This is a genomic window from Arcobacter caeni (assembly GCF_003063245.1).
GTDB classification, from domain to species: Bacteria; Campylobacterota; Campylobacteria; order Campylobacterales; family Arcobacteraceae; genus Aliarcobacter; species Aliarcobacter caeni.
In genome coordinates, this window is record NZ_MUXE01000004.1 from 1 (window position 1) to 57671 (window position 57671).

The window sequence follows — 57671 nt, forward strand, 5'->3', positions numbered from 1 at the left end:
TTCATCGCCGATAATACTGCCGGGTCCCCTGGTGGAAACGTAGGCCGCTGCCAGCTCTTGAGTTTTTTTACAAAGCTTTTTCTTATTTGAACTTATTATTAGTTCTTTTAGGAAGAAGCTTTTTTTTTAGCCCGCTTTTATACTACTTTACTTTGCTTTGCTTCTTTGCCTTGCTTTATTAACCCTCTTTGCTTTTTATTCTTTTATTACTCTTCTTTACTTTATTAACACTCTTTGCTTTTTATCTGTATTCTTCTTTTTGTTTTTTATTTCCATTTTACTCTTCTTTATTTCTTATTCTTTTATGCTCTCTAATATCATCCTTCAATCACTTTATCACTTATTATGCTCCTCTTCGCTACAATCCATCCTCAAGCTTGCATAGCTCCAATGGTAGAGCAATTCCATGGTAAGGAAGAGGTTATCGGTTCAACTCCGATTGTGAGCACCACTAACCACCTCCCACTATTTATAATATATCTCTTTTCATTATGTAACTATAATTTTTGAGATATTATAAGCTGTGAACGATAATAACCAAGCACTTATTGTTGTAAAAATAAATAAATAAGCTAAGTATTTCCAGTTTCCAGATTCTCTTACAAAAACCATTGATGCTGCTAAACAAGGCAGATAAATCATAACAAAAACTATAAAAGATATTGCAGATTCAATTGTGATATTACTTTTTATTTTTTCCATTAAACTAGATGATGATTCATCATTTTCACTTCCTAATCCATACAAAATAGATAGTGTTGAGATTACTATTTCTTTTGCAGCTAAACCTGTTTCTAGGGCTATTGTCATTTTCCAATCAAATCCTAAAGGTTGGAATAATGGTTCTGAATATTTACCAATATATCCTAAATATGAATGTTCAAGATTATATTGAGACAGTTCATTTTTAAGATTAATTTTTTCATCAGAGTTTATTGCTAATTCTATTTTTTCATTATATGAATGATCTATATCTAAATGTTTTGGATAATTACTTGCAAACCAAATTAATAGTGAAGCTGCTAATATATATGTTCCTGCTTTTTTTAGATACATTTTTGCTTGATTTGAAACTGTATGATAAATTAGTCTAAATGAAGGTAATCTATATTTTGGCATTTCCATAACAAAAGGTTCATCTTCACTTTTAAATACAATAATTTTTAAAACTTTAGCAGCTATTAAACCAAAAATTGCTCCTGATATATATATTAAAAATAAAATATTTCCTGCATTACTTTCAGAAAAAAAGGCTCCAACAAAAAGTACATATATTGGTAATCTTGCACCACAAGACATGAAACCAATAATAAATAGAGTTAAAAGTCTATCTCTTTCATTTTTCAGAGTTCTTGCTGCCATATATGCAGGAACAGAACATCCAAAACCAGTAACTAAAGGAATAAATGATTTTCCATGTAAACCAAATTTATGAAAAAAACCATCCAATAAAAAAGCAACTCGACTCATATAACCAGTTGTTTCAAGAAGTGCTATTCCAAAAAAGAGTATTACAATATTTGGTAAAAATAAAACTACTGAGCCAACTCCTGAAATTGCTCCATCTGCGATTATTGATGAAAATTCATTATCTCCTAAAAACTCTTTAGTATGATCTATTATTGCAGCAAAAAATGAATCAATTATTTCCATTGGTATATTTCCAATAGTAAAAGTTAATTGAAATAAACCCCACATAAAAAATAAAAAGATTGGTAATCCAAAAAATTTATGAATTAATATAGAATCAAATCTTTCTGTTAAAGTAGTTGCATTGATGTTTTTTTGTTTAACAGTTTCTATTGCTGCACCTTTTGCAAAGGCAAATCTTTCTTCATTAAATATATCTTTGATATTTTTTGAATTAAAATGAATAAATAAATGTTCAAATGCTTCAGTTAAGATAGGTTGGATTTTTATCCAAATTGGCTCATCATGAAACTGTTTATATATATTTTTGTTTTCCTTTAAAAGACCTAATGAAATTTGTCTATAAGTTTCATTTGTCTCATATTTATTTTCTTCTAAAATTTTAGAAATATTTTCAATTTCTTCTTCTATTACAGCTGAAAAGAAAAATTTACTTGGAACTTTTTGACTTTGAAATTTTAAAAGTATTTCATCTAATAATTTTGTTATTCCACTTTTTTTTGCAGCACTTGTTTTTATACAAGGTTTACCAAGAATTTTACTTAATTGTATTTCATCTATTAAAATAGATTCTTTTTCTGCTTCATCGCTCATATTTAAAGCAATAATCATTTTTTTATCTAAAGTTAAAAGCTCTGCTGTTAAAAGAAGATTTCTTTGTAAATTTGTTGAATCTAGAACATTTAATATAATGTCATATTTTTCATTATTCAAAAAATCTTTTGTAACTTTTTCTTCAATAGTATAATCATTTAAAGAATAAGCACCAGGAAGATCAACAATTTCAATATGAAAGTTTTTATAATCAAAAAATACTTGTTCTTTTGAAACAGTTACTCCTGAAAAATTTCCAACTTTTAATCTTGCATTTGAAATTGAATTAATAAGCATCGACTTACCAACATTTGGTTGACCTACTAAAGCTATTTTAATAGTATTTTTAATCACGAGTAACCTCAATTTTTGCAGCTTCATTCAATCTTAATGCTATTTTAGATTGATTTACTTTTATTTCTATTGTACTTTTAGTTAGTGTAAACTCCACAATTGTTACTTTTATTCCTTTACTAATTCCAAAAGAGTAAAGTCTATCCTTTAGAATTTCATCACAATTTATTGCTGTGATTGTTGCACTTTCATTAATTTTTAGTTGATTTAATGTCATAAATGAGCCTTGATAAGAGTAATAACCGTTATTATAATCTAATTAACCTTTCTTCCTTTTGATACTTATCAAGAAAGTATATTTGTAATTTTTGTTAACTTTGGATATACTAGTTTTTATTAAATTTTAAGGGTGTATTTTAATGTTAAGTGAAAATGATAACGAAAAAATTATTGAAGAATTAAAAAAAATTGTTAAACAAAAAGGATTAAAATATACTGAACAAAGGGAAATAGTTCTTAGTATTTTATTACATGCACAAGAGCATTTAACTGCAGAAGAAGTATATAATGAAATTAAAAAGAGATATTCTGATTCAAATATTGGGATAGCTACTGTTTATAGAGCACTTAGTTTCTTAGAAGAAGTAGATTTGATTACTTCTATAACTTTTGGAACAGATGGTAAAAAATATGAAAGTAATGCAAAATCTCATCATGATCATTTAATTTGTACAAATTGTGGAAAAATTATTGAATTTATGGATGAAGAAATTGAAAAAAGACAAGATAAAATTGCTAAAAAAAATAAATTTAAAATAGTTAGTCACTCAATGCAACTATATGGAACTTGCGAAACTTGTCAAGGGTAAATTAAGATTAAATCTTAATTTATCCTTTTATATTATAAAATCTCTTCTTTTATATCTTTAACCCAATCTTCAATTCTTTTATCTGTTAAGTCACTTTGATTATCTTCATCAATAACTAATCCAACAAATTTATTGTCAATTTGAGCTTTTGATGCATCATGATAATAACCTTCTGTTGAAGTAAATCCTATAACTTTAGCTTTTAAAGAAACTACTTGTTTATATATTGCGCCCAAAGCACTGCAAAATTCATCACTATAACTTTCTTGATCACCTAATCCAAAAAGAGCAACAGTTTTATTTGATAAATCTAATTTGCAAAAATCTGCCCAAGCATCTTCCCAATCATCATTTAGTTCTCCATCGCCCCATGTTGAACCACCTAAAATAACTTTATCATAGTCATTGATTTTATCAGCTTTTGTATTTGCTAAATTAAATACTTCAATTTCTCCTAATGATGATGAAATTTTACTTGCTACTTCATCTGAATTTCCTGTGCTACTTGCATAAAATATTGCTGTTGACATTTTATTATTCTCCTAATTGTTTTTATTTTTTTATAATAGAACGAAAAGAGTAAGGAATTGCTTTAATTTGATACTCTTTATTTTTTAATTCATCTACAAAAACAGGAATTTGTTTAGTAAACTCACTATTTTTGGGATAAGCTAGATATATTTGAAAATATTCACCTTTTTTTATAGATTTGATTGCATCTTCTAATTCATCTTTGATATTAGGTTTTTTAACTTCAATATCTTTCCATGAAGTATATATTTTTAATCCTACGAAATCTTCGGATTTTATACAAATGGAATCGCCTAAATCTATAACAGTTTTATCTCTATGAAGTTTTTTTATTTTTTTTAAAACAAATTCATGAAACAGTAAATGCTTATCAATAAGTAGTTGCATTTTATTATTTACAAAACAGTGTGATATAAGTTTTGCAACTGGAAGTAAATTTTTATTTGAAATAAATATAAGATTTTTTTTATTTGGATTTAAATAATTATTAATAATTTTTGTTGAATTTACACACAATTTAAAATTATTTATATTTTGTTTTTTAGTTGTTTTAATAAAACTAAAAGGCATTAAATTTAATATTTTATTAGAAAAAGCGCCTTTTAAAGAGTGTTTAGCAAATTTAACTTGTTCATATTTTGTAAAATTACAAGTACATTTAAGAATATTATTACTTAAACTTAAAAATAATTGTCGTAATCTAATGATAGAATTAAATTCATCAAAATCTTTTGGTAAATACTCTTTTGTTTCATCAAAACCTATAAAGTTATTACTTAACACTATAACTCTCCAGTACAATTTGCATAACAGCTACTACAATCTTTTATTCCCATTATTTTTACATATTCTTCATATACACAAGATATTGATCTTTTAGTACAAATAAATGGGATATTTTTCTTTTTTGCTTCACTTTTATATTTAAGCATAGTATTATGATTTAAAAATGATGTAATCATTACAATACAATCAGTATCTTGTGGAACTTTTTTCTTTGGAGCAGAAGATTTTTTTCTTGCATCCCAATGATTTATAGTTTTTGCGCCCAAACTTTCTAACATAGAAGATATTTGTGATATTTGATCTCCACCAATTATTAATATACTCATTTTAAACCTTTTTTTTTAACAAGTACAACCGGTTGGTTTTACTAAGTCATTTTTATTTTTTATTTCAAAATAATTAATCATTTCAAATCCTTTATATTGATAATCATTATTGAAATACTACATTAACAAATCTTAATTTAATATTAAGAATGATTATCAAATTAGTTTTTGTGATTTTATAGAGTAGGGAAAGAATAAAAATAAGAGGGAAAACGGAATAACTAGGAAAATCCTAGTTAATTATCATACATCAACTTTTTTAAGTTCTCGTATAATTGTAGCTATATCTTTTGAATATTGTTTTGCAGCATCGCTATTGTATCTCCAACCGCCATTGTAACTACTCCAAACTTTTGACCAATTATTATTGTGGACTTTTTGCCAATAACTTAGTTCATCTATAGCATTTTTTGTTGCAAATTGAAAATCTGAAATAAGTTTCATAGCTAAAACATTTCTGTTCCATGAAGTATCAGGTGCATTTTCTCTACTAATAACAGTTTTTATATTGGCTTGATATAAACCATAATCTTTTGTATCTACATTTACTAGGTATTTACCCAATCCAGATTCTTTAATTGCAATTGCCATTAAAGAGTAACTTAAACCGTTTTCTTTACCATGTGCTTTTATCTCTTTTAGCGTTTTAATCTCTTGTGGTGTTAGGTTGTTAATGTCAAAATCTGATGCAAAAACATTAGATATTAATAATAGAGTAATTAAAATAACTTTTAATCTCATTGTCTTCTCCTTTGTTTTTTCTTAAATAAAGCTGCGAATTATACTTTAAAAGAGTCTATTTGTCAAATATTACTATGATTTGCTTGTTTTACGGAGTTGCTTAATATATTATTTAGCTTTCAATCATTATAATTCCAAAAAAATTCAACATGAAAAAAGACATTGGAAAAGAAAGAATTTAAAAAAATAATTAAAGAAATTGGTTTTCCTTCTCAAGGAAAATTTGCAGAAGAAATAGGTGTAAAAGCAACTACTTTTACAACATATAAAGTGATTCCAACACATATAAAAAGAATTACAAAATTAGCATTATTGGCTAAACAAAATGGAGTGAGTTTGGAAGAAATAAGAAATTCACTAAAAGTAGATTAGAGAAATTATCTCTAATCAAAAAAATTAATTTATATTAAACCAATATTTATATACTTTCTGACTTTTTTCATCTCTTCTAAATCAAAAAAATCTTCAATAATTTCTTTTGAATCATCTTTTTTTACAATTCCAAATGGATTTATAATTGCACTTCCTTTTCCCATATTATCATCGGCACTATTACATGCTATTACAAAACATTGATTCACTAAGGCAAGAGCTTTTGAAATAGTTTCATAATGGTCTTTTCTTTTTAATCCCCACATTGCAGGATTTAAAATAATATCAGCACCTTTTACTTTTTCCCAAAGTTGAGGAAATCTTAGTTCAAAACAGATTAATGTGGCTATTTTTAGACCATTTATTTCTATTATTTTTATATCTTCAACATTTCCTGCACTAAAATGTTCAAGTTCATTTCCTAAAGGAAATAGTTTTACTTTTGATTGAGTGTGAATAATTTGTTGATTATGAAACATATATAAAGTATTAAAAAACTTTTCTTTTTGTTTTGTAATTAAAGTTGTAACAATAATCTTATTGATACTTAGCTCTTTTAGCTCTTCTATGGCTTTTAAACTAAAAGTTGCAGCCTCATTCATTTTGTCATAAGCAAATCCGCTGATGGCTAACTCAGGTGTTAATATAAGAGAATCTTCTTCACATGAATTTATCAAATCTTTTAAGTGTGTTAGATTTTCTTGAAAATTTGTCGTAGTTTTAATTTGTAATGCTATTAATTTCACTTATTACCTCATTTAAAATATTTTCAACTGCATTTTTATAAGTCATTGCTGTTGCGTATGTTGTGGCTTCGTATTTTGTCATAATTAAAGCATTTGTATTTGAAGCGCGAATCAACGCCCAACCATATTCAAAATTTATTCTAAGTCCATCTATTTTTAAAATATCTTTAATAATAGGAAAACCTCTTTGAACCAAAGATAGTTTTTCTTCTATTTTTTTTATGATTAAAAACTTTTGATTTTCTTTTACTTCTATTTCTATATTTTCACTTGTATAAACTTTTGGAAGTTTGTCTATTTCTTCATCTAAATTAATACCTTTGTATAAAAGCTCAAGAACTCTAAATGTGGCATAAATGGCATCATCAAAACCATAATATCTATCATTAAAAAAGATATGCCCTGAAACTTCTGCTGCTAAATCAGCATTTAACTCTTTTAATTTTAATCTTAAATTTGAATATCCAGTTTTATCCATAATTGTTTTTGTTTTATGATTTAGTTCATCAAAAACATTTTGCGAATAACTTACTTCCCCAATAATTACTGGATTTTTCATAGTTTTTGAAAAAAGTAATGCTAACATATCGCCTTTTATATTATATTTCTGTGTTAAAACAGCAATTCTATCCGCATCTCCATCATAAGCAAAACCTAAATTACAATCATCTTTTAATAAAGTTTTTAAATCTTTAAGATTTTCTTCATTTGTGGGATCTGGATGATGATTTGGAAATTCTCCGTCGGGAACTAAATGTAAACCTAAATAATTTAGATTTAATTTATCTAAGATTTCACATAAAACAGTATTTGCAACACCATTTCCACAATCAATTGCAAAAGGAACTTTAAAATCTTTTAGATGTGAAAATTGATTTAACATATAATCTACATATAATTTTTTTGCATCTATTTTTATAAAATCAAAATTATTAGGAATTTCTATATTTTGATTTTTCAAAATTTTGTAATATAAAGCTAAAAGTTCATCTCCAAAAAATGGTTCGTTATTTATAGTGATTTTAAAACCATTATATTTTTTTGCATTATGACTTCCTGTTATCATAATTGAAGCAGTTGGTTTTATAGTCTGATTATTTATTTGATACTCTTGATATGAAGCAAAATAGTTTACGCCAGTTGCTACAAGTCCAATATTTAGAACTTTACAACCAGATTGATTTAAACCAGAAATCAAAGCTTCAAATAACATATTTGAGTGAGTTCGTACATCATAACCCACAATTATATAAGGAGGATTTTGCGTATTTTGATTTTTTTCTTTTATTGTTAAACCTAAAAAATATCCAATTAACTTGGAATTTGAAGAGTTTAAATCCTCGTTTATAATACCTCTAATATCGTATTGTCTAAAAATAGTTTTACTTATCATTATTTTCTAACTTTAATAAAAATTCTTTTTTCTCAACGCCACCTGTATAACCGCTTAGTTTTCCTGAACTTGCAATTACTCTATGACAGGGAACAATTATAGCCATCATATTTTGTCCATTTGCGTTTGCAACGGCTCTAAATGCTTTTTCATTTCCTGTTTTTGTTGCTTGTTCTTTGTAACTAATTGTTTTTCCATAGGGAATATTTAGTAACTCTTTCCATGCTTTTATTTGAAAAGGAGTTCCAACTAATTGTAATGGAATTTCAAAAGTTGTTCTTTTTTTATTGAAATATTCATTTAGTTGGGTTTTTAAAACATCAAAAATCTCACTATTTCCAGGAATAACATCAGCATTTAATGTTTTTTTTAATTTATCAATATGTGCTTCAATATCATAAGGTGTAAAAAAATAAAGTAAAACTAAACCTTTTTTTGAAGCGGCCGCAAACATTTCACCAATAGGAGTTGAAAATGTTGTTGTAGTTATTATCTCTTTTGTTTGTGTTTTATATTCTCTCATGGCGGAATTTTATCATAATCATATATAAGATATAATCCAGAATGATAAAAAATAAGTATAAAAATATAAAAATATTATATGTTGAAGATGACGAAATAGCTAGAGAAAATGGTATTGAGTATCTTGAAAACTTTTTTGAACTAATTTATGAAGCAAATGATGCAATAAAAGCATTACAATTATATGAAAAATACAAACCAGATATTATAATCACAGATATTCAAATGCCAAAATTAAATGGTTTAGAATTTATAAAAAGAATTAGACAAAAAGATAAAAAAACTCAAATTATCATAATCACAGCTTTTTGTGATAAAGATTATTTATTAAAAGCAATTGAGCTTGGACTTGTAAAATATTTAATAAAACCTGTAAAGGAAAAAGAATTTGAAGAGGCTTTATTTTTATGTGTGAACTCTTTGCAAGAAGATATTTCAAATATTGTAAAACTAGAAAATAATTCATATTTTGATATTTTTAATAAAAACTTAGTGATAAATGATGAAATAATAAAATTAAGAACAAAAGAGATTTTATTTTTAGAATTACTGATTAAAAACAAAAACAGATATGTAAGTTATGAAGAGATTGAAAACTATGTTTGGGATGAATCTGTTATGACAAAAGATGCTTTAAAAACATTGGTTAAAAATATAAAAACTAAACTCCCAAAAGATTTGATTTTAAATCTTACAAATAGTGGTTATAAAATAGATGTTTGATATAAATTTGATTTTGTTTTATGGAATTACTTTTGGAATATTGATTATGACAATCGCATATACATTTGTAAGATACATATATTCAAAAGAAATATTTTATATAAGTTACTGTTTTATGCAGATTTTTTCTTTGATTTATATAGTAACTTACAGCAAACTTTTTCAAATAAATCCTTTTATTCAAGAGTTATCTTTAGTGATTGCAAGTTTGAGTGCTGTTTTGTTTGCTATAACTTATTATGAGGGTAAATTTTTACCAAAAATCACAAACTATAAAGAGTTGATAATTAGTACTTTATTGTTAAATGTGGTTATTTTAACAGCTTTTTATCATTATATGTTATTTGAATATTTGCCATATACAATTATTTACGGAATTTTATTTATTTCGATTATTTTTAATTTAAAAGAGGGATTTAAACCAACACTTATTTATGTTATTGGTTGGTCTATTTTTTGTATTTTACTTTTTGTATTTAATTTTAAGAATTTTTATAATCAAAATGGATATTTTGATTTAGTTTTATTGGTATTTGCTATGGAAGCCATGCTTTTTACAATTTCTATTGCGTATAAATATAATGATTTAAAAAATAAAAACCAGAATTTTGAGAAAATGGTTTTACAACAATCGAAGTTTGTAAAATCAGGGGAAATGATAGCAAATATAACTCACCAATTTAGGCAACCTTTGAACAATATTTCATATATTTTAATGAATCTAAAAAAGAAGTTTGAAAATAAAAATTTAGATGAAATATATTTTGATAAAAAAATAGAACAAGCAAACTCTCAAGTTATTTTTTTATCAAAAACAATAGATGATTTTAAAGAGTTTTATACAAAATCAAAGGAAAAAGAGATTTTTATGGTTAAAGATGCAATTTCAAATGCTTCAACTATTTTAAGTGCAGATTTGAAAAACCATAATATAGATTTGGAAATAGGGTTTGAAACTTTTGAAGATATTAAAATATTTGGTGTAAAAAGTGAACTTTCTCAAGTGTTAATTGCGATTATTTCAAACTCTATTGATGTTTTAAAAAATATAAAAAATCCAAAAATTCAAATTGAAGTCTCTTCTTCTAGTGCTGAGGTAATTATAAAACTAGCTGATAATGGCGGTGGAATAAAAGTAAAAAATCTAAAAAAGATTTTTGAACCATATTTTTCTACAAAAGAAGAGGGAACGGGAATTGGGCTTTATTTATCTAAGATGATTATTGAAGAGAGTTTTGCTGGGAAAATTTTAGTTGAAAATAAAAAAGAGGGCGTTTTATTTTCCCTCTTTATTGAAAAAGCTCTTTAGTTTTTTGGATAGAAAAAGGCAATTTGTCTTTTTACTTTTATTTTTTCATTTTCTTTTGTAAAAATTTCTATTGAGATTTTTGATGGTTTTTCTTTTAACTTTTTAAAATCTTCTGTTGTTTCTAAAATTAGAATTTTTTTAGTTTTTTCTCCAGCTTTTAAATCAAAACTTTCAAATCTTTTTATTTTGAAATCTTTATTATCAACTAATTCAATATCAAAAGTATAGTTTTTATCTTGAGTATTGTGAATAGTTAAAATATAGTTATTTGAAACAGCACCATTTTCTTTTAAACTATAAAGTTCAGTTGTTTTGTTTACATTTACTAGAAAATTTTCTTTTTCTAGGGAAAAATAAAAAGCTAAAAATATACATAAAAATAAAGATGCAAAATATGTTATGTTTTTTTTAGTAAAAATAGATACGAGTTTTTTATTAATAACTTTGTTTGTACTTCCCCAATTTATCAATGATTCTTTATTTAATTTTCCCATAACAATTGAACACGCATCACTACATTCTAGACAATTTATACATTCAACTTGTAAACCTTTTCTAATATCTATGTGTGTTGGACAAATTTTCACACAAGCTTCACAGGTTGTACACTCTTCATTTTTACTCCACTGTTTTACTTTAAAGATCGACTTAACACTATTTTCATAAACTTTCCCACCACGATTAAAATCATAAGATACTTGTTTTGTATCATCATCATATAAAACAGATTGGATTCTTGAATATGGGCAAATATAAACACAGAAATTTTCTTTCATAAAAACTATGTCATAAACCAGAAATAGGGCAAGAGATAATATAAATATAATCATAAAACTATGCTCTAAAGGATTTTGAATATAAACAAAAAAATCTTCAGGTGGAATAAAATAAAGCATAAAATTTGTTGAGATAATTAAAGTGATAATAAACCATAAAATAACGGCGATATATTTTCTAATTTGATTAGATTTTTTATTGTAGTCAATATCTTTTTGTTTATTTTTGATTCTTCTTAAATCAAGAATTGTGCTTTCGATTAAATCTCTATAAATAACCCTAAATATAGTTTGAGGGCAACTCCAACCACACCAGATTCTTCCAAACATTGAAGTTAGGGCAAAAATTCCTATGAATAAAAACATAAGTAAAAATGGCATAACATAAAGTTCACTAACACTATATACACTACCCAAAAAATGGAACTGCAATTTATCGAAAGACAATAACAATAAGTGATTGTTGTTTATTGTTATAAATGGAATTAACATTATAAATAGTGTTAATGAAAAGTAGACAAAATATCTTTTTTTAGAATAAGACATATAAAACTCCTTTTGTTTTTTTTATAATATGCGAAAAAGGTGTTCATTTGGTGTTTTTATTTTGAGAAATTAATTAGATAAGATGTATAATTCGCTTAATTTAACGAAGGATTAGAAAGTGGGAAAATCAAAATATATCTTTGGATTTTTATTGTTTGGAATGGCTAGTTTATTTGCTCAATCAAATAGATATGATGTAAAATCAGCTATTGTTGAGTATGCAATTGCAGGTTCTGGTGAAGTGATGGGAAATAAAGCTTCATTAAGTGGAAGTAGTAAGTTATACTTTAAGAATTTTGGAGAAGTTGAATTATCTGAAGAAAAAATAGTTCAAGCTGCAAATGGTGAAGAGGAAGAAGAACATAGTATTACAAAAATAGTTGGAAATAAAAAATATAATGTTGATTTTAATGAAAAAATTATTTATCAACAAGAAATGGTAATAGAAGAAGAAAATCCATTATTAAATCTAAAAGATAGTGATACATTGATTTCAATGGGAGCTAAAAAAGTTGGAGCAGAGTCTATTCTTGGATATAAATGTGATATTTGGCAATTAGGTGAAGATAAAATCTGGATTTATAATACTGTTCCATTAAAATTTATTAGCAAATCTTTGGGGCTTGTTCAAATACAAGAGGCTAAACTAGCTGTATTTAATGTTGATATTAAAGATGATAAATTTAAATTGCCATCTTATCCAGTAAAAGTAGTTGATGATGTATTAAATATTGGTCCTGAGGGTGAAATTTCTCACGAGCAAGATAACTAAGAGAAAGTATGAAAAGTAAATTTTAACTTTTCATACTAAATTTATAAAACCTAAGAGTTTAAAGCTTTTAGGTTTTCTTCTTTACATAAAACAATTATAGTTAGAATAAATGCAATAGACCCTACATAAGTATTAAACATCATAATAGAGAAAACTGAAGCAAATAGTGAAACTAATAAAAACTTTTTGTTGTTTATAAATAATGAAAGAATAGCAATACAAATAGCAATAATTCCAAATACTCCAATATATCCCCAATATCCAATTGCATTTTTAACTCCACAAAGTAATGTGGCATCATTTAAATGACATTGAGCAATAATATCTTTATCAGCAATAAATCCATATCTTAGTGAAACTGAGAAAATAAAGAAGATTGCAATATATTTAATAATATTTTTTAATTCACTAAATGAACTGTTTTTACTTCCTTGATATAAAATAAAAGTAAAAATTAAAGCAATAATAATCCAAATATTAGAGAAAATATTTAAAGACCCTTCATGGTAAAATGAAATAATTGCAGTTAGTAAAAGAACCAAAAATGATAATTTCTCAAAAGCTTTAAATTCCATATTTGCAAATCTTCCACCATAAAGTAAAACAAAAGAAATAGCTGAAATAGCAAAAATATACACTTCAAAGTTTCTATATCTTCCTTCAAATGCTAGAATTATTGTTGAAATTAATATAAAAATAAATGAAGAATAAAATAATACCATTGGCAAAGTATCAGTATTAAATAATTTGTTTGTTAATATTTCTCTAATACTTACAATTTTAGGTTTAGATTCTTTTGCAATATTTAAAAGTACAAAATAATAAATAGCAAGGTTTGTTAATAAAACCAATGTTGCCCAAACAACTTCTCCACTTGATCGTACTGTTACATTAAATTGTTCCATTTGTAGCATATATAAAACCGCAAAAATCGTATTTATAGAACTAAATAAAACTAATTTTTTTGTAGAAATATTTGAATTTTTTAATAAAAATGAAAAAACAAAAATAAGCAAAAGAGAACCAAAACCTAAATATTTATAGTTTGGAAAATCAGAAACATCTCCTGCAAAAACATTTTTATCTGCTCTATCTTTATCAAATAATCCCCAAAAACCTCCAACAGCACCTTCACTTACTCTTTTCCAAGGTTGATCAAAAGCCTCAATAATATTGTAGTTCCAATTTTTTTCTTGAGCTAATTTTACAAATTCTCTTACAAAAATAGCTTGATTAGTTTTGCTAGGAAGTGCATCTTCTCTCATTCTTCCCTCAGATGGCCAACCTGTTTCTCCAATTAAAATATTTGAAGTTTTTAAAATACCTTCAACTTCTTGTCTTACATTAGCAAGATGTTTAATTGCTGCTGTGATTTCCATAGGATCATCTTCCCAGTAAGGTAAAATATGAATAGTAACAAAATCTGTAACTTCTTTAATTTTTGGATATTTAAGCCAATACTCCCAAACATCAGCATAAGTAACTTGAGTATCTGGAAGTGCAGCTTTTACTTCTTTTAAATATTCATAAAGTTTTATATCAGATAAATCACCTCTTAATAAAGCTTCATTTCCAACAATAACAGCTTTTACAATATCTTTATTTTCAGTAGCAAGTTTGATTAAAGTATCAATTTCTAATCGAGTAGGTTTTTCATCACCATTTACCCATGCTCCCATAAGCATTTTTAGATTATTTTCCCTTGCTATTTTAGGAATCATTTCTAAACCTACAGTTGAATATGTTCTAATACAATCTGTATACTTTGCAAGTAATTGTAAATCTTTTCTTACTAAGTCTTCAGAAATTACTAAACCTTTATCCATCATAAATGGTGAATCATCTTTTCCAAAAGGAGCATAAGATACACACTGAAGTTTTGAAAAAGAGCTTGAATTATCTTTTAAAACAAATCCTGCTCCTAAAATGTACCAAAAAAGTACAACTGCTACTAGACTGGCTAGTGTTAATGTTATTTTCTTCATGTTTTTGTTTGTTTCCTAATATTAAGATTATCTAATTTGACCAGAACCGTAAATTTTGTATTTAAATGTTGTTAAATCATTTATTCCCATTGGTCCTCTTGAATGAAGTTTATTTGTTGAAATTCCAACTTCTGCACCTAATCCAAAAGCTCCACCATCTGTAAATCTTGTACTTGCATTTGCATAAACACAAGCTGCATCAACTTCACTTAAAAATTTATTTACAGTTGAATAATTTTCACTTAAAATTGCTTCTGAGTGTCCTGAACCATGTCTTTGAATATGAGTAATTGCCTCATCTACATTTTTTACAAGTTTAATATTTAAAATATTAGCTAAATATTCAGTATCATAATCTTCAAGTGTTACAGGAATTGCTTTTATATATTTTAAAGTTTCACTACAACCTTTTAAAACTGTTCCTTGTTCTGCAAATGCATCTTCAAGTCCTGTTAAAATATAAGGAGCAATATCTTCATGAACTAAAAGTGTTTCCATAGAATTACAAGCGCTAGGTCTTTGACATTTTGCATTTATAGCAATATCTATGATTTTAGCAGGTGCTGCATCTTTATCTACATAAATATGACAAATACCTTTATCGTGTTTAATAACTGGAATTGACGAATTTTCACTTACAAATTTTATAAGTGCTTCGCCACCTCTTGGAACGATTAAATCAACATATTTATCTTGTTTTATAAGTTTTGCAACACCTTCTCTACTTGAATCAGGCAATAATGAAATTGCTTGTTCTGGAAGTTTATTTTTTGCTAAAACTTCTTTTAAAACAACGGCTATTGCTTTATTTGAATGCTCAGCTTCTTTTCCACCTTTTAAAACGCAAACATTTCCACTTTTAAAACATAAAGCTGCGGTGTCACTTGTAACATTTGGACGGCTTTCATAAATAATACCAATTACACCAATTGGTATTGATACTTTTTGAATATTTAATCCAGATTCTGTAACCCAACCATCAAGTATTCTTCCTACAGGTTCATTTTGTGATGCTATTTGTCTGATTGCATCTGACATTTCTTGAACTCTTGTACCTGTTAAAAGTAATCTATCTTGTAAAGCTTCACTTAAATTATTAACTCTTGCTTCAATCATATCTTTTTCATTATGTGTGATTATAAAATCACAGTGGTTTATTAAAGCATCTGCCATTTCATTTAAAACTTTATTTTTAACAGCAGTACTTAGGTTTGCAATAGTTCGGCTTGATTTTTTTGCCTCTTCTAAAAATACTTGCATAATAATTCCTATTAATTAATTTATAAATTTATTTTTTACTATTAGGCACAAATTTGAAAAAATATATAAAATACCTAACATAATAACGCTTGAGTATTTTATGTATAATCTGCTTAAATAAGGCTTTTTACTGGCAAACTCCACTATCTTTTAGTAGTTCTTTTATCTGCTTACATTTTTTATTATCAATATAAAGATTTAACCAAGACTCAACCCAATACGGAACATTTCGTCCATTATTTCCCCATGAATTTACGCTTTGATATTTTAAACCTAAATATTGTGAAAATGTTCGTTTATTAAAATCAGCCTTTTTTAATAATTGTTTAAAACTTTCTTTTTCCATCTTTCTCCACCAAATAATATGCAAAAGTATATCATAAAATAATTTATAATATATAAATACATATATATTTAAGTTGATTGTTATTTGTAATTGCATATAATTTAGGACAGAAAAAATGAGGAATATAAAATGAAAATAAAAGCATTTTTAACAAGTGGTAGATTTAGAATTATTAATGTATTCAAAATTGATGATATAAAAAATATTGCTGCTTCATATCCTAGATGGGAATATATTTTATAAATACCCTATGAATTTATAGTTATTAGTTCATTAATATATAAATGTTAAAATAAATAAAAATTAATGGAAAATATAATGGGAATTAAAGATAAATTAAAAGAAAACTCTAACAAGTTATTAAATCTTGCAAGTGAAAATGCTACAAAAGCTTTTGATTATCCAAAAATTAAAAGTCAACAAATAAAAGATGCAATAAATCTAAAAATTCGAGAAAAAGCCATATTAGCTACAAAAGCTAGACTTGTTGAAAATTATAAAACATTTGATGATTATAGTGATGAACAATTGGAAATAATTATTGCAGATGAAGAACGAAAAATTGTTGATGATTTAAAAACAAAATCCCTTGTTGTTGCACTTGCAGCTCTTGGGCTTAACTTTTTTATATAGAGTTTAGAAATGTTTAAACAAGTTAAATCTGCACTTTTTTGGTATTATTTATTTAAATTTAGAAGAAGAGTGATTTTAATAGTTTTACTTTTAATAATTGCATTTTTTGCAAATGCAATTTATGGTGATGTTGTTGAATATTTAAAATTAAAAGATAAATTATCTTATTTAGAAATAGCACTTATTTCAAAGTGGTTGATAATTATTTTTAATATAGTTTTCTCAATTTATCTTATTTTGACTATGTTTAAAAAAGAAGAAAATATTGAAGAAAAAAGTCTAAAAAAAGAGCATAAAAAAGAGGAAAAATTTACTCAAAGAGAGAAAAAGTTTTTATATAAAAAAACTCTTAAAACAAAAGCTGATTTATTAGTAGAGAAATAAAATAATAGATTGAAGATTAAATATTTTCTTCTATTTTCTCTTCACTTTTGTCTTGTGTCTTTTCGTCGTTTTTTATAAAAATAGTTTGTGAAGGATATGCAAAATCACAATTATTTTTCTCAACAAGTTTTGCAATTTTTATCATAACTTCTTGTTTTGTCTCAAGCCAATCTTCCCATACAGGACTTTTTGAAAAACAATAAACAAGTATATTTATAGATGAAGACTCAAATTCATCAATAAAAACTAAAAGAGTATTTTTAATACCATATAAATCCTCTCTTTTTATAGCTTCAAAAGCTTTTGTTCTTGAAATATTGATATTGTTATTTGTAGCAATTTTAGGATTTGTTATTAACATATCAAAAATATCATTTTTAAGATTTATAATATCTTGCATTTTATTTTCATAACTAATACCTATTGACATTTTTATTCTTCTTCCAATTACTCTTTTTGACCAGTTTAAAATATGAGCATTTGCAATTTGTGAATTTGGAACTGTAATCATTGCATTATCAAAGGTTCTAATTCTTGTAGTTCTCATTCTAATATCAACAACAGTTCCCTCAAAATCCTTTGTTTTAATCCAATCACCTTGAGAAAATGAGTTATCAGTCATAATATTTAATGAAGCAAAAAAGTTTGCTAAGGTATCTTTTGCAGCAAGTGCAATAGCAATACCTCCAACTCCAAGTGATGCTGCAATTGCTTTTACATCAAGACCTAATTGTGTAAATAAAAATAAAATAACAACTAATATAAGTACAACTTTGATGATTTTTAGTATAAAAACAATCATCTCTTTTCTTACATTTTTATATTTTTCAAGTAAGTTTTGAGCATAAATTGTAATACTATTATTTAGCACTGAATAAATTGCCCAAGTTAAAAGAGCCATATAAATAGTGTTTATCCAAGGAATAATATGATTTATTATAGTTTGATCTTTAATCAAAATAAAAAGAGAAATCTGAATAGAGAAAAGATATAAACTATAAATTAAAGGTGAATTAATGGCATCTTTTAAATAAAAGAGTATATTTTCTTCATCTTTTGTTTCTTTTTTTATAAAAATTATCGAAATAAAATTTGCAATTAAATCAATTACATATCTATTAATTAGTCTAAAAAATAAACTTATCAATAAAACAACAACAACTTCTCCCACAGAAAAATTTAAGTGATAAGAGGTTAATGATGATAAAAATGAGATACCTTTTATATTATCAATTTTACTTATCATATATTTTAGATTAAATTCATCGATAAGAAAGTTTGAGTTTCTAAATTTTTGAATATTTGTATATAAGTATTGTAGAATAAAAAGTTGAGAGTGTTTTTGATTATAAAGGTTAATATAATTATTTATAAGCTCATTTGAGATTTTATTATTACTATTTTTTAATTCAGATTCATATATTAAAGTATAATTATCAAGTTTAAAATCTTGAATTTGTTTAATATTTTCAAGTAAAATATCTTCAAAGTATTTCTTATTTCTAAACTCTTGTTTTCCAATAATAATATCTTTTAATGTAGTTTCATAAGCAGCTCTTTCTTTTAAATAAGCAATTCTCAATTCATCTCTTTTAATTGCAATAGCGTTATTCTGGATATTATTGGCATTTATTCTATTGTTTAAGAAAAGGATTTCATTATCATAATAATTTTTATCAGGAAGATTGCTTAAATAAAATTCGTTATTTATATTTTTAATAACTTCCTCAATTGTTTTAGTTTGAGAAGCGATTTGATCTTCAATATTTTGAGTAAGAGGATTCTCTGCATTATCAACAGATATTTGTTCATCTGTTTTTACACTAGATTGAGTGGATTCTTTTATTAAAAATTTTAATGGAGTTGTTGGAATAGTATCTGAAAATGAAAGTATAGGGATTATTAAAATTAGAAATATTTTTAATAATAAGTTGTAAAACATTTAGCTTTCCTTTTTTGATTTATAATTATATTGTCATTAAGCTTACTATAATATATTTTTATGGTATCAAAGTGTTATAAATGAAAAGTAAATAAAAAAAGAGTGGTGCGGTTAGCGAGATTTTAACTCTCCCCTTTATTTGAGCAAAAACACCAAAACCCCCAAGAAAACCCTAAAAAACAACATTTAAAACCACTCAAATGTAAATATATTATAAAAAAAACATATAAATAAAATAAAAAGTTGTATAAAAGTTGTATAAAATAAAAAATATATACTATAATTTAAAAAAAAATAGGAAAAGAAAAATGAAATTGATAAAAACAGAAATTCCAGGAGTTTATTATTTAGAAAATAAACAAAATATTACTTATTATTTTAGTTATAAAGATCCAATTACAAAAATAACAAAAAGAAAAAAATTATTTTCAGAAAAAGAACATTTAACAAAACACTTAAAAAAATGTGTGATAATGAGTAATGAAATAAAAGAAACACTAAAAAATTATAATTCTTCAGAAATTATTGAAAACCAAGAATTTAAAAATTATATAAGTTTAAATGAATTAACAAAAATTTATTTTGAGGACAGAATAAACACTAAAAAACGTATTTTGAAAGAAAAATATAATCATTTAACAAATGAAGAATTTGAAAACAATGTTTTAATAAAAAAACAAATTTATAACGTAACAAAAGAATTGTTGAGAATTAACAAAAACATACAAAATAGTAAAATATCACAAATAAATATTAACAGAATTACAAAAATAGACATTAAAGAATACATAGAAAACGATTTATTTAATACAAATTTGTCCCAAAAATCCAAATTTATGGTAATAAGTCAAATTAAAACAATTTTTAATTATGGAATAAAAAACGAAATAATTAACATAAAAAACCCATTTGAATATTTAAAATTTCAAAATCCCCAAAGAACCAGAAAAAGAGTTTTGAGTGAGGAAGAAATAACATTATTATTAAAAACTTTGAAAAAAGAAGAAAACATAAATCTGTATTTATGTGTATATTTAGGGGTTCTGACGGGGTCAAGAAGTAATACTGTGTTAAACATCAAAAAAAATGATATTGACACTAAAAACAAAACAATAAATTTAAATAATTTTAAAACAAACAAATTTTACAAAATTGGAATAAGTGAAACTGGAACGAAATGGATAGAAGAAAAAATTTTACCATTTAGAGAAAATGACGAATATTTAATAAAAAGTGATTTTAACGAAAAAAATAATATAAAACAAACTCAAATTTTAGCAAATGTTCAAAAAAAAGTTTATGAAATTATGAACACTTTATTTAATGAAAACATAAATAAAAAAAATAATTATGAAAGAGATAATGTAGTAAATTTTCATACAATAAGACGTAGTATTTCCACAAATTTGGTGAAAAATGGGGCAAACGTATACAACGTTATGAAATTCTTAAATCATTCATCAATTGACCAAACAATGAAATATTTGAACCTTGAAAATCACGAAATAAACAATGATGTTAATAATCTTATGAATAACATTTTTAAAGATTTTTAAAATAATTAACATAAAAAACCCCATAAAATCGATACTTTATAAAATAAATAACTAAATTTTGAATTTCTTTTAAATTTTCCTTGACTTCAAAAATTCTTTTATTATAATAACTTTATATATAACAAAAATTATATAAAACCAAAAAAATAAAAGGAATTAAAAAATGAAAATATTTATACAACGAGAAATTTTAGGACGGTTCGAAAGTGAATTTAATGATAAAGATAAAGGTTTAGTGAAAACTAAAAAAATCCAAATTTTAGACACTTTGGAAAATGGTAAACATGTTTTAAGTGAAATTAAATTAGATGAAAATCAAGACATTACTTTATTAATTCCAGGAACAAAAATTATGTTACCAGTTACATATTCAACTGTTCAAAATAAGACGTATTTTAAACAATTTGGAGAGTTAAAAATCAACGGAAAATAGGGGATAATACCCTTATTTTTAGATTATATTATAATAGTATCAAATCTTTAAAAAACACATAAATAACCCATAAAAAAAGGATAAAAAAATGGAAAAAACAACACTAAGAAAAAATGAATTTAGAGAAAATGAAACTAAAAATCCAAAATTAAAAAAAACAAATTTTGAAATCGAAGAAATATTATTTGAAAAAATTAAATTAGAACGACAAGAAAATTTTATTTCACAAAAAAAATTAGTAAATGAATTATTGAGATTAGGATTTAAAACATACCAAACAAATAAATTTAATATTTAATAATTTAATATTTTCCTTTAATTTTCCTTGACTTTCATTTCTGTTTTTTTATAATAATATATAACAAAATTATTAAAAAAATGGAGAAAAAAATGGAAAAATTAAAATTTATAGGAAAAATTTACACAAAATTTATTATAAAATATATTGTTATTAGTTTTATAATAATGTATTTATTACGTTATTTAATTGTAATTGTTCAAAGTTCAATTAAAAACAACACACTACATAACCCCTTTTTAACGACTTTTTACACGTTAAACGACTCACTTGATGAAAACATCAAAAATGAATATTTATTAACATATTTAGACCCTAAAACTTATGAAACAAAAGAAATTTTTATAACCAAAAAATTTTATGAAAATTACAATGATCTAGATTTTTCAAAAAATGATTCATACACTTTAACATTAACAAATCAAAATCAAATAAATACTAAAAACATAAAAAAAATTGAAAAAATAACATCCCAACCTTCAAAAAATAACACAATTATTAACAAAATTGATTTACCGTTAAAAGAAATTCAAGAAAAACATTTTAATTTAATTCAAGAAATTTATATGGATTTAATATTTAATATTTTATTTTTAATAGGTTTGTTCATCTATATTTACAAAAAAATTAAATTAAATAATTTTTATTTAATACCTTATAAATATAATTTTTTTCAAATTTATGGGACTGAACAAAACCAAAAAAAAATTTATGATAAATTTATAAAAAAAACAAGAAACAACGAGTTTATTTTTGAAAATTTAAGTAAAACGAATTATGACAAATACATAAAAGAACGTGAAAACATTAAACAAAGTCTAAATTTTGAAAATTTGGAAATTGAAAGATATAAAACAAATCAAATTATTTTAAAACAAACAAATTTAATTAAAAATTTAGATTTTGACAAAAATAAATTACAAAAAAATAAAATTTATATAGGTTTTAAAAAAGGAAATATTGACACATATTTAGACATAAACGGACTTAACCACACGATAATTGTGGGGGAACCGGGAAGTGGAAAATCAGTTTTTATACAAAATTTATTATTAAGTTTTTTTTATAATCAAGAAAATTTCGAAAAATTTATTATGGTTGACCCCAAAATGGTTGAACTTTCTAGGTATAAAATATTTAAAAAAGTTGATTATATTGAAAACATGGAAAAAGTTTTAGAAATGTTCCAAAATCTACAAAAAACAATGTATAAAAGACTTGAAAAAATGGAAAAAGAGGGGTTAGTAAAATCAAATGAAAAATTTATTCTGGTTTTAATTGATGAATTTCGAACCTTAAAAAATAACACTTTAGAAAAAAAAGAAAATGATTTAATGGAAAAATTTTTAATAGATTTAATCCAAAAAAGTAGACGAACAAACATAAGAATTTTATTTCGAGGTCAAAAACGTGATACCCAAAACATTAGTTCAAATGTTCTCCGAAACATACAAACAAGGATTTTATTAAAAACAAAAAATAACGATAATATCACTAAAATTGGGGGAAATAGTGAAGAATTAGAAACTTATTCATTAACCAATAACGACATAAAAAACTTTCAAAAAGGAAGAGGAATTTACAAGGATGGGGATAGTGGAGAAGTTTATTTATTTCAAAGTCCATTTTTCAATATTCAAGACCAAAACCACTTAAATTTTATGTTTTCACTACTTGAAAAAAAAGAGAATATTGAAAAAATCACTAATTTAGTTGTTCAACCTCCAAAAAATGAGAATGTTAAAATAGAGGAAGAAATCAAAAATGAGGTAATAATACAAGAAACTAAAACAAACGTCCCAAAAACCGTTGAAATGATTGAAATTCAAGAGTTATGGGATAAATGTAAAACAATAAAATCAGAAAAAACGAAATCAGAAATGAGAAAAAAAGTTCAAAAACTAAAAAGATTATTTCACAATCAAAAATTTGAAGAATTAGAAAAAACATTTGAAGAAATAAAAAAGTATTTTGATAATCCAAAAAATTAAAGTTCACAAAAATTAAAGTTTACCGAAGTTGGGAAAAAAACACCGTCGGAGACTTCAAAAGGAAAACAATAATCTAGTGTTTGATTGTAAAAACATAAATCTAAAAAAAACGAGGTTGTTGGGGTTGTGAGGTTATTTTTTTTGTAAAAAAAAATGTTCTCACGTTCCCAATGTTCTCAGTTTTTTTCCCTTGTTTCTTTTAAAGTATACATTACAATAAAGTTCCCAATGGGAAATTTTTGAAACCAAAAAAAACGAAAAAAAAACGAAACAAAAAAAGATAAAAAACAACAAAAAGAAAACATAAAAAAAGAGAAAAATTAGGAAAAAATTGAGTTTCTTTTATAATAAATAAATGTAAATCAAAAAAAAAAGACAAAAAAAAAGGATAAGTCCGAAAAACTTACCCTAAGAGAGACAAAAAAATCTAAAACCCGACCAAAGGAATTAAAAATGAAAGAATTGTTAAATTCATACACTAATTATATTAAAAACAAAAACAAAGTCAAGTTAGACAATAGAAAAAATTTTAAAAGAAAAACACTTTTGAGATCAAGTAACCCAAATACTCCACTAATAACGTTGTTTGACGTTGAAAACTACACAAAAAAAGTGAAAAAATCAATTATACAAAACGAGATTTCATCAATTTCCCAAAAAATAGATGAAGAAAACAAAAATTTAATGTTTATAACAACGACATTAAACCCAAAAATGAACCTAACACGTGAAAAAATTGAAGAATACAAAAATAAATTTTTATTAAACGATTTTGAAATAATTGAAAAAATTCAAACAGACCAATATGAAACATTTAAAAGTTTTAATAACAAAATAGTTAAATATTATTATAAAAACAACGAAAACGAAAATATAACTTTAAAAACAGATTTTTTAAGGGTTTTGGAACTAACAAAAAATTTAAACATACACCAACACCAAATCACATTAACTAACGATATTAACGAAACTATTGAGGTTATAAGACGAATAATTCTTAAAAGAACAAATGAACAAGTTGGAAGGATTGAAATTCGATTAAAAGAAAATTTACTAAATGAAATAATGAAAAAAGGAATAATTTATAGATTAAATAATAAAGTTATAAATGTAACATTTAAACAAATAATACAAAAAAAAGATAAATTTAATAGAACATTTTACAAACTGACAGAAACAGAAGAAGAAAAAGGAAATTTTATTTATTTAAAACCAATTTTAAACAACGAAAACAACGAAGAAAACGAACAAAAAAACACAAATCTAGAGATAACAAAATATTTATTTAAATACCTTTTAAAAAGTAATAGTGAAGAAAGTTTTGAAAATCAACTTTTTCACAATTTAGAAATGAGACAAAACCAATATTCCCACAACTTTTTCACGGATAAAATAAATAAAAGTGATTTATTTAAAATTTCATCAATTTTATACAAAAATTTATATGATATACAAATAAAAACAAAAATTAGAGTAAAAAACACAAAAGGAATGATTTACGAAACACGTAAATTGTTAAATAATAACATAATTGAGTATAACAAAAAAGACAAAATAATTATTTATAATAATAAAGAAAAAGACGAAAAAGAAGAATTATTACATTTAAATAAATACGAAAAAGAAACAATTAAGGGAAAATTTCGGGAATTTGAAGTGATAGGAAAAAAATCATTTCATAACGAAAAAATAACAATGGAAGAAGAATACAAATGGAAAAAATTATTACTAAAACAAACGTATGAAAAACAATTTTTACAAAAAAAATTATTAGAAAAAAAGAAAGAATTAAAACTTTTTAATACAACAATAAAACAATTTAATGATATAAAAAAACAATTTCCAAATTTTGAAAATGAAGAAATGACAAAAATACACAAAAATTTTGGAAGAATGGTTAAATACCTAAATTTTGAAAAAGAACTAAAAAAAGACTGGGAAATGAACTATATTTTTTACATACACCAAAATTATAATTTAAAAGATACATTATTTTTATTAAGTTTCCAAAATTATAAAACAAAAAAATTAAATGAAAAAGAAAAAGAAAAAAGGGAAAATGAGGAAGAAAATTTAAAAATGAGAGAAGAAAAAGAAAAATATTTTTCAAATTTAATTGAAAATAGAAATTATAAAATTGAAACAATAGACAATTTTTAAAACTAAAAAATATAAAGTTGTATAAAAGTTGTATAAATATTATAAAAGAAATTAAAAAGTGATATAAAGACGATAATATGGGGGTTGTAAATGGTGCGGTTAGCGAGATTTGAACTCGCACACCCATAGGGCACTACCACCTCAAGGTAGCGTGTCTACCGTTCCACCATAACCGCACAAAATAAGGTGGAAATTTTACTATCATAATACTTCATACAAGTTTAATTATTATAATAGTTTTTCTTGTATGAAGTAGTATAAATTATTTGTTTCTGAACTCTTTTTCATTTACTGTTTCTAGTATTCTTTTGGCAATTTTAGATGTATTGATTGCAATATCATGGGTTTGTGAGGCAACGGATGCGTTATTTTGTGTTTGTCTATCTAATCTATTTACAACATCATTTATTTGCTCAATACTTGTTCTTTGCTCACTTGAAGATATTGAAATATCATGTATAACTTCAGTTGTTTTTGCTATATTTTCTTTTAATTTAATATAACCTTTTATCATATCATCAGCAATTTTTTTACCACTATTTGTTTTACTTGTAGCATTTTCAACTAATTCTTTTATCTCTTTTGCAGCTTCTGCACTTCTATTTGCTAGGTTTCGCACTTCAGCAGCAACAACTGCGAATCCACGGCCTGCTTCTCCAGCAGTTGCTGCTTCTACTGCTGCGTTTAAAGATAGAATATTTGTTTGGAAGGCGATTTGATCAATCACTGTAATTGCATCTGCAATAGATTGGGTTTGTTCATTTATGGAATCCATTGAATCAACTGTAATATTAGCTAGTTTTTGACCTTCTTCAATTGAAGTTGATAACTCTTTTGAATGGGTTTCCATTTTTGAAATTCTTTCTGTATTATTAATTACAGTGCTTGTAATTTCTTCAAGAGCAGCAGCTGTTTCTTCTAATGATACGGCTGTTTCATTTGAAGCTTTATTTAATACATTTACATTTTCTAATAAAATTTTTGAACTTTCATCTAGTGTTAATCCATTTGTTTTATTTTCTTGAAGCATTTGATTAATAATGTCTGATAAGTTATTTAATCCAAGGGCAACATTTCCACTTGGATTAGAAATATTATTAACAAAATTTAATTTTGAATACTCTTCAAGTGATGATAAAATAACATTAATATCTTCATTAACATTTTCTTTAATTGTTCCAATCATATCATTTAACATATCTTTCAATTCATTTAATGAAGAGTTAGATGTTGTATTTTTTATTTGTAAATTTAAATGACCTTCTTTAACTCTATTTACAACATTTTTAACTTCTTCAATTAATTTTTTATCTTCATTTAAATTATGGAAAATCAATTCCATTTGTTTATCAATTTCAGCTGCCATATTTCCAAACTCATCATTTGATTGAATATTTAGTTTGTTAATATTTTTTTCTTCACCTTTTAAGTATTTGAAAAAGAAATTTAATCCACTTTCTAGAGTTTTTAATGGAGCTAATATTTTAACAAGTGCAAAAAGTAAAATAAGTAAAATAATAACAAGTAAAGCAACATATAAAACTACTTCTTTGATTAAATTTGCATTTATTTTATCTGAGATAGATTTCTTATTTAATTGAATTATTAATTTCCAAGCTGTAACATCAACAGAGCTAAAAGCAACTAATTGAGGAGCATTTTCATCTAAAGCTTCACCAAAATTTGAAGGATTATCACTTTTGATTTGTTCATAAATTTTATTTGGAAGATTAAATAGCTTATCATCTTTATGAATGATTGTTTTTCCCTCTTTATCTACAAGATATGCAAATCCTTGCTCGTCTAGACTAACATTTAAAACAGCATTTACAACTGTATCAAGGGCAATATCAGAACCAATAACCCCAATAATTACACCATCTTTTTTAATAGGTGCAAATACAGAAATAACTAATTTTTTAGTAGAAAAATCTATATATGGTTCAATGATTCCTGATTTATTTGTTTCAACAGCTTTTTTATACCAAGGTCTTGCTCTTGAGTCATAATCGTGGGTTTGAGGTGTTCTATAAGTTCCATCAAATTGTAGGAAGTTTCCATTTTGTTCAATTCCTAGATATACTCCTGAAAATTTACCAGATAAATTTCCTAATCGTAATCTATTAATAACTTCATCATTTTTAACATTTAATGATAATGATGAAACTTCAAAAGCAACCGCTTCAATAATATCAATTTTTGATTGTAAATAATTATTAATTGATTTTGAAGTCACTTTTGCTAAATCTAGCTCTTTTTGTTTTATTAAATTATATTCTGAATTGTAGTTATTATAAGAGTTATAAAACCCTAAAATAATAAATGAAATTGAGACACTAACTAGTATTAAAGTAAGAATTTTACTTTTTATCGTAGTATTTTTCATCACTAATCCTTTTGTTCTATATTATGAAATATTGTATCAAACAAAAGAGTATAAAAAGTGGGGGAAATAATTATTTATTAAAAAGCAGAATAAAAAAAAGGTCAAGAAGAAAAACTTCTTGACCTTTTAAAGTATTTATTAAATCTGTAGATTTAAAGATTACCCTAAAAATGGATTTGCATATAATGCAATCATAGCAACAACAAGTGCATAAATAACTTGTGCTTCGATCATCGCTAAAGCAATGAACATAGTTGTCATTAATTTTCCACCTAAACCTGGGTTTCTAGCAGTACCAGCAATAGTTGCAGCAGCAGTATTACCCATACCAATAGCACCACCAAGTGCAGCAAGACCTAATCCAATTCCAGCAGCTACTACAGAGTAAGCTTTTAAAGTTTGGTTAGCAACTTCACCATCAGCAGCGAATGCAACAGCAGCAATAGCTAACATTAAAAGAACGATTTTTTTCATTCTAGATCCTTATATTTTATTAGTTTCAAAGTCTGTTCGGCTTGCGTATCCCTACTTAACACTTTGTTGGCGGTGATTATATACAAATAAAAATAAAATAAAGCTAAAAATTTCATTTTCTTTTTATTTACCAAAGTTTGATAAAATGAGCATAATTATTGAAAAAGGGTACAAATGAAAAAAATATTTTTATCTATTAGTCTACTTATTATTCTATTTTTAGGAGCAATTTATGGATTATTATTTACAAAATTTGGGAACAATATAGTTTCATCATATATTGAAAATAAAGTTAATCTAGATCAAAAAAATGTGAAATTAAAAGTAAATAATTTTACATTAACTTCAAATTATTTAAATTTTGATGCGTCGATAAATGATAATTCTAAAATAAATATATCAGGTGAATTATCTATTTTCAAAAAAAGTGTAGATTTAAAATATGATATAAAAATAAATGATTTATCAACTTTGAAAAATTTAACTAAACAAGAATTTAAAGGTCCATTTGTTACTAATGGAATTTTTATTGGAAATGAAGATGAAGCAATTATTCAAGGAATCTCAGATATTGCACAAAGTCAAACAAAATATTATTTTAACTTAGAAGATTTTGAGCCTAGAAATATAAATATTCAAGTTAAAAATGCAAAAATTGAAGATTTATTAACTTTATTAAATAAACCAATATATGCAAAGGGTGATTTGAATATATTAGCTGATATAAAAAATGCAAATATTTCAAATTTAGATGGAATGATTGTTTCTAAAATATCTAATGGAAAAATAGATAATGAAGTTATAAATAAAGAGTTTAATCAGGCTTTAGTTTCACCCATTAGTTTTAATAGTGAAATAAATGCTCTTTTGTTTCCAAATAAAGTTGAAATTAAAACGGACATAACAAGTTCTTTAGCAAATATTATCATCAATAAAACAGTAGTTAACCTATCAAAAAATGAAATTGATTCTGATTACAAAGTTGATATTAAAAATTTAAGTAAGTTTGAGGGAATAATTGCAAAAAAATTAAATGGAGAATTTACAACAAAAGGTAATTTAAAAGCATTTGATGAAACAATTAATATTGATGGTGATTCAGATCTTTTTGATAGTGTTATAAAATATAATACAAACTTGATAAATTTTAAACCTTCATATATTAAATTTTCTGTTGAAAATGCAAAATTAGAAAAATTATTTCAAATGCTAAATGAACCTATTTATGCACTTGGTGATTTTAATATTCAAGGTGAAGTAAAAAATGCGAATATTGAAAGTTTAGATGGAAATATCAGCTCAAAAATTACTAACGCTACAATTGTAAATGAAGTTACAAATACAGTATTTAAACAAAGTATAAAAGAAAAAGTTAATTTCGATTTAAATATTGATACTAATTTAGTTCCAAATCAAGCTGTATCAAAAGCAAAATTACATACAACAATCGGAAATTTAACATCACAAAATAGTGTTTATAATTTTATGCAGGATTCATTTAATAGTGATTATTTATTAAATATTCAATCTTTAGAGAAGTTGAATAATGTTTTAAATATGAATTTAAGAGGAAAAATTGATATAAATGGAGAAATAGCTAAAAAAGAAAATTCTCTTTTATTAAATGGAAAATCAAATACTTTAGGTGGAACTTTTGATTTTGATTTGAAAAATGATAAATTAAATGCAAATTTAAAAAATATTGATGTTCAAGAATTATCTTATATGTTAGATTATTCAAAAATAATTGATTCAAAAGCAAATTTTGTTTTGGATTATGATTTATTACATAAAAAAGGTGACTTAGTTGGAAAACTTATAAATGGACATTTATTAGAAAATAATTTCACACTTTTACTTAGTCAATTAGGAAAATTTGATTTAAGCAAAGAAGTTTATGAAACACTTGATATAAATAGCCAAATTGATAATAGAGTTTTAACATCTGATTTAATTATGAAAAGTGCAAATACACAAATTGATGTTAAAGATTCTATGTTGGACTTAGAACAAAAATTAATTGATGCAAAAATTAATGCAATAATAAAAAGTAAAAAATATGAAATAGAAGTAAAAGGTGAAACTTCTAATCCTAAAATTTCTTTAAATACAAAAGATTTATTAATAGAAAAGATTGATAAACAACTTGAAAAGAAAAGAGATAAAATCGAAGAAAAATTAAATAAAGTTTTAGGTGGAAATGCAGATGATAATAAAGCTAAAGAACTTATAAATAATTTAAAATTACTAATAAAATAGAGTTTGAAACTCTATTTTATTTTCTAAAATTAAAGTACTAAAGACTTAAAAATAAAATTCCATCTTCAATTTTTGTTTCATAAACAGCAGTGCAACCACTATCATTGCCCAAAGCAAAGCCACTTTGTAAATCTATTTCCCAGTTATGTAAAGGGCAAGTTACTTGTTTTTCATGAACTAAACCTTCACTTAGTTTTCCTTTTTTATGGGGACAAATATTATTAATGGCAAAAATTGAGCCATCTCTTGTTTTGAAAATCGCAATTTCAATATCTTCAATTGCTACTTTTCTTGAACCCATTAAAGGGATGTTTTTAACCTCTGTGATTTTGTACCATTTTGCTACTTTTGACATATTAAATTTGCTCCTTTGCTTCAAAACTGTGTGATTCTTCTGGATTTATAACTATTGGATTAAACTCTTTAGTAAATCCATCTTCTATTGCTTTTGCCCATGGGTCAACTTGTGCTGACTCTTGTGATATTTCAAATCTTTTTGCCCAATATGCCACTTTTTCTTTATTTAATAATTCATCTTTAACATATTGTAATCCAGTTCGCTCAACCCAATGAGCTGTTCTTTCTAAGTAATAAGCATCTTCTCTGTAAAACTGCATAAAGGCTTTTACATAAGTTAGAAGTTCTTCATCTGTTTCAACTTTACAAAGAAAATCAGTAACTCGCACTTTTATACCACCATTTCCAGCGATTGAAATTTCCCAACCAGAATCAACTCCAATTATTCCTAAATCTTTAATAGTTGCTTCCGCACAATTTCGTGGGCATCCTGAAACTGCAATTTTAAATTTATGTGGAGTCCAAGAACCCCATGTTAGTTTTTCTATGATCACACCCATATTCATAGCATCTTGAGTTCCAAATCTACACCAAACATTTCCAACACAAGTTTTTACAGTTCTCAAACCCTTCGCATAAGCTTGACCCGATACAAATCCAGCATCATTTAAATCTTTCCACATGGGAGCTAACTGCTCTTTTTTAACACCTAACATATCAAGTCTTTGACCACCTGTGAATTTTACAGTTGGAACATCATATTTAACTGCAATATTTGCAATGTCTTTTAACTCTTGTGGGCTTGTTAATCCTCCCCAAATTCGTGGAACTACTGAATATGTTCCATCTTTTTGGATGTTTGCATACATTCGGTCATTTACTAAAGAACTTCTTTTGTCATTTTTATATTTGTCATCATTATATTTAACTAGTAAATAGTAGTTTATAGCTGGTCGGCATTTTGAACAACCGTCAGATGTTTTCCAATCAAGTTTTGAAAATACATCATAAACTGTTTCAAATTCACCATTATCAATAACTTTTTTAATATCTTTGTGTCCAAGTGAAGTACAAGAACAAATTCCCTCTTCACTGGCTTTATATTCATCACCTAAAGTATTTACTAAAATTTGCTCAACCAAACCTAAACAAGAACCACATGAAGCTCCAGCTTTTGTGCATGATTTTACATCGCTCAGTGATTTTAGATTTTTCTCTTTTATTGCTTTTACAATATCGCCTTTACAAACTCCATTACATCCACAAACTTCTTCATCATCACTCATTGCATTTATGTCATTTCCGCCATGACCTGAATCCCCTGAAAGTGCTGATTTCCCAAACAAGATTTTCGTTCGTAAATCTGAAATATCTGTATTTTCTTTTAGAAGTTTTAAATACCAAGAGGCATCAGCTGTATCTCCATAAAGTACGATTCCAATGATATTGTTATTGTAAATTACAAGTTTTTTATAGATTCCCGCTTTTTCATCTAATAAAATCAAATCCTCAGTTGTAACATCTCCTAAATAATCTCCTGCACTAAATAAATCAACACCTGAGATTTTAAGTCTAGTTGATAAAGTAGAACCCTCATAACCAGTAGTTTTTTTATCTGCTAGAACTTTTGCTAAAACTTTTGCTTGTTCATAAAGTGGTGCCACTAAACCATAAGTATTTCCATTGTGTTCAACACACTCTCCAATAGCAAAAATAGAATCATCAGAAGTTTTTAAAAAATCATTTACGATAATTCCTTTTTTAATATTAAGTTGTGCTTCATTTGCCAAAGCTGTATTTGGAACAATTCCTGTTGCAAATACAACTAGGTTTGAATCAACACAAACTCCATCTGTGAAGCTAACTTTTTCAACAATTTCATCACCTGAAATTTCTTCAATAGTTGTATTTAATTTAAACTCAATTCCATAAAATTCAAGATTTTTTTGAAGTAATCTTCCACCTGTTGAGTCAAGTTGTTGAGAAAGTATGCTTCCACTTCTATGAACTAAAATAGTTTTAATTCCATGTTTCGCAATTCCATATGCAGCTTCAAGACCAAGTAATCCACCACCAACAACCACAGCAGTTTTATCTTTTCTAATCGTGCTAATAATTGCATCAACATGGGCTTTTGTTCTAAATGCGATTACATTTTCAAGGTTGCTTCCTTTTGTATTTGGAATAAAGGCTCTTGATCCTGTTGCTATTAGAAGTTTGTCGTAAGATTGAGTTTTTCCACTTTCACTTTTGATTGTTTTATTAGTTTTGTCTATTGAGATTACTTTATCACCTTTGTGTAAAGTGATATTGTTTTGTTCGTACCATGATAAATGGTTGATGATTGTATCTTCAAAAGTTTTTTCTTGAGAAAGTATATAAGATAACATGATTCTATTATAGTTTACATGTGGCTCTTCACCAAAAATTGTAATTTCATATTTATCTTTATTTATTTCCAAAAGGTCTTCGATGGTTCTTAATCCACTCATTCCATTTCCGATTATTACTAGTTTCTCTTTCATAACTATTCCTTTTTATCTTCTGAAATAATTATGACAAAGGTGAGTAGATTTTTATGGAAAAAAATGTATAAAAAATATTCAATATTCTTAATCTTTAATTAAATAAATATTGATTAAAATAATTTAGTACATTGGCGTATATTTATCTACTGTAAAAGCTTAATTTTACATAAATAATTTAATTGACTTTAATCAAGACAATTATTGTCCTAATTAAATATACTTCGTGAAATAATTAATAAAGGATAAATATGTTTAATTTGAAATCACTATATTTAAGAATGACAATTGTTCATTATATTGGAATAATAATACTTCCTTTGAATGCGTTTTTATTTACTACAGACCGTATTGCTCAAATAATTCAAGTTGTTATTGCATTTGCACTTATTATTCATGAATTAGATGAAAGAAAAAATGGAAAATTATTATCACAAGAGTTAGTAAAATTTTTAAAAAATATGGATAATAAAAATGTAAGTTTAGAAATAAATACTTCAATGGCAAGTGAATATTCACAAATAAAAGATGTAATTGATCAAAGAGAAGTAGAATTATTAAAAAAAGAAAAAGAAGAATTGCTTTTAATTCAAGAAGCAAAAATGGTAATGGATAAGATAAAACATGGTCTTTACTCAGATATTATAACTTCAACAACATCAAATAAATCTCTTGAAGAGTTTAAAAAAGGTGTTAATGAAATGATAGTTGAGACAAGAGGACATTTTTCAAATGTAAATAATATTTTAAATGAATATACAAATTATGATTATAGAAATGAGTTAAAACTTGATGGAATTACACATGATGGTGAATTTAAACTTTTAGTGGGTTCTGTTAATAAACTAAAAAATGCAATTACTCAAATGTTATTAGAAAATAAAACAAATGGAGTTGCTCTTCAAAATACTTCTGAAGTTTTATTAAATAATGTGGATAAACTTAACCAATCTTCAAATGAAGCAGCACAAAGTTTAAAAAATACAGCTAGTGTATTGGAAAAAATTACTCAAAATGTAGATAAAACATCTGCTCAAACAAAACAAATGTCAAATCTTGCAAATGCCGTAACTGTATCTGCAAATGATGGATTAAATTTGGCTTTTAAAACAACAACGGCAATGGATGAAATAAATGAAAAAGTAAGTGCGATAAATGAATCTATCACAATTATTGACCAAATAGCATTTCAAACAAATATTCTTTCTTTAAATGCAGCAGTAGAAGCTGCAACTGCAGGAGAAGCTGGAAAAGGGTTTGCAGTAGTTGCTCAAGAAGTTAGAAATCTTGCAAATAATAGTACACAAGCAGCGCGCGAAATTAAAAATCTTGTTGAATCTGCAAATTTAAAAGCAAATGAGGGAAAAACAATAGCCAATAATATGATTCAAGGTTATACTACTTTAAATAGTGATATTAATAAAACAATCGAATTAATAGGTGATGTTTCAAGCACTTCAAAAGAGCAACAAATAGGAATTATACAAATAAATGATGCAATAAATATACTTGAAAAACAAGTTGAAGCAAATGCTGAGGTTTCTTCTCAAGCTAATAATATTGCAGTAAAAACATCAAATATTGCAAATAAAATCGTAGATAATGCTAATCAAAAAGAATTTGAAGGTAAAGATAGTATTAATTGCAAAAGATGTAATTAAGTAAAAAAGGTTGATATTATGGACTTAAATTACAAAGAGATAAATGATTTAAATGAGAAAAACTATAAAAAAATACTAAAAAATTATAAATTTAATGAAGAAGATGCAAGTTCTTTAAAAAGCCTAAAAAATATGGCAAATAATTATTCTCAAGAGTTATTAGATGGCTTTTATGAATTTATTTTTGAATTTGACCACGCTAAAAAATTTTTACATAATAAAGAGATTTTAACACGACATGAAAGAGGAATAAAAAACTGGTATCTAAATCTTTTTTGTGGTTTATATGATGAAAGTTATTTTGAAAAGTTAAATATAATCAGTGAAATTCATGTTCGTATTGGTTTACCTGCACATTATGTAAATGCAGCTTTTAGTTATGTTCGAGGTTTTTTGAAAAATGTTTTAATAAAAGAAGAAAAATACGAATTTTTAGGTTCAGTTGATAAAATAATAGATATTAATTTGGATATTTTAACAATTGCCTATAGAGAAGAAGAACAAAGTAAACTTGTGGATAATATTGTTTTTCTAAAAAATGTAGTAGACAACTCAAATATAGAACCATATTTTCAAGCAATTTATGATGCAAAAACTATGGAAATAAAAAAATATGAATCATTGATGAGATTAATTGATCCAAAAACCAAAGAAGTATTTTCTGTTTTTCCTTTTTTACAAACTGCAAAAAAAATAAAATCTTATGAAAAAATGATGACGATAATGCTTTCAAAAACATTTAAAGTTTTTTGTCATTTGGATACTGAATTTAGCGTAAATCTGTGTTATGAAGATATTTCAAATGAATCATTTCGAAATTTTATATATGAAAAAATTTCAAGTTGCACTAAACCAAAAAATATTATTTTTGAAATATTAGAATCAGATTTTATAGAAGATTTTAATATCGTAAAAGATTTCGCCACACATGTTAGAACTTTTGGCTGTAAAATTGCCATAGATGATTTCGGAAGTGGATATTCAAGTATGGAAAATATCTTGAAATTAAAACCAGAAATCATCAAAATAGATGGTTCTTTAATAAAAAATATTCATATTTCGCAAGAATCAAAAACAATAGTAAAAAATATCGTAAATATGGCAAAAGAGTTAAATGCAACAACTGTTGCTGAATATGTACATTCAAAAGAGGTTCTTGAAGTTGTTAAGAGCTTGAATATTGATTTTTTACAAGGCTTTTATTTGGCGGAGCCAAAGGCTTTTTTGTAGATTAGATGGAGTTTTATAATTATTCTAATTAGAGTAATTATAATGTAGAGAATTTGATTTTTCTTTTATTTTGAGAGTACATTTAAAAATAATTTTCAGAGTAATTTAGATATTTTGAGTAAATAAATTTATGGAAAAAAAGTTAAAAATTAAGAAAGGATACTGTTTTTAAAGAGATTAGTAACCTGTCCTATTTATTCCTAACTTATTAAGATTTAGGTTTAGATATTAAATCCGTATTTTTTAATTTTGCTAATATATCCATATCACTCTTTGCTCCATCCATAGTTGAAGATGGATTGATTTTGAAAGCTTCTAAATTTAATCTCATCAATTCTACTAGTAACTCTTTAGATTTTATTGTTTCAGTATCGTTAAGTTTTTCTATTTCTGTTTTGTATCTTTCAAAAGATTTAGCTAAAGATTCTTTATGAGAATACTCTTGTTCTAGCCTAGCATATTTATTTAAATTTAAATTTGCAACAGTTGCTATCCAAATAAAAGGAGCATTTATCATAAATCGTACAGTAATAGAAACTAAATTAATGTCCTTTAAGTTATTAAAATCAATTGTTTGAAAATTAAAGCATCCCATGATAATTAATACAAATATGAAAATTCCTAAACTTACATATTTATTATTTTTTGCTTCTTTAGCCTTTTGAAAAAAACCTCCACCTAATCCAGCATCGCTTGATAAATTTATTACTTTTCTTGCTTCTATTTCTGTTTCTTTTAATTGAGATAATCTTAACTCTAATTCGTCTTTTAATGAATTAATTTCTTTTTCTTCATCACCAAATATTTTTTTATAGAATTTATCTAATTCTGTTTGCTTGGTTTTAAAATCTTTATGTAAATTTTCAACTTCATTACTTATTGATTTTTCATCAGAAATTATAAAAGCATATTTCTCTTCAAATTTATCAATTTGCGCATTTAATATTTCTATTTTTACTTTTTCACCTGTTTTATTAACAAATAAATCATTATAAGCACTTTTTGTTTTTTCATACATTTCGGTATATATATCACTTAGATTACCATTTGGAGTCTCAAATATCTTCGCATATGCTTCTAGGATAGCTACTTTATTCTCTTCTAGTTGATTTATAGTTTCATCTGAAAGTAAATTCTTTGCATTTTGAAACCGGTTGTTTTCATTTAGAAAAGAATCAATTTCTTTTGCTTTTTCCAAGATATTTAAAGATTTAGTTGCATTATCTTTTATTAGAGCTATCTCATCGTTGAAAATATTTCTTAACGACCCTTCATCATCCGATTTTACTAATTCTTCTTTTATAGAATAATAATCTTTAATTTGATTATAAAATTTTTCTAATTCTTTTAGTTTGCCTTTAATTTGTTCTTCATCAAACTTTGACATTTATTTCCTTTTATGTTAGCGATAAGTTATTTCTCAATTTTTAATAATTATATTACATATAATGTAAAATCTATATGTTATTAATAATAAAAAGATTTTATTACTTATTTCTCTAAATGTATACTAGGTATATAAAGATAAATTAACTACTAAATAAAAAATCTTTTATACCCTCTCAACCCTAACAGCACTATGATTATAATCAGGTTGCATTGAGTCTTTATCGTATAAATCATGTGTTAGATAATTTATATCTCTATTACTTATAGGCATAAAGATTGTGTCGATTCTTACATCTTCACTTAAAATTGCTTTTGATTCTATTGTTCCTCTTTTTGAAGAGATTTTTATTTCATCTCCATCTTGGATGCCAAATTGTTTTGCATTTGTTGGATGGATTTCGCAAAAATTTAGCTCTTTGTATTTCATTAGAGTTTTTGGAAGATTTGTTTTTGTTCCACTGTGCCATTGGTCTCTTGTTCTTCCTGTTAATAAAGTCAAAGGAAATTTTAGATTTGTTTTTTCACTTAAGAGTTTATTTTCTACAAAAAATAGATTTGCTCTTTTGTCTTTTGTTAAAAATTCTCTATTTTCTCTTATTTTTTCTCCCCAAATAAAAGGTTCGTCTGAAAGATTATCATAAGATGCTTCGTAGATATTTAGGTGTGGATTTAGTTTTGTCATTTCTTGATATTCTTCAAATATTTCTTTTGGTGAGGTAAAACTAAAGGCATCTTTATATCCTAATCTTTGGGCAATTAGCTGAAAAATTTCCCAGTCTGGTTTACAATCTATTGAAGTTCTTGTTAGTTTTTCTTGTTTTGTGATTGTTCTATCTAGGTTTGTTTGAGTTCCTTCTTTTTCTCCCCATGGAGCAGCAGGAAGTCTGATGTGGGCAAATTTTGAGCTTTCAGAATTTTCATAGGCATTTATTTCCACAACCATTGGGATTTTTTTTATTAATTCTTCCATTTTACTTCTATTTGGAAGATGATAAATTGGGTCTGTGTGGCAAATAATTAAAACATCAAGATTTGCTTCAAGCATTTGAGTTGCTGTTAATCCAACTACATTTGAAACTTTTGTAGTTTTCCAAAACTTATTTACTTTTTCAACAGATTCTTTATCAAATCCTAAATGAACTGCCAACATTGTTGAAAGTCCACCAACTTCCCGTCCACCCATCGCATTTGGCTGACCTGTTAGTGAAAAAGGACCATTTCCTTTTGTGAATATTTTTCCAGTTAAAAGGTGAGTATTTATGATTGAAAGATTTTTATCAACTCCTTGAGATGATTGATTTATTCCCATTGTCCATGCTGTTATGATATTTTTATTTTCTTTATACATCTGCCAAAACTCTTCAAATTGTTCAGAGCTTAAACCTGTTCTTTTTAGCATTTTTGTAATGGGAATTCTTTTGAATTTATTTTTTAGTAACTCATAATTATTTACTTTTTCTTCTATGAATTTTTCATCAACTAAACCCTCATCAATAATTCTTTTTGATACAAGATTAAAAAAATCAATATCACCTGCTGGTTTTATTGGAAGATGTAAATCAGCTATTTTTGCAGTATCTGTAAACCTTGGGTCTATTACGATGATTTTTAAACCTTGTTTTTTTGCAGATTTGATTCTATTGTGAAAAACCACATGAGCTTCTGCTGTATTTGCTCCAACTAAAATAAGCAAATTTGCATCATGAACATCATTCATTCGCACTGGAACATAATCAGCTCCAATAGATTTTTTATAAGCTACAACGGCACTTGACATACAAGTTCGGCTATTTGTATCTACATTATTAGTGCCTATAAAACCTTTCATTAGTTTGTTAGCAATATAATAATCTTCTGTTAAAAGCTGACCTGATAAATAAAATCCTACTTTTTCTTTTGGAGAGTTTGTTATTTTTGAGGCAATTTTATTTATTACATTACTCCATGAAGTATCTTTGTATTCATTTGTTATTTCGTCTCTTGTTTGAGGTCTTAGCAATCTTGTTGGAGTGTCAACACTTATTAATTCTGAAATACCTTTTGAGCAAAGTTTTCCTTCATTTGTAGGATATGCTACATCTCCAATTAACTTATCTTTTTCAAATTCTAATCCACATCCCACACCACAATATCCACATACTGACTTAATCATAGTTTTTCCTATTCGTAATAATTATTTGAATCTATATTTTTATTATATAAAGGAATTAATGTAGATATAAGAAATAACTGTATCAAAAATATACAATAAGCTAAATTCCGAGTAAGTGGCATTTAAAATAATTTTTTGTTAAGATATAAGTTATATATATATTTTTTTATGATATAACTATTACTTTAATAATCAAGGATTAAAATGAATGCTGAAAAGTTAGAAGAAATTAGTTCATTATGTAAATCACTCAATCTACTTTATGTAGTAAGAGATAAAAACAATGAAAATAATAATTTAAAATATTTTGAAAACTTCTTTAACGAAGTAACATTTATGGATAATGGACTTGAAGCATTAGAAGAATTTAATAAAAATAAGTACTCAGTAATAATTACGGATATAAAAATCCCTGATTTTAACGGCTTTGACTTAATAGAAAAAATCAAAAGTATTGATAAAAACATAATAACGATTATTTATACCTCAAATGAAGATAGAGAGAGTTTTTTTAAAACAATTCAACTAAAAATAGATGGTTATTTAATGCCTCCTTTTGATGAAAATAATTTTTTAGAAATTATAAATAGATCAATTGAGAGTTGTAAAGATAAAAAGCTTCAAATAGAAAATAGAAAAAAGAATTTTAAAATTCAAAAGCAATATACAGACTTGGTCGATAAAAGTGCAATTATTTCAAGAACTGATAAAAATGGAATAATAACTTTTGTAAATGATAATTTTTGTAAAACATCTGAATATACAAGAGAAGAATTAATAGGGAAAAGTCACAATATAATTAGACATCCAGATAATCCTGCGGAAGTTTATAAAGAATTATGGAATACTGTAAGAAATAAAAAACTTGAATGGTCTGGAGTTATAAAAAATTTAACAAAAAGTGGTAAAACTTATTATATAAAATCAACAATCAAGCCAATTTTAGATGTAAATGGAGATATTCTTGAATATGTGAGCGTTAGAAGTAATGTAAATACTATTATGAGTGATAAAAAACATTTAATTGATAAAATTGAATCAAATGATCTATTTTTATTAATTTTTATACAAATAGAAGATTTTGATATTCTTGATAAATTTTATAATATTTTAACTGTTGATAAAATCGAAAAAATGTTTGCTTTTAGTATGTTATCTTATTTGCCAAATTCATATACTTTTGATAATATTTATAATATAGGAAATGGAAGATTCGCACTTTTAGCTGATTTCTTTGATTTTACTTCATCACAAACAAATATAAATGAATATCTTGAAGTTTTTGCAAAAAATATTAAAAAATCAATTTTAAATGTTGATGATATAGAGTATGACTTAAATATTATAGTTAGTTATTCTTTTGGAAAAGAGCATTTATATGAAGACGCAAAATGTGGACTTGATGAAGCTATGAACAAAAAAATGAATATTAAATATGCAAATGATTCTTCAATAAAAGAGCATATTGAAGCTAAAAAAAATATGGAAGTTATTAAAATGGTAAAAATTGCCCTTGATAATTATAAAATAGTTTCATACTTTCAACCAATAATTAATAATAAAACAAAAGAGATAGAAAAATATGAATCTTTAGTTCGACTTGTGGATGAAGATGGAAATGTATTATCTCCTTACTCTTTTTTAGATATTTCTAAGAAAGGAAGTTATTATAATAAAATTACACATCGTGTTTTGGAAAATTCATTTAAAATTTTAGAACATATATCTACGAAAATTTCTATAAATCTTTCATCTTTAGATATAGAAAAAGAGGAAACAAGAGTTAAACTTTATTCTCTTTTGGAAGAATATAAAAAGGATACTTCAAGAATTGTTTTTGAATTACTTGAAGATGAAGAGGTAAAAGATTTTGCGGTTATAAAAGCTTTTATCAAAAGAGTAAAAAAATTAGGTGTTATGATTGCAATAGATGATTTTGGTGCTGGATATTCAAATTTTGAGAGATTATTGGAGTTTGAACCTGATATTTTAAAAATTGATGGAAGTTTAGTCAAAAATATTGCTACTGATACTTATAGTAGAAATGTTGTTGAAACAATAGTTAGTTTTGCTAAAAAACAAAATATTATCACAATAGCTGAATTTGTTGAAAATGAAGAGATTTTTAATATTTTAAATGAAATGGGAGTTGATTATTCTCAAGGTTATTATTTTGGTGAACCTAAGAAAATAATTTTAGATATAAAATAAAATTTAAAATTAGTAAGAAATAAAATCCAAACTTATAGAATAATAAAGGGTCTTTTTTTAATAAAGGAGTTCTTTTCTCAAAAAAAGGTTTTACTTTTTCGGGGTATTCAAGCTCAAATCTCATATATGAATAGTTTGAGTATCTTAAATCTTCATCTACACTTAATGCCCTTAAAATAACGCTTTCAAACCATGCTGGAATATTATTATTCAATTTTTGAGGTTTTTTTGCAACACCAAAAGTAGGGTTTTGAAAAGGTTCTATTTCTCCATAAGGATACTTTCCACACAAAGCTTCATATAGTGTAACTCCAATTGAAAAAATTTCTGTTTTTTCATTTATTGCATTTCCAGTAAATCTTTCAGGTGCTAAATAAGATGGAGTTCCAGCAGTAGAGGCAATCGAAAATATTTCAGTAATTGAACCAAAATCAATTATTTTAAATATTCTTTTTCCATCTCTTTGTATTACTATTATATTTTCAGGTTTTATATCTGCATGAACTAGATTAAACTTCAAAAGATATTCTTCCATAGAAATAAGGGTTTTTGCTAATAGTATTGTTTCATGAATAGATAAATTTCTTTTTTTGAGATATTGTTTTAGATTTATTCCATCTAATTTTGTCATTAGATAATATCTTGCACTTCTTTGTTTTGGAACAAATGATTTTGGAAAGAATCCAGCTTTTAATCTTTTTGCATTCCAAACTTCTTTTATATATAAATCTAATATTTCTTCATTTTCTATTGCTTCATAAGGTGCAAATTTTATCACATATTCTTGTGTGTTTTTTATACAAATCCAAGTTCTATTATTTTGAATTAAAGAGTGCGTTAATAAATAGCCATCAATAATATCACCTTTTTTTAATTTTTCAGGAATCTCAAGCTTTAAGTTTTTCATTGATTCTATATAATCAGTATCTAAAACTTCTAAAATTACAGCACTTGTGTCATCAGGAAGATTATCATTTACTAAAGAACTAGCATTTTTAACTAATTGATATGCTCCATTTGAAATATTTTTTGACAAAATATTATTATTCATTAAAGAATACAATCCATCACTACACATTAAAATCTTGTCATCTTTTTGAATATTATTTTCAAAATAATATATTTCAACATTTGGACAAATTCCCACAGCATTTGATAAAACACTGTTCATTCCCTCTTCATTATGGTCGTGAGAAAGTTGATTTAATTTATCATCCCTTAATAAATAAATTCTACTATCACCAGCATTTGCCCCATAAAGACGATTTCCTTTTATCACACAAACGGTTACGGTTGTAATATATTCAGCTCTTTCATACTCTTGAATAGATTGAGAGTAAAGTATAGAGTTTATCGATTTGATAAACTCTTTTATTGCTTTTTCAATACTCCATACTTTTGGAAGGTTTTTAAAATTATTTATTAAATGTGAAGTTACTTTTTTTGCAGCAAGTGCTCCTTGTGTAGCACTTCCTACTCCATCACATAATACAGCAATGGTTAAATCATCAAATTGTTTAATTTCGTAAAAATCATCTCCTGTTAATTCTTTTCTTTTTGCAAGACTAAAACCTGAAGTTTTGATATTACTTTTACTCATTTAAATACCTTTTAATATTCAAAATTAAATTCTTCCACCTGCTGAAACTCCCCATGTAGTTCTCCATCTAGTTTTAACGAATGAAATTCCCAAAATTGCAATAAATACTACAACTGCAAAAATCATAAATCCAGTAGCATATCCATCAAATGCACCTTTTGACCAACCAAAAGTTTTAATAAGTGCAGTTCCACCAAGACCTCCTGCACAACCAATAATACCTGTCATAATTCCAATATCTTTACCAAATCTTTGAGGAACCAATTGGAAAACAGCACCATTTGCCATACCTAAATGAGCCATTATTAAAAATAGTACAATAATTGCAACATAAAACGGAAGAGTGTAACTAGCACTAATTATAGCTAATAAACAAACCACTCCATAAAAGAAATATAAAGACTTAATTCCACCTAATTTATCAGCAATAGCTCCACCAACAGGTCTTAAAATCGCTCCTGCAAAAATACATAAAGCTCCAAAATACCCAGCAGTTACCATAACATTTGGTTCAGCTAATATTCCAAGACCAAAATTTGTCATTTCAGGTTTATATGTACTCATTAAATATACTTTCATATATCCAGCAAAGCCAACAAAACCACCAAAACTAATAGCATAAAAAAGACAAAACCACCATGTATCTTTATCTTTTAAAAGTTTTCCATAATCTTTTAATTTTTTTGGATTTGATTTATAAATATTTGCTGGAGCATCTTTTGCCATAAAAATATAAACAATAAAAATAAATAAAGATAATACAGCTCCAACTAAAAATACAGATTGCCATCCCCAAATTTCAGCAATTTTTGGCGCAAAAATAAAATCAATAACAACTCCAATATTTCCAGCCCCAGCAAGTCCTAACACAACACCTTGAAGTTTTGGAGGATACCATTGACCAGCTTGTGGAAGTGCCACCGCAAATGAAGCACCAGCAAAACCTAAGATAAAAGCAACTGCTAATAATTGTTCATAAGTAATAGTTTCACCTTTATAATAAGCAAAAAATAATCCTAATATAACTATAAACTGTGAAACTAAAGCTGTTTTTTTAGCTCCAACTCTATCAACAAAAAAACCTAATACAACCCTCAAAATTGCACCTGCAAATACAGGAAGAGCAACTAATGTTGCACTTTGGTCTGAACTCATTATAAAATTTTGAGTTTGATTTAATGATGCAGCAATTTCAGTTGCTAATGGACCCATCATTGTCCAAACCATAAAACCAAAATCAAAATACAAAAATGAAGCTAACAGTGTTGGCCAATGCCCTTGACCTTTTAATTCTTTTAAAGACATCTATAATCTCCTTACCTTTTATTTAATACAATTATAATATTAAGAAAAAATAAGTATCCAATTAAATTGTATATTTAATATACATATTTTATTTTAAGAGTCTAATTCAATTGTAATTTCTATTCCTTTGTAACTTTTATTTTCATAATCTACATTTACATTTTTAATTGAAAAATTTCCTTCTAAGTGTTTTACGATAATTTCTTCTGTCATAAAAAGACCAATTCCTGTTCCTTTTGCTTGATGTTTAGTAGTGAAATATGGTTCACAAACTTTATCAATAATTTTTTCATCAATACCACCTGCATTGTCTGTTATTTTAATGATAACTTTATTCTCTTGCTTATTTGTAGAAATAAAAATTACTTTTGGTGCCTCTTTATTTTCAAAGGCATCTTTTGAATTGTTTAAAATATTTATCAGTGCTTGAATAAACTCATTTTCATAATTGAATAATTCATAATTATTTATTTCATTAACAAAAGTAATTTCATGATTTTTAAATTGAGCGGAAGTTAGTTTAAATAGTTTATCAAATGTATTTTTTATATTAAAAGTAGTTTTATATTTGTCTGTTTTAAAGAAGTTTCTAAAATCATCTATTGTTTCAGATAAATATAAAGCAGAATTTGTAATATTTTGTATTGATTCTTCAAAAGTTTTATCATCAAGAGTATCAAATTCTTTTTGTAATTTCATTCCAGTTGCAACAGTAGTTATAACAGAAAGTGGCTGTCTCCATTGGTGAGCGATATTTCCTAACATCTCACCCATTGCAGCCATTTTTGATTGTTGAGATAAAATATGTTCTTGTGTATTTATTTCTAATTTATAATTTTGGAATTTCTTTTCTAATAATTTAGAGATATAAATAGAAATAAATAATAGAATCAAAGTCAATAATGATGCAAAAAATAAAATATTTTTAATTTTTTTGTTAAATTCTTTATTTAATTCGATACTTTTTTTCTCAATTATTTGATTTAAATAATCATCATAAAAACCTTTTCCAATTATCCATTTCCAGCTAAATAAACCTTTTGCATAACTAGTTTTTCTAAGAGGTATTTCACTATCTATTATTTTGTAATCATAGCTTATAAAACCTCCACCATTTTTTGATAAATCGAAAATTTCATCAAATAGTTTATTTTCTTCTTTAGTATCCAATTCTTGAAAAGATTTATCTACGATATTATCTACTTTTTGGAAAAGAGTTTTTTTATCGTAATCTAAAATAAAAAAGTAGTTATTTTCGCTTGATTTTAGGTTTGAAATATACTCTAAAAGTTCTTTTTTCATATTTTCTTCAAAATCTACTACATATTCGCCACTTCCAATAAACCAATCGTAAGGTTTGAAATGTACATTAAATCCAATTTTTTTAAAATCTTGTTTACTTGTATCATCAGGTTTTGGAAAACGCCAAGTTAAAAAAGCTTCATCTTTTCCTTGAAGACTTTTTACCATTTCTCTTCCTAAATAAAAACCATCTGAATCTTGAAAATTATAAAAACTTTTTCCCTCATTTGCTCTATTTATTGGTAATAATATACAATCATAATCAAAAGTATAAATAAATATATAACCTCGTCCATTATTGAATCTTATATCAACAATAGCATCTTTTATCATTTTGATAATTTCATCTTTTGATTTTGTATCTTTATTTTCATTATAAATTCTAGTAGCAATATTATTTGCTTCATAAACTCTTTCTTTGATACTTTGTTTTAATTTCTCTTCTGTTTTTGCTTGTGTTCTAAGGATTAAATCATATAAATTTTCAACTTCTGTTTTTACAAAGTCTTGATTTCTTTTTAAAAATTCATCTTGTGTGGCTTTTTTTTCTTTTTCTAATTCATGTTGTTTGTCAGCATATAAAAATAGTGTAATAATCAAAGAAAGAGTGATAATAAATATTAAAGGTGTATATTTTATTATATTTATAAGAGACTTTTCATTTTTATAAATCATATGAATCCTAGTTATTAATAATATATTTTATCATAAAGTAAATCTTATTAAGATGATTAACATCAATCTATATATATAATAAATCATTAAAATTTGGAGAGAATAAATGTCAAAAAGAGTATTAATAACAGGTGGAAATAAAGGAATAGGATTAGCTGTTTCAAGAGCTATGTTAGAGTTTGGATATGAAATTATTATAGTCGCTCGTGATTTTGACACTTGCCCTTTGGTTGGAGTTAAAAATGTAACGGCTATTGCGTATGATTTATCAGATGTTGATGGTTTACCAGCTCTTGCAAAAGAGGTTGGAAATATTGATATATTGATAAATAATGCTGGTTATATGCAACCAAAATATACTTATAATAATTATCCAAAAGAAGCAAGAGATCATATTATGAATGTGGATTTATATACGCCAGTTGAATTAATGAATATTTTTTGTGAAAATATGAAAAAACAAAAATATGGAAGAATTGTAAATACAGCATCAATTGCTGGACAAATCGGGCATCCAGATATTTGGTATGGAATCGCAAAAGCTGGACTTATAAATGCTACAAAAATTTATGGGAAAATGTTAGGTGCTTATGGAATCACTGTAAATTGTGTGGCTCCAAGTCCTACTGAAACTGATATGCAAAAAGATAATAGTGAAGAGAGAAAAGCAGAATTCAAAAAGACAGTAGCAACAGGAAGATTTGCAACAGCAGAAGAGGTTGCAAAAGCTATTGTTTGGCTGGCAACTGATTGTCCTGAGTATATAAATGGAACTTGTTTAGATATAAACAACTGCTCATATCCTAGATAAAGTTAAGAAATAGCAAAAACTTAGGGTTTTTGCTATTTTGATTTCCTAAATATTTTTATATTATTTAATATTTTTACAGCTATTAAAGTTAAAATAGTTCCAATTATTATAGAAATATTTACCTCTTCTTTTAGAAAAATAATACTTAAACTTATTGCAAAAAAGGGTACTAAAAAGATAAAAGAACTTACTTCATTTGTTCCTAATTTTTCAATTCCTATAAAATAAATTGAAGTTGCAAAAGTAGTTGAAACAACTGCTACACATAAAATATTTGCCCAAAAAATCCAATCAAAACTTGCATAAGGCATTTTTGTGGGTTCCACAAAAAATATCAAAAGTAAAATAGTCATAAAAGCATACATATAAAAAGAAAAAACTAAAGGTGAAGTTTTTGTAGATTTTGAACTTATAATTGTAAATATTGGCCAAAAAACAGAAGCAATTAAAAAATATGAATTGTGTTTTGTAAATATTTGCTCAAGAGAAAAAGACCAAATATTCAAAATAGTTAAAACACCAATAACTCCTAGAATTAAAGCAAAAATGTCTTTTTTTGTCATCTTTTTACCAAAAAATAGTGCCATAAAAATAAAAGTATTTATGGGAATTAGTGTTGTAACCAATGCACCACCAAGACTTGCAGTTCCAAATTTTACGCCTAAAAAATAGAATTTTAAATAAATAATCATCACAATAGCTGCAATAAAAGCCAAAATTAGGCTTTTAGTATTTGTATAAAAATACTTTTTTGTGATTATTAAAATAGGAGCAAGTGTGATAATTGTAAAGAAATTTCGTAAAAACATCATTTGATATTCATCTATGTAAGTGCTTAATACTTTAGCATTTACCCACGATGCTCCCCATCCTGCCATTGCTAAAACCATCATAAAATAAAATATATTTTTGTTTACAGGTGTCATTTTATATCTTTGTATTTCAAGCTTTTTTCTTCATCATAATAAGCATTACTCCAATAATTGCTGCAATAAATGAAGCTGCAAAAACTCCTAGTTTAACGGCTGCGATTATAGTTTCATTACTAAAAGCTAGATGAGTTATGAAAATTGACATTGTAAATCCAATTCCACCTAAAAACCCAACTGCTATTACTTCATACCATGATATGTTTTCTGGTTTTTTGATGATTCTTAGTTTTGTCAAAATATAAGTAAAGCCAAAAATACCAATTGGTTTTCCAATTAATAAACCAAAAACAACTCCTAAAACTATCATTAAATTAGCAGATATAGTTGAGAAATCTATTAAAACACCAGCATTTGAAAAAGCAAATAAAGGCATAATAAAAAATGCAGATAAACCATGAAGATTATGTTCAAGTCTTAATAAAGGATTTTGAACCTTATCATAACCATAAGCAATACTTTCTAAAGCATCTATTTGATGATGGTTTAAAATAGGGATGTTATCAATATTGTTTTCAAAATCATCAACAGATTCTCTTGTTTTATTAATAAATTCTTCTTCATCAATTTTAGAGCTAATCGGAATTGCAAATGCTAATAAAACTCCTGCAATTGTGGCATGGATTCCGATTTCATGGATAAATATCCATAAAAATATTCCTAAAATTAAATAAGGTAATATCTTTTTTACACCACTATAATTTAAAAACCAAATTAAAGCATAAGTAATTCCCGCGTGTAAAAAGTATTCAACTTTGATTTCACTTGTATAAACAGTAGCAACCACTAAAACAGCACCTAAGTCATCAACAACGGCTAAAGCCATTAAAAACAGTTTTAGTGATGGATTTACTTTTGTTCCTAAAAGCATCAAAATTCCTAAAGCAAAAGCAATATCAGTTGCCATTGGAATCCCAAAACCTATAAAATTATCTGGATTAAGTGCTACATAAATAAGAGCAGGAACAGCCATTCCACCAATAGCTGCAACTATTGGAAAAGAGGCTTTTGAAATTGATGATAATTCACCCGTTATCATTTCTCTTTTTATTTCAAGACCAACCATAAGAAAAAACAAAGCCATAAGACCATCATTAATCCAATATGTCAAAGACATAGAAATAGTTTTATCCCCTAAAGTAATACCTAAAGGCATATGCCATAAATCATAATATTCTTCTCCTAAAGAAGAATTAGCAACAATTACAGCAGCAATTGTTGCTATAAATAAGATAATTCCACTTAATGCTTCTTTTGATATAAAGTCTTCAATTACTATAAATTTTTTTATCATATTTTTTCCTTACTTAAACAAAATTTACAAATACCTTTTATGATGATATTTTCAATTTTATATTCAGGAAGATTGAGTTCAAGTTTTTCATGAATACATTCGATTCTTGAACAAGATGAACAAATAAAGTGAGAATGTTGGTTTTTTTTGATTTCGAAGTATCTTTTTTTGTCATTTGATTCAAAAGAATTTATAATATTTTCTTCTTCAAAAATAGTTATATTTCTATAAAAAGTTGCCTTATCCATAGAAATAAAATCTTTCATATCTTCGTATGATAAGGGTTTATTTGAGTTAATTAATAATTCAAGAATCGATTTTCTGGCATTTGTTAATTTGATATTTGTAATGTCTGTTAAGTTTGTTATTTTATCCATAAGATTGATTATAGCGATTTATTTTTAAACTTACTTTTACAACTAAGTTGCATTAAAGAAAAAATTAATTAGAATTGCAAAATCGCAACTAAGTTGCAGAAATAAATTAGGAGTTAATTTTGAAAAAAATATTGTTTTTATGTATTGCATTTATTAGTATATTAAATGCTTCGAAACCTGAACTAACAGTAAATATTGCACCTCAAAAATATTTTGTTGAAAAAATAGTAAAAGATAAATTTGAAATAAATGTTATGGTAAAACCTGGAAGTTCTCCGCATAATTATGAACCAAAACCATCACAAATGAAATCTTTGGTTAATTCAAAAGCCTATTTTTTAGTAGGAGATCCTTTTGAACAAGCTTGGATGGATAAGTTTAAACAAAATGCCAAAAATACCCTATTTGTAGATACTACAAAAGGAATTGAAAAAATGCAAATGGAAGAACATGACCATGAGCATGAAGAGCATACAACTCAAACACATCATGATCACGACCATTCAGGTTTAGATCCACATGTTTGGTTAGATCCAGTTTTAGTTAAAACTCAAGCAAAAAATATTTATGATGCAATGGTTGAAATTGATTCACAAAATAGTGATTTTTATAAAACAAATTATGAAGAATTTTTAAAAGAGTTAGATTCTTTAGATGAAAATATTAAAACGATTTTGAGTCCATATAAAGATAAAGCATTTATGGTATTTCATCCATCTTGGGGATATTTTGCAAAAAGGTATGATTTGGAGCAAATTTCTATTGAAATTGAAGGAAAAGAACCAAAACCAAATGAATTAGTTGAATTAATTGAAGAAGCAAAAAAACATGATATAAAAATTGTTTTTGTAGCTCCACAATTTTCACAAAAAAGTGCAAAAACAATTTCTAAAAATATCAATGCTAATGTAATTGCGATTGACCCAATCTCTGCTAATTGGAAAGAAAGTATGTTAGATACTGCAAATCAAATAGCAAATAGCTACAAATGATAAGATATTTTTTATCATTACTTCTTTTAAAGAGTATCCTTTTTGGATGCTCTTTATGTTCTATTTATACACCAAAAACACATGTTTCCATCCAAATAAAAGCAGATAAAGAAAATATTAAAACACTAAAAGTAAATTGGGTTTTTGCAAATGAATTTACAAAAGAGCTATTACAAATATATGATACAAATTTAGATGGAACATTTAGTGCAAAAGAGTTAGCAGTTATTGAATCATATTTAGTTGATTATTTAGTGCAAAAAAATTTTATTACTACAATCTCTTATGATAAACAAATAAATGAAAAATCAAACTCTTTTGAAATTAAAGATTATAAAATGAGTTATCAAAATTCAACTTTGAGTTTTGAATATAATATTGACTTGAACTACAAAATTTATGATAAAAATATTTTATATATCAAAATTATAGATGACCAGAATTATTTTGATATTGTATTTGCTGATAAAAAACAATTAATCTATATTCCCTATAAAATTTCAAAAACTACAAATATGAATGATGTTAGTTTTTTAATTGATGCACCAACTTTACTGCCAAAAGAAGAAAATTCAAAAGAAGAAATAGTTGAAGAAAAAATAGAAATTAAAGAAACTAAAGAAGAAAAAATTGTTGAAAAAACTCAAACAGTTTTAGAGAAATTTACAAATAATATTAAAAAATATTTAATTGATATACAAAATGGGAATACTTTAGCTTTAGTCTTTTTACTTATGGCTTCATTTATTTATGGAGTTATTCATGCTTTTGGACCAGGTCATGGAAAAGCTTTGGCATTTTCTTATTTTAGTTTTCAAAAAAGCTCTTTTTTTGAAGCTTTTGTTATCTCTTTAGTTACAGCTTTTATTCATATAATTGGAGCATTGGCAATAGTTTTATTTTCAGTTTTTATTTTACAAAGTGTTTTAAATAGATTTATGGAAGATTCGATTTTATATATTACAAGTTTTTCAGCTTTGGTTATTATGCTTTTGGCTATTTATATTTTATATAGAAAATTAAGTAAAAAATTATGTGTTTGTTGTAGTGTGGATTTGAAAACTACAAATTTTAGTTTGATTCCATCAAATATAAATTTTGTAAAAACAGCTTCAAATAAACCTGTAATTACTCCACTTAGAACAAAAAAACAAGATTTGATTTTTGTAATAACAGCTGGAATTATTCCATGCCCTGGAACGGTTTTACTTTTTGTTTATGCTTTTTTATTAAAAACATATTTTGCAGTGGTACTTGCAAGTATTAGTATTAGTTTAGGAATGGCTTTTGTTCTTTTTGTTTCTTCATTTTTAGGAGTTTCATTAAATAAAGCTTCTCGTAAGTCAACAAAATTGGTAAATATTTTAGAAATAGCTTCACCAATTTTTATGTTTATTTTAGGATTATTGTTATTTTTAAATGCTAATAAATTATAATTTTTTATCAAAGCATCTTTATCATGTGATGATATTGATGTTTTGATACTTCTAAAATAGTGTTTTTTTGAAATCCTATTTTTTCATATAAAGCTAGAGCTTTTGGATTTTTTAAATCCACTAGAAGTGAAACTTTTTCAAATCCTAACTCTTTAGCTTTTTTTTCAATAAAAGAAAAAAGCTCTTTTGCAATTCCTTTTCCTTGAAACTCTTCAAAAACACTTACAGTATCAATATAAAACTCATTTTCAAAACACTCTTTATCCAAAGAATCTATAAAAATATTTTTAGAAGCTAGGTGTTTTAAAATTGGCTCATCTAGTTTTTTTACATCATTTGAGCTGTAAGCTATGATTAATCCAACAGTTTTATCTTGTATTTCATAAATCCAAATATTTTTATAACTTAATCTATTTATGTCCATAGTTATATATTTGTCTAAGGTTTCTAGGATTTTTGTTTTTTTATTTTCACCACTTAAAGTATTTGCAATATCATGAATTGCATTTAAAATAAGAGTTGAAATATTTGTAATATTATGTTTTTGTGCTTGTTTTATCATTTTGATTCTTTAATTAAATTTATGAATTTTCAATAATACTTTTAACATCAATAATAATTCCAATACTTCCATCACCTCGAACTGTTGCACCTGCGACACTATCTATTTTTCTAAAGTTAGTTTCTATTGCTTTTAAAACTACTTGTTGTTGCTGTAAAAATTCATCTATAAAAAAGGCTGCTTTTTGTGTTCCTGATTTTACGATTATTAAAATACCTTGAGTTAAATCTTGAGTTTTTGGAATAATATTTAAATATTCATATAATCTAATTATTGGTACAAATTCATCTCTTAACATAAGTAAAGCAGAACTTCCATCTCCTACTAGTTTTATCATCTCTTTTTTTGGTTGAATTGATTCAACTATTGATGATGTTGGTAATATATAAATATTATTTCCTATTTTTATATTTAAACCATCTAAAATTGAGTGAGTTAAGGGAACAGTGATTGTACAAGAAAAACCTTCTTCAATATCACTTTTTATTTCTATATTTCCGTTTAACTTTTCTACATTTTCTTTAACAATATAAACATCTTTTAATTGATTTTCTTTTATTATTTTAGGAAATTCTTCTTCAAAATCTAGCTCATCTTTATCAAATCCAATTCCATCATCTTCAATACAAAATGACATTTGACCATTTAATTGTTGAGCAGTTATTTTTATAATTGCTTCTGGATTTTTGTTTTTACCTGTTCTTTCTTTTGAAGTTTCTATTCCATAAAGAACACTATTTGTAATCAAAGTCTTAATAGATAAATCTAAATGTTCAACCAAAGATTTATCTACTTTTGTTTCACCACCAACTAATTGTAATTTAATTGATTTATTTGAAGGTAATATTTCTTGAATAATATCATTATAAATTGTGTACATACTTTCGAATTTTATCATTCTTATATCTGTTGCATAATCTTGCAATTCAACAATATATCTTTGAAAAAGATTGATTTTTTCAAGTAGATTTTTTTTCTCTTCACTATTTGGTAAGTTTTCAACACTTTGAGACATCATTGAGTTTGTAATTACTAAATCACCAACTTTATTTAAAAGTTTTTCTAGCTTTTGTAAATCTACTGTTACATTTGAACTAATCATCTATTTGCCTTTTGATTATTTAATATGTCTATTATAATCTCTTTTTCTGAATATTAAATTTTTATTTCATAGTCCGATATAATTTAACTGCTGCATCAATTTCTTCAGTTGATGCTTTTCTTCTGCAAGATAGGTATCCTTTTCCTCCATCACAAGATTCAAAAGGATAAACTGTTGCGAATACCCAGTAATATCCACCAGTTTTAGTTGCATTTTTTACATATCCTGTCCAAATCTCATTTTTTTGTACAGTATCCCATAAAGATTTAAATGCGAGTTTTGGCATATCTTTATGTCTTACCATATTATGAGGTTTTCCAATTAATTCATCAATGCTATATTCTGCAATTTTACAAAAATCTTCATTTGCAAAAAGGATATTTCCTTTTGAATCAGTTTCACTAACTAAAAATGCATAATCATCTAATATTGTTTCTTGACCTGCTGACATAATTATTTTCCTTAGTTAAATTTTTTATTATTTGCATCATTCACTAACTGTTTAGCTAGTGATTCAACATCTGTAGATATTTGTGTTGTTTGATTTGCTTCATTTGCATTTTCCTGAGTTACTCTATCAAGTAATGATATTGCATCATTAATTTGCTCAATTCCAAGCATTTGCTCTTTTGAAGCAGAACTTACATCATCAATAATATGAATAGTTTGTGAAATAATTTCATTTAATTTTTCATAGCCACTAATCATTGAATCTGAAATATCTTTTCCTTGTTTTGTTTTTTGGTTTGCATCTTCAACTAAATTTTTAATCTCTTTTGCAGCATCAGCACTTCTGTTTGCTAGATTTCGCACTTCAGCTGCAACAACTGCAAATCCTCTTCCTGCTTCACCCGCAGTTGCTGCTTCAACGGCTGCATTTAATGAAAGAATATTTGTTTGAAATGCAATTTGATCAATAATGTTTATAGCTTCTGTAATAGCGGCAACTTTGTCATGGATTTCTTCCATAGAAGAACCTGTTTGTTTTGCTAAAATTTGACCATCTGAAACTGATTTTTTAACATTTTGTCCAAGTTCTGACATTTTTGAAGCATTGATAGTATTATTTCTTGTAATTGAAGTAATCTCTTCAACAGCTGCTGCTGTTTCTTCTAAAGAAGCAGCTTGTTCATTTGCTTTTGTAGCTAAATTATTCATTGAGATATTCATTTTACGAGAACTTTGTTGTAAACTTTCTCCATTATTTAAATTATCTTTTGCGCTTGTACTTAAAGATTCTCCAAGAGTATTAATACTCGTCATAACTGAAAGCATTCTAGCTTTTAATATTGGCTCAATATTTATTGTAGGTCTGAAATCATCAGTTGCATAAGACTGTAAAGTTGATTCTAATCTAATCATCTTATCTTCAAGAGAATCAAGCATTTGATTTAGTGTTTTTTTAAGTGTAAAAATCATTGGATTTTTTGTATTTGATTTAATCCTACACCTAAAAATACCTTGATTTACCTTATCAGTTGTTAATACTATTTCACCGATTACATTTATGTCTGATTTTATTGAACTATCAGTCTCTCTTATTTTTTCATTCCATTTAGAAAAGAGGGCATCAAGCTCTTTATTGCCAGTTTTTTCAATATAATTGAAATTATTTTGTTTATATTGAGTAAACTCAATATATTGTTGGAAATACTCGTCAATTAACTTTAGTTCATTTTTAGATATGTGTCCAAACATTGAATTTTTGCCCTTTTAATTAATATTATCGTTATCATATAATAATTATGACAAATATTTATTAATTAAAGTCAATGTTTTTATACATTTATTTTTTCAAACTCTTTTATAATTTCATTTATATCCTCACATCCAACAGAAATACGAAGTAGATTTACTGGAAGTCCAATCTTTTTTAAAAAGTCATTTCCCTTTTGTGAAGTTATTAAATCATAATGTGCAAGATAAGTATAAGGCATTAAAAGTGTGAATTCAGTCCCAAGACTAGGACCTTTTGCGAAATTTAATTTATCATAAATCTCTTTGAAATCTTTTTTAAATGTAACTGATATTATTCCTGTAAGTGAATTTTCATCAATCATAAGTTTTTTGTAGTTTGAAGCATATTTTGGATTTAAACAATAAAAAATTTCATCTATAAAATCAGCTTTTTGGAAATATTCTACTAAAGCTTTTGTGTTTTTTGAAATAATTTTTACTCTATTTTTATAGTTTTTTATCTCAAAAGCTAATCTTTGAATATCTTTTATATATGGAATATCTGCATGTTTAAAAAATTCTTGAGAAATCATAGATATTTTAGAATTTTCATTTAAGATAATAGCACCCATTAAAACATCTGCATTTCCACAAGCAAATTTTGTTAAAGATTCCACATAAATATCTGCATAAGGTTTTAAATCCATATTAAAAGGTGTTGCAAATGTTGCATCTATTACTAAAATAATATTATATTTTAAACAAAGATTTTTTAATCTAGGTAAATCAACTGTTTGAAGTAGGGGATTTGTAGGGATTTCTGTAATTATGGCTGAAATTGTATGAGCATTTATTTTTAAATAATCTTCCACAATATCAAGATTATTAATATCATAAAATATTTTATTTTCATCAAAATAATGTTCAACAATATTCATCGTATCTAAATATAACCATCCAAGTTGGATTAATTTATTTTTCCCATTTCTATTTTGAATAGTTTTTAAACCTCTTAATGCACAATAAACAGCATTCATTCCAGATGGTGTTAAACAGATATTTTTTATTGGTTGATTATAAGCAATTG

Annotated in this window: 50 protein-coding genes and 2 tRNA genes (1 of these 52 running past the window's edge); 20 read left to right on the forward strand and 32 right to left on the reverse strand. The window is 25.4% G+C overall.

Annotation, left to right across the window (positions count from 1 at the left end):
• Window positions 1–375 precede the first annotated feature (375 nt).
• A tRNA-Thr gene (locus B0174_RS03540) sits at window positions 376–451 on the forward strand.
• Between the two features lie 38 nt (window positions 452–489).
• Here the strand turns inward: B0174_RS03540 and feoB are convergent.
• Window positions 490–2625, reverse strand: coding sequence for a ferrous iron transport protein B (gene feoB / locus B0174_RS03545; protein ID WP_165790386.1), 2136 nt, complete (start codon window positions 2623–2625; stop codon window positions 490–492).
• Entirely contained in the window at window positions 2591–2815 is a 225-nt protein-coding gene (locus B0174_RS03550) for a FeoA family protein (protein WP_108558280.1), read from the reverse strand. Before B0174_RS03550 ends, feoB begins: the two co-directional genes overlap by 35 nt.
• 142 nt (window positions 2816–2957) lie before the next feature.
• On the opposite strand from B0174_RS03550, the gene B0174_RS03555 reads away from it, so the two are divergent.
• On the forward strand, window positions 2958–3407 hold the full coding sequence (locus B0174_RS03555) for a Fur family transcriptional regulator (RefSeq protein WP_108558281.1): 450 nt from the start codon (window positions 2958–2960) through the stop codon (window positions 3405–3407).
• A 32-nt stretch (window positions 3408–3439) separates the two neighbouring features.
• Here the strand turns inward: B0174_RS03555 and B0174_RS03560 are convergent, their stop codons facing one another.
• From B0174_RS03560 to B0174_RS03575, 4 genes are all read right to left on the reverse strand, one after another.
• Entirely contained in the window at window positions 3440–3937 is a 498-nt protein-coding gene (locus B0174_RS03560; protein ID WP_108558282.1) for a flavodoxin, read from the reverse strand.
• A gap of 22 nt (window positions 3938–3959) precedes the next feature.
• Window positions 3960–4721, reverse strand: coding sequence for a hypothetical protein (locus tag B0174_RS03565; protein WP_108558283.1), 762 nt, complete (start codon window positions 4719–4721; stop codon window positions 3960–3962).
• Complete coding sequence (locus B0174_RS03570; RefSeq protein ID WP_108558284.1) at window positions 4721–5050, reverse strand: DUF2325 domain-containing protein; 330 nt, start codon at window positions 5048–5050, stop codon at window positions 4721–4723. Before B0174_RS03570 ends, B0174_RS03565 begins: the two co-directional genes overlap by 1 nt.
• Window positions 5051–5293: 243 nt before the next feature.
• Window positions 5294–5791, reverse strand: a complete 498-nt coding sequence (locus tag B0174_RS03575; RefSeq protein WP_108558285.1) for a transglycosylase SLT domain-containing protein — start codon at window positions 5789–5791, stop codon at window positions 5294–5296.
• 162 nt (window positions 5792–5953) lie between these two features.
• Here B0174_RS03575 and B0174_RS03580 point away from each other — a divergent pair, with 162 nt between their 5' ends.
• Entirely contained in the window at window positions 5954–6163 is a 210-nt protein-coding gene (locus tag B0174_RS03580) for a hypothetical protein (protein WP_108558286.1), read from the forward strand.
• A 29-nt stretch (window positions 6164–6192) separates the two neighbouring features.
• Here B0174_RS03580 and B0174_RS03585 read toward each other — a convergent pair whose 3' ends face one another.
• The 3 genes from B0174_RS03585 to B0174_RS03595 are packed head-to-tail and all read right to left on the reverse strand — an operon-like array spanning window position 6193 to window position 8825.
• Window positions 6193–6909: a carbon-nitrogen hydrolase family protein gene (locus B0174_RS03585; RefSeq protein WP_108558287.1), complete on the reverse strand. Its 717-nt coding sequence runs from the start codon at window positions 6907–6909 to the stop codon at window positions 6193–6195.
• On the reverse strand, window positions 6884–8302 hold the full coding sequence (locus tag B0174_RS03590) for a phosphomannomutase/phosphoglucomutase (RefSeq protein ID WP_108558288.1): 1419 nt from the start codon (window positions 8300–8302) through the stop codon (window positions 6884–6886). The genes B0174_RS03585 and B0174_RS03590 overlap by 26 nt, the downstream gene beginning before the upstream one ends.
• Window positions 8292–8825, reverse strand: a complete 534-nt coding sequence (locus B0174_RS03595; RefSeq protein WP_108558289.1) for a methylated-DNA--[protein]-cysteine S-methyltransferase — start codon at window positions 8823–8825, stop codon at window positions 8292–8294. The genes B0174_RS03590 and B0174_RS03595 overlap by 11 nt, the downstream gene beginning before the upstream one ends.
• 41 nt (window positions 8826–8866) lie before the next feature.
• Here B0174_RS03595 and B0174_RS03600 point away from each other — a divergent pair, with 41 nt between their 5' ends.
• Complete coding sequence (locus B0174_RS03600; RefSeq protein WP_108558290.1) at window positions 8867–9547, forward strand: response regulator transcription factor; 681 nt, start codon at window positions 8867–8869, stop codon at window positions 9545–9547.
• Window positions 9540–10856, forward strand: a complete 1317-nt coding sequence (locus tag B0174_RS03605) for a sensor histidine kinase (RefSeq protein ID WP_108558291.1) — start codon at window positions 9540–9542, stop codon at window positions 10854–10856. Before B0174_RS03600 ends, B0174_RS03605 begins: the two co-directional genes overlap by 8 nt.
• Here the strand turns inward: B0174_RS03605 and ccoG are convergent.
• Entirely contained in the window at window positions 10853–12178 is a 1326-nt protein-coding gene (gene ccoG, locus B0174_RS03610) for a cytochrome c oxidase accessory protein CcoG (protein ID WP_108558292.1), read from the reverse strand. The genes B0174_RS03605 and ccoG overlap by 4 nt on opposite strands.
• 118 nt (window positions 12179–12296) lie before the next feature.
• Here ccoG and B0174_RS03615 point away from each other — a divergent pair, with 118 nt between their 5' ends.
• A complete protein-coding gene (locus B0174_RS03615) occupies window positions 12297–12950 on the forward strand; it encodes a hypothetical protein (RefSeq protein WP_108558293.1) in 654 nt (217 codons plus the stop codon).
• A gap of 50 nt (window positions 12951–13000) precedes the next feature.
• Here the strand turns inward: B0174_RS03615 and B0174_RS03620 are convergent, their stop codons facing one another.
• From B0174_RS03620 to B0174_RS03630, 3 genes are all read right to left on the reverse strand, one after another.
• Window positions 13001–14935, reverse strand: a complete 1935-nt coding sequence (locus tag B0174_RS03620; RefSeq protein ID WP_108558294.1) for a glycoside hydrolase family 17 protein — start codon at window positions 14933–14935, stop codon at window positions 13001–13003.
• Between the two features lie 27 nt (window positions 14936–14962).
• Window positions 14963–16195, reverse strand: a complete 1233-nt coding sequence (locus B0174_RS03625) for a glutamate-5-semialdehyde dehydrogenase (protein WP_108558295.1) — start codon at window positions 16193–16195, stop codon at window positions 14963–14965.
• Between the two features lie 127 nt (window positions 16196–16322).
• Window positions 16323–16541, reverse strand: coding sequence for a hypothetical protein (locus tag B0174_RS03630; RefSeq protein ID WP_108558296.1), 219 nt, complete (start codon window positions 16539–16541; stop codon window positions 16323–16325).
• 318 nt (window positions 16542–16859) lie between these two features.
• On the opposite strand from B0174_RS03630, the gene B0174_RS03635 reads away from it, so the two are divergent.
• A complete protein-coding gene (locus tag B0174_RS03635) occupies window positions 16860–17174 on the forward strand; it encodes a hypothetical protein (protein ID WP_108558297.1) in 315 nt (104 codons plus the stop codon).
• A 9-nt stretch (window positions 17175–17183) separates the two neighbouring features.
• Window positions 17184–17558 carry a hypothetical protein gene (locus B0174_RS03640; RefSeq protein WP_108558298.1) on the forward strand — a complete coding sequence of 125 codons (375 nt, stop codon included), beginning with the start codon at window positions 17184–17186 and terminating at the stop codon, window positions 17556–17558.
• Window positions 17559–17574: 16 nt separating this feature from the next.
• On the opposite strand, the gene B0174_RS03645 is transcribed toward B0174_RS03640, so the two are convergent.
• Window positions 17575–19500 (reverse strand): mechanosensitive ion channel family protein, encoded by a 1926-nt coding sequence (locus tag B0174_RS03645; protein WP_108558299.1) that lies wholly within the window; start codon window positions 19498–19500, stop codon window positions 17575–17577.
• A gap of 254 nt (window positions 19501–19754) precedes the next feature.
• Between B0174_RS03645 and B0174_RS03650 the strand changes: the two genes are divergently transcribed.
• From B0174_RS03650 to B0174_RS03670, 5 genes are all read left to right on the forward strand, one after another.
• Window positions 19755–21056, forward strand: coding sequence for a tyrosine-type recombinase/integrase (locus tag B0174_RS03650; RefSeq protein WP_133174787.1), 1302 nt, complete (start codon window positions 19755–19757; stop codon window positions 21054–21056).
• A gap of 163 nt (window positions 21057–21219) precedes the next feature.
• Entirely contained in the window at window positions 21220–21489 is a 270-nt protein-coding gene (locus B0174_RS03655) for a hypothetical protein (protein ID WP_108558301.1), read from the forward strand.
• Between the two features lie 88 nt (window positions 21490–21577).
• The gene (locus B0174_RS03660) at window positions 21578–21787 is read left to right on the forward strand and encodes a hypothetical protein (RefSeq protein ID WP_108558302.1); all 210 of its coding nucleotides are present in this window, start codon (window positions 21578–21580) and stop codon (window positions 21785–21787) included.
• Between the two features lie 92 nt (window positions 21788–21879).
• The gene (locus tag B0174_RS03665; protein WP_165790387.1) at window positions 21880–23778 is read left to right on the forward strand and encodes an FtsK/SpoIIIE domain-containing protein; all 1899 of its coding nucleotides are present in this window, start codon (window positions 21880–21882) and stop codon (window positions 23776–23778) included.
• Between the two features lie 453 nt (window positions 23779–24231).
• Window positions 24232–25938 (forward strand): hypothetical protein, encoded by a 1707-nt coding sequence (locus B0174_RS03670; protein ID WP_108558304.1) that lies wholly within the window; start codon window positions 24232–24234, stop codon window positions 25936–25938.
• Window positions 25939–26029: 91 nt separating this feature from the next.
• Here B0174_RS03670 and B0174_RS03675 read toward each other — a convergent pair.
• From B0174_RS03675 to B0174_RS03685, 3 genes are all read right to left on the reverse strand, one after another.
• A tRNA-Leu gene (locus B0174_RS03675) sits at window positions 26030–26114 on the reverse strand.
• A gap of 86 nt (window positions 26115–26200) precedes the next feature.
• Window positions 26201–28324, reverse strand: coding sequence for a methyl-accepting chemotaxis protein (locus B0174_RS03680; protein WP_108558305.1), 2124 nt, complete (start codon window positions 28322–28324; stop codon window positions 26201–26203).
• Window positions 28325–28483: 159 nt separating this feature from the next.
• Window positions 28484–28798 (reverse strand): F0F1 ATP synthase subunit C, encoded by a 315-nt coding sequence (locus B0174_RS03685; protein ID WP_108558306.1) that lies wholly within the window; start codon window positions 28796–28798, stop codon window positions 28484–28486.
• 174 nt (window positions 28799–28972) lie between these two features.
• Here B0174_RS03685 and B0174_RS03690 point away from each other — a divergent pair, with 174 nt between their 5' ends.
• The gene (locus tag B0174_RS03690; protein WP_108558307.1) at window positions 28973–31057 is read left to right on the forward strand and encodes a hypothetical protein; all 2085 of its coding nucleotides are present in this window, start codon (window positions 28973–28975) and stop codon (window positions 31055–31057) included.
• A 37-nt stretch (window positions 31058–31094) separates the two neighbouring features.
• Here B0174_RS03690 and nirD read toward each other — a convergent pair whose 3' ends face one another.
• On the reverse strand, window positions 31095–31412 hold the full coding sequence (nirD, locus tag B0174_RS03695) for a nitrite reductase small subunit NirD (protein WP_108558308.1): 318 nt from the start codon (window positions 31410–31412) through the stop codon (window positions 31095–31097).
• Window position 31413: 1 nt separating this feature from the next.
• The gene (gene nirB, locus B0174_RS03700; protein ID WP_108558309.1) at window positions 31414–33879 is read right to left on the reverse strand and encodes a nitrite reductase large subunit NirB; all 2466 of its coding nucleotides are present in this window, start codon (window positions 33877–33879) and stop codon (window positions 31414–31416) included.
• Between the two features lie 251 nt (window positions 33880–34130).
• On the opposite strand from nirB, the gene B0174_RS03705 reads away from it, so the two are divergent.
• Window positions 34131–35540: a methyl-accepting chemotaxis protein gene (locus tag B0174_RS03705; protein WP_108558310.1), complete on the forward strand. Its 1410-nt coding sequence runs from the start codon at window positions 34131–34133 to the stop codon at window positions 35538–35540.
• Between the two features lie 18 nt (window positions 35541–35558).
• Entirely contained in the window at window positions 35559–36770 is a 1212-nt protein-coding gene (locus B0174_RS03710; protein WP_108558311.1) for an EAL domain-containing protein, read from the forward strand.
• Between the two features lie 208 nt (window positions 36771–36978).
• On the opposite strand, the gene B0174_RS03715 is transcribed toward B0174_RS03710, so the two are convergent.
• Together B0174_RS03715 and B0174_RS03720 are read right to left on the reverse strand one after the other, a co-directional pair.
• Window positions 36979–38157 (reverse strand): hypothetical protein, encoded by a 1179-nt coding sequence (locus B0174_RS03715; protein WP_108558312.1) that lies wholly within the window; start codon window positions 38155–38157, stop codon window positions 36979–36981.
• A 165-nt stretch (window positions 38158–38322) separates the two neighbouring features.
• Window positions 38323–40311, reverse strand: a complete 1989-nt coding sequence (locus B0174_RS03720) for a molybdopterin oxidoreductase family protein (RefSeq protein ID WP_108558313.1) — start codon at window positions 40309–40311, stop codon at window positions 38323–38325.
• 204 nt (window positions 40312–40515) lie between these two features.
• Here B0174_RS03720 and B0174_RS03725 point away from each other — a divergent pair, with 204 nt between their 5' ends.
• On the forward strand, window positions 40516–42522 hold the full coding sequence (locus B0174_RS03725; RefSeq protein ID WP_108558314.1) for an EAL domain-containing response regulator: 2007 nt from the start codon (window positions 40516–40518) through the stop codon (window positions 42520–42522).
• Here the strand turns inward: B0174_RS03725 and B0174_RS03730 are convergent.
• From B0174_RS03730 to B0174_RS03740, 3 genes are all read right to left on the reverse strand, one after another.
• Window positions 42494–44122 (reverse strand): bifunctional protein-serine/threonine kinase/phosphatase, encoded by a 1629-nt coding sequence (locus B0174_RS03730; RefSeq protein ID WP_108558315.1) that lies wholly within the window; start codon window positions 44120–44122, stop codon window positions 42494–42496. The two genes, B0174_RS03725 and B0174_RS03730, sit on opposite strands and share 29 nt — an antisense overlap.
• Window positions 44123–44146: 24 nt before the next feature.
• Window positions 44147–45427, reverse strand: a complete 1281-nt coding sequence (locus tag B0174_RS03735; RefSeq protein WP_108558316.1) for an MFS transporter — start codon at window positions 45425–45427, stop codon at window positions 44147–44149.
• A gap of 93 nt (window positions 45428–45520) precedes the next feature.
• Window positions 45521–47404, reverse strand: coding sequence for a sensor histidine kinase (locus B0174_RS03740; protein ID WP_108558317.1), 1884 nt, complete (start codon window positions 47402–47404; stop codon window positions 45521–45523).
• 106 nt (window positions 47405–47510) lie between these two features.
• Here B0174_RS03740 and B0174_RS03745 point away from each other — a divergent pair, with 106 nt between their 5' ends.
• Window positions 47511–48215 carry an SDR family NAD(P)-dependent oxidoreductase gene (locus B0174_RS03745; protein ID WP_108558318.1) on the forward strand — a complete coding sequence of 235 codons (705 nt, stop codon included), beginning with the start codon at window positions 47511–47513 and terminating at the stop codon, window positions 48213–48215.
• Window positions 48216–48247: 32 nt separating this feature from the next.
• On the opposite strand, the gene B0174_RS03750 is transcribed toward B0174_RS03745, so the two are convergent.
• Genes B0174_RS03750 through B0174_RS03760 form a run of 3 tightly spaced genes read right to left on the reverse strand, consistent with a single transcriptional unit; the run spans window position 48248 to window position 50815 of the window.
• A complete protein-coding gene (locus B0174_RS03750) occupies window positions 48248–49141 on the reverse strand; it encodes a DMT family transporter (RefSeq protein ID WP_108558319.1) in 894 nt (297 codons plus the stop codon).
• Between the two features lie 16 nt (window positions 49142–49157).
• Window positions 49158–50438 carry a Na+/H+ antiporter NhaA gene (gene nhaA, locus B0174_RS03755; protein WP_108558320.1) on the reverse strand — a complete coding sequence of 427 codons (1281 nt, stop codon included), beginning with the start codon at window positions 50436–50438 and terminating at the stop codon, window positions 49158–49160.
• Window positions 50435–50815 carry a Fur family transcriptional regulator gene (locus B0174_RS03760; protein WP_108558321.1) on the reverse strand — a complete coding sequence of 127 codons (381 nt, stop codon included), beginning with the start codon at window positions 50813–50815 and terminating at the stop codon, window positions 50435–50437. The genes nhaA and B0174_RS03760 overlap by 4 nt, the downstream gene beginning before the upstream one ends.
• Window positions 50816–50934: 119 nt before the next feature.
• Between B0174_RS03760 and B0174_RS03765 the strand changes: the two genes are divergently transcribed.
• On the forward strand, window positions 50935–51807 hold the full coding sequence (locus B0174_RS03765) for a metal ABC transporter solute-binding protein, Zn/Mn family (protein WP_108558322.1): 873 nt from the start codon (window positions 50935–50937) through the stop codon (window positions 51805–51807).
• Window positions 51804–53243 carry a HoxN/HupN/NixA family nickel/cobalt transporter gene (locus B0174_RS03770; protein ID WP_108558323.1) on the forward strand — a complete coding sequence of 480 codons (1440 nt, stop codon included), beginning with the start codon at window positions 51804–51806 and terminating at the stop codon, window positions 53241–53243. The genes B0174_RS03765 and B0174_RS03770 overlap by 4 nt, the downstream gene beginning before the upstream one ends.
• Before the next feature lie 7 nt (window positions 53244–53250).
• Here the strand turns inward: B0174_RS03770 and B0174_RS03775 are convergent, their stop codons facing one another.
• The 5 genes from B0174_RS03775 to B0174_RS03795 all read right to left on the reverse strand — a co-directional run.
• The gene (locus B0174_RS03775; RefSeq protein WP_108558324.1) at window positions 53251–53805 is read right to left on the reverse strand and encodes a GNAT family N-acetyltransferase; all 555 of its coding nucleotides are present in this window, start codon (window positions 53803–53805) and stop codon (window positions 53251–53253) included.
• A 19-nt stretch (window positions 53806–53824) separates the two neighbouring features.
• Window positions 53825–54907 carry a chemotaxis protein CheA gene (locus tag B0174_RS03780; RefSeq protein WP_108558325.1) on the reverse strand — a complete coding sequence of 361 codons (1083 nt, stop codon included), beginning with the start codon at window positions 54905–54907 and terminating at the stop codon, window positions 53825–53827.
• A gap of 61 nt (window positions 54908–54968) precedes the next feature.
• Window positions 54969–55358 (reverse strand): PAS domain-containing protein, encoded by a 390-nt coding sequence (locus tag B0174_RS03785; RefSeq protein WP_108558326.1) that lies wholly within the window; start codon window positions 55356–55358, stop codon window positions 54969–54971.
• 11 nt (window positions 55359–55369) lie between these two features.
• Window positions 55370–56605: a methyl-accepting chemotaxis protein gene (locus B0174_RS03790; protein WP_108558327.1), complete on the reverse strand. Its 1236-nt coding sequence runs from the start codon at window positions 56603–56605 to the stop codon at window positions 55370–55372.
• An 80-nt stretch (window positions 56606–56685) separates the two neighbouring features.
• On the reverse strand, window positions 56686–57671 hold the 3' portion of the coding sequence (locus B0174_RS03795; protein ID WP_108558328.1) for a PLP-dependent transferase. The gene runs 511 nt beyond the window's last position; 986 of the gene's 1497 nt are visible here — the last part of the coding sequence; its start codon lies beyond the right edge, outside the window; it ends in the stop codon at window positions 56686–56688.

What these genes read in the sequence shown, in the direction of transcription:
- B0174_RS03645 (WP_108558299.1), bottom strand. Translation starts at nt 19,500, where the DNA reads ATGTTTTACAACTTATTATTAAAAATATTTCTAATTTTAATAATCCCT.
- B0174_RS03635 (WP_108558297.1), top strand. Translation starts at nt 16,860, where the DNA reads ATGGGAATTAAAGATAAATTAAAAGAAAACTCTAACAAGTTATTAAAT.
- B0174_RS03775 (WP_108558324.1), bottom strand. Translation starts at nt 53,805, where the DNA reads ATGATAAAACAAGCACAAAAACATAATATTACAAATATTTCAACTCTT.
- B0174_RS03705 (WP_108558310.1), top strand. Translation starts at nt 34,131, where the DNA reads ATGTTTAATTTGAAATCACTATATTTAAGAATGACAATTGTTCATTAT.
- feoB (WP_165790386.1), bottom strand. Translation starts at nt 2,625, where the DNA reads ATGAAGCTGCAAAAATTGAGGTTACTCGTGATTAAAAATACTATTAAA.
- B0174_RS03595 (WP_108558289.1), bottom strand. Translation starts at nt 8,825, where the DNA reads ATGAGAGAATATAAAACACAAACAAAAGAGATAATAACTACAACAACA.
- B0174_RS03630 (WP_108558296.1), bottom strand. Translation starts at nt 16,541, where the DNA reads ATGGAAAAAGAAAGTTTTAAACAATTATTAAAAAAGGCTGATTTTAAT.
- B0174_RS03770 (WP_108558323.1), top strand. Translation starts at nt 51,804, where the DNA reads ATGATAAGATATTTTTTATCATTACTTCTTTTAAAGAGTATCCTTTTT.
- B0174_RS03670 (WP_108558304.1), top strand. Translation starts at nt 24,232, where the DNA reads ATGAAAGAATTGTTAAATTCATACACTAATTATATTAAAAACAAAAAC.
- B0174_RS03660 (WP_108558302.1), top strand. Translation starts at nt 21,578, where the DNA reads ATGGAAAAAACAACACTAAGAAAAAATGAATTTAGAGAAAATGAAACT.
- B0174_RS03680 (WP_108558305.1), bottom strand. Translation starts at nt 28,324, where the DNA reads ATGAAAAATACTACGATAAAAAGTAAAATTCTTACTTTAATACTAGTT.
- B0174_RS03760 (WP_108558321.1), bottom strand. Translation starts at nt 50,815, where the DNA reads ATGGATAAAATAACAAACTTAACAGACATTACAAATATCAAATTAACA.
- B0174_RS03730 (WP_108558315.1), bottom strand. Translation starts at nt 44,122, where the DNA reads ATGAGTAAAAGTAATATCAAAACTTCAGGTTTTAGTCTTGCAAAAAGA.
- B0174_RS03710 (WP_108558311.1), top strand. Translation starts at nt 35,559, where the DNA reads ATGGACTTAAATTACAAAGAGATAAATGATTTAAATGAGAAAAACTAT.
- nhaA (WP_108558320.1), bottom strand. Translation starts at nt 50,438, where the DNA reads ATGATAAAAAAATTTATAGTAATTGAAGACTTTATATCAAAAGAAGCA.
- B0174_RS03590 (WP_108558288.1), bottom strand. Translation starts at nt 8,302, where the DNA reads ATGATAAGTAAAACTATTTTTAGACAATACGATATTAGAGGTATTATA.
- B0174_RS03690 (WP_108558307.1), top strand. Translation starts at nt 28,973, where the DNA reads ATGAAAAAAATATTTTTATCTATTAGTCTACTTATTATTCTATTTTTA.
- nirD (WP_108558308.1), bottom strand. Translation starts at nt 31,412, where the DNA reads ATGTCAAAAGTAGCAAAATGGTACAAAATCACAGAGGTTAAAAACATC.
- B0174_RS03570 (WP_108558284.1), bottom strand. Translation starts at nt 5,050, where the DNA reads ATGAGTATATTAATAATTGGTGGAGATCAAATATCACAAATATCTTCT.
- B0174_RS03640 (WP_108558298.1), top strand. Translation starts at nt 17,184, where the DNA reads ATGTTTAAACAAGTTAAATCTGCACTTTTTTGGTATTATTTATTTAAA.
- B0174_RS03655 (WP_108558301.1), top strand. Translation starts at nt 21,220, where the DNA reads ATGAAAATATTTATACAACGAGAAATTTTAGGACGGTTCGAAAGTGAA.
- B0174_RS03685 (WP_108558306.1), bottom strand. Translation starts at nt 28,798, where the DNA reads ATGAAAAAAATCGTTCTTTTAATGTTAGCTATTGCTGCTGTTGCATTC.
- B0174_RS03750 (WP_108558319.1), bottom strand. Translation starts at nt 49,141, where the DNA reads ATGACACCTGTAAACAAAAATATATTTTATTTTATGATGGTTTTAGCA.
- B0174_RS03715 (WP_108558312.1), bottom strand. Translation starts at nt 38,157, where the DNA reads ATGTCAAAGTTTGATGAAGAACAAATTAAAGGCAAACTAAAAGAATTA.
- B0174_RS03740 (WP_108558317.1), bottom strand. Translation starts at nt 47,404, where the DNA reads ATGATTTATAAAAATGAAAAGTCTCTTATAAATATAATAAAATATACA.
- B0174_RS03790 (WP_108558327.1), bottom strand. Translation starts at nt 56,605, where the DNA reads ATGTTTGGACACATATCTAAAAATGAACTAAAGTTAATTGACGAGTAT.
- B0174_RS03605 (WP_108558291.1), top strand. Translation starts at nt 9,540, where the DNA reads ATGTTTGATATAAATTTGATTTTGTTTTATGGAATTACTTTTGGAATA.
- B0174_RS03625 (WP_108558295.1), bottom strand. Translation starts at nt 16,195, where the DNA reads ATGCAAGTATTTTTAGAAGAGGCAAAAAAATCAAGCCGAACTATTGCA.
- B0174_RS03575 (WP_108558285.1), bottom strand. Translation starts at nt 5,791, where the DNA reads ATGAGATTAAAAGTTATTTTAATTACTCTATTATTAATATCTAATGTT.
- B0174_RS03555 (WP_108558281.1), top strand. Translation starts at nt 2,958, where the DNA reads ATGTTAAGTGAAAATGATAACGAAAAAATTATTGAAGAATTAAAAAAA.
- B0174_RS03665 (WP_165790387.1), top strand. Translation starts at nt 21,880, where the DNA reads ATGGAAAAATTAAAATTTATAGGAAAAATTTACACAAAATTTATTATA.
- B0174_RS03620 (WP_108558294.1), bottom strand. Translation starts at nt 14,935, where the DNA reads ATGAAGAAAATAACATTAACACTAGCCAGTCTAGTAGCAGTTGTACTT.
- B0174_RS03780 (WP_108558325.1), bottom strand. Translation starts at nt 54,907, where the DNA reads ATGATTAGTTCAAATGTAACAGTAGATTTACAAAAGCTAGAAAAACTT.
- ccoG (WP_108558292.1), bottom strand. Translation starts at nt 12,178, where the DNA reads ATGTCTTATTCTAAAAAAAGATATTTTGTCTACTTTTCATTAACACTA.
- B0174_RS03560 (WP_108558282.1), bottom strand. Translation starts at nt 3,937, where the DNA reads ATGTCAACAGCAATATTTTATGCAAGTAGCACAGGAAATTCAGATGAA.
- B0174_RS03745 (WP_108558318.1), top strand. Translation starts at nt 47,511, where the DNA reads ATGTCAAAAAGAGTATTAATAACAGGTGGAAATAAAGGAATAGGATTA.
- B0174_RS03550 (WP_108558280.1), bottom strand. Translation starts at nt 2,815, where the DNA reads ATGACATTAAATCAACTAAAAATTAATGAAAGTGCAACAATCACAGCA.
- B0174_RS03600 (WP_108558290.1), top strand. Translation starts at nt 8,867, where the DNA reads ATGATAAAAAATAAGTATAAAAATATAAAAATATTATATGTTGAAGAT.
- B0174_RS03720 (WP_108558313.1), bottom strand. Translation starts at nt 40,311, where the DNA reads ATGATTAAGTCAGTATGTGGATATTGTGGTGTGGGATGTGGATTAGAA.
- B0174_RS03735 (WP_108558316.1), bottom strand. Translation starts at nt 45,427, where the DNA reads ATGTCTTTAAAAGAATTAAAAGGTCAAGGGCATTGGCCAACACTGTTA.
- B0174_RS03785 (WP_108558326.1), bottom strand. Translation starts at nt 55,358, where the DNA reads ATGTCAGCAGGTCAAGAAACAATATTAGATGATTATGCATTTTTAGTT.
- nirB (WP_108558309.1), bottom strand. Translation starts at nt 33,879, where the DNA reads ATGAAAGAGAAACTAGTAATAATCGGAAATGGAATGAGTGGATTAAGA.
- B0174_RS03725 (WP_108558314.1), top strand. Translation starts at nt 40,516, where the DNA reads ATGAATGCTGAAAAGTTAGAAGAAATTAGTTCATTATGTAAATCACTC.